Origin of the sequence: Marinobacterium sp. xm-g-48 (assembly GCF_013282925.1) — a bacterium.
In the GTDB taxonomy this organism is placed as follows: domain Bacteria; phylum Pseudomonadota; class Gammaproteobacteria; order Pseudomonadales; family Balneatricaceae; genus Marinobacterium_E.
On record NZ_WBYQ01000006.1, the window covers coordinates 56285 to 110580 of the forward strand.

Here is a 54296-nt window from a genome sequence, read left to right on the forward strand (position 1 = left end):
TGAGTCAGCCAAAGTAGCCAGCTATTTCTATCTTGTTCCGCCCGCAACAGCGCTAGAAGCTTGGTATCTGTTTGATGAGCGTCTGTCGATGCTAACCTTGGTGGGTGTGGCTGTGACGGTGCTAGGTGTCTTTTTAACCCAACGTGCGGCTAAGGTGAGTTAAGTGCCAGAGTTACCCGAAGTAGAGACAACACGACGAGGCATAGAGCCGCACATTGATCAGCAGCGTGTGGCCGATTTTGTGGTGCGTGAGCCTCGTTTGCGTTGGTCTGTGCCTAGTGAAATTCCTAAAAACATCGTTGAAAAAAAGGTTAATAGCGTCGAACGTCGAGGAAAATATATCCTGATACGTTTTGATGAGGGCGATCTCATGGTGCACTTGGGTATGTCAGGTAGCTTGAGAGTTCTTCCCAAAGGAACAGAACCGGCCAAACATGATCATGTGGATCTCGTGATGGAAAATGGCTTGTTGGTGCGCCTAACCGATCCTCGCCGTTTCGGTTCTGTGCTCTGGCAACCCAAAGGTGAGACGCACAAGTTATTGGAGAAGCTAGGCCCAGAGCCTCTGTCCGATGCATTTAACGTGGATTATCTGTTTAAGGCGTCACGTAATCGCTCTCTAGCCATCAAGCAGTTCATCATGACCTCTGAAGTCGTCGTCGGTGTTGGCAACATTTATGCTAATGAGTCTCTCTTTAGAGCGGGTATCGATCCGCGTAAGCCGGCGGGTAAGGTGTCAAAACAGCGTTATGAGCGTTTGGTCGGCGAGATTAAGAGCGTGCTTGAGTACGCCATCACGCGCGGTGGTACTACCTTAAGGGATTTCCTCTCCAGTGACGGCAAGCCAGGTTATTTTGCGCAAGAGCTCTCGGTCTACGGTCGAGGCGGTGAGGCCTGTAAATCCTGTGGCTCGACGCTTAAAGAGATTCGTCAGGGTCAACGGGCGACGGTATTTTGTCCTAGGTGTCAGCGTTAATGAGCTTTAGGCAGGCGTTCCCCGTTGAGACGGTAGAGCAGAAGGCTCGTCGTCAGGGGTTGGGTATTTCGGATGCGCTGACACATCGTGAAGTGTGGCGATTGGATGCCAGCATTAATGTCGAGATCTACCCTGTCTCGCACAGCGCCCCCAATATTCTGTTTCTCGCAGGGATCGGCACCTATGTCGAGCTCTATGCTGAATTAGCTGTAGCCCTTAATCAGCAGGGTTTTAATGTGATTGCGGTCGATCCTCCGGGACACGGCTACTCTGCAGGTAATCGCGGTCGATATACTGTTGAACAGTTCCAGCATCACCTTTCCCATGTGCTGAATGCCCTTGAATCCCGCTTTACCGGTCCATGGTCCGTCTATGGTTACTCGATAGGGGCTGTCACGGCGGTTGCGTTGGCTGAGCTAGATCAGCGCATTCAATCGGTGCTCTGTACCACGCTGCTGTTAGGGCAAGAGCCTCCCGATATGATGTATGCCTTGGGTTGGAGCTGGACTCGCTTCAGCGCTCTGTGGTTTCCCAATATGCGCCTGCCACTTAAGAGCTTTATCGATTTTGAGTCGCTTCTGGGTGATCACCCCGCAGGGCCCTACATCAATGACGATCCATTGATTATCTTTGACTACCCTCTGGCAACGCTTGCTTCACTGTTTACCCATCAAGCTGGGATTGCTGATTCGGTGTTCCCATTTACATTGATCAATCTGCAAGGTGATCATGATGAGGTGTTATCCAAAGAGTATGCGCTACGTGTGGCTAATAGGATTAAGCAGCCGATGCATTTGGAGTTCATTGAAGGGGCTGGGCATATGATGCCCTGGGATGATCCCGAGGATCTGGCGCATCGCATCGCATTGCTGTTGGGCAAATAGCAGGCAAAAAAATAGGGCGGCCACTCCATGGCACGCCCTGTTGGAAGACTTTCCTTGCAACCTAGTCGCGTCCTGCGATGTCCCTGTGTTGCTTTACTTCCATTGAAACCAATCCTTGGTCTCACCGGGTCAATCCATGACCTCAGTTATTCCGTGGTGCGTACTTTAGGGATTGAGATAGGGTTTGTATATAGTCATAACAGCTAAAAAGAGGTTATTTAGATATTATTTAGTTATATGTAAATAACCAAAGCCATTTTTGTGTCGATTTGTTGGTCGGCGGGTTAGTCTTGCCGCCATCTTGAGCGTTATACTTGTTAAAAATCATCTACTAATGAGGTGTCTCGTGGCATTCGATCCTAGCCAACGCATTTTTCCACTCACTCGCATGCGTCGTATGCGTGCTAGCACTTTCTCTCGTGATTTGATGCGTGAGAACCAGCTGACAGCCCAAGATCTGATCTACCCAATGTTTGTGATTGAGGGCGAAGGTGAGCGTGAAACGGTCCCCTCTATGCCGGGTGTTGAGCGACTCAGCATTGATCTGCTTGTTGATGCCTGTCAGGAAGCTTATGAACTAGGTATTCCTGCCGTGGCTCTATTCCCAGTCACACCTGCATCCGCTAAGTCTGAAATGGCCGAAGAGGCATTCAATCCAGAGGGTTTGGCACAGCGTGCCGTGCGAGCGATCAAAGCAAAATTACCAGAACTGGGTGTGATTACTGACGTTGCGTTGGATCCATTTACTACCCATGGACAGGATGGCATCATCGATGAAGAGGGTTACGTACTCAATGACATCACTGTTGATGTATTGGTGAAGCAGGCGCTCTCACACGCTGAAGCGGGCGCTGATGTGGTGGCCCCGAGTGATATGATGGATGGCCGTATTCAGGCGATCCGTGAAGCGCTAGAGGCCGGTGGTCATGTCAATACTCGCATCCTTGCCTACTCTGCCAAGTATGCAAGTGCTTACTACGGTCCTTTCCGTGACGCAGTAGGCTCTGCCGGTAATCTTGGCAAAGGCAATAAATACAGCTACCAGATGGACCCTGCTAACAGCGATGAAGCCCTGCACGAGGTTGCTCTCGATCTAGCTGAGGGTGCTGATATGGTGATGGTAAAACCGGGTATGCCCTATCTTGATATCGTGCGCCGTGTGAAAACTGAGCTACGTGTGCCTACCTATGCTTACCAAGTGAGCGGCGAATATGCGATGCACATGGCGGCGTTTCAAAATGGCTGGTTGGATGAGGAGTCGGTGATGATGGAGTCACTGCTGGCATTCAAACGAGCAGGTGCCGATGGCATCTTGACCTACTTTGCCGTTAAAGCGGCACGCCTGCTTAAATCGAAGGCTTAACCGCTGTTAAGTGATCTGTTTCTGTTGCGATTTGAAATCATCCAGCAGAGGCGCAAATCCGGCTTTGTAGTCCTGGTATCGACAGACAAAGCCACTCTCCCTCATCGCTCTGTTAGCGATGCGTTTATTCCCGCCACGCTGTATCGGCTCCTGATGATGGGCTGCCACGCCCAGTTGCTCTGCAAGCCACTTGGTAATCTCATGAATCGGTGCTGGGTGACCGTCGCTGGCTAAATAGAGTTCTTTCAGTGGTTGTTGGTCGATCGCTTTGCCAATTAAGTGCACAACAAAATGGGCCAAGTCGTCACTGTGTATACGATTGCTAAAATGAGTCGGCGTCTCTAACGCAATGGTTCCACTGAGGATGCGTTTTAGAAGGTGGGTACGGCCAGGGCCGTATATGCCGCTGCTGCGGATCAGGGTGCAAGCTGATCGCTGTTTAAACTGTGATTCGCCTTCCAAAAGTAGAACGGAGTGCGCCGTGTTAGGTTCAGCAGCGCTGAATTCATCAATCCACTCACCACGGTTTTGAGCATAGACGCCGGTTGAGCTAACCACAAAAGAGCGTATCGGTGCAGTTGGCAGTGCTTTTAATATGGCAGCCGGGGCATCAACGTATATCTGTCGGTAGTGCTCAATATCGCGTGATTTTGCGGCGGCCGAGAAGATGACGTAATCGACTTCTGGAAGGGGCGGGAGATTTTCAATTTCATAAAAGTCGCACGCTATTGGTTGTACGCCTTCCGATAGCTGGTCTATATTACGTCTAAGACCATAGACCTTATGTTGTTGACTGATGAGCTTGGTTGCAATGGTATTGCCCAAGTCACCACAGCCAATGATTAGAAAACGTTTCGACACGGTAGTGTTCTCCCTTTAGTCGTTAAAGATTACCAGAGGATCGAAAATGACGCTTACAGAACTTCGCTACATCGTCACGCTAGCTCGTGAACAGCACTTCGGCCATGCCGCCGAAAAATGCTTTGTCAGTCAGCCGACGCTCTCTATCGCCGTTAAAAAGCTGGAAGATGAGCTCGGTGTCGCGTTGTTTGAACGCAGTAAAAACGCCGTACGCGTGACGCCCATAGGTGACAAAGTAGTGCGTCAAGCACAGCGCGTATTAGAGCAGGCTGAAGCGATTAAAGAGCTCTCCCGTGAAGGTAAAGATCAGCTGGCTACCCCGTTACGTGTGGGTGCGATTTACACCATCGGTCCCTACCTTTTCCCTCGTCTAATTCCCGAAGTTCAGCAGATTGCTCCGCAAATGCCTCTCTACATCGAGGAGAATTTGACCGAAGTTCTTCGAAGCAAAATACGCACTGGTGAGTTGGATGCGATCATCATCGCGTTGCCTTTCCATGAGCCCGATGTGCTGACTCGGGCGGTTTATGATGAGACCTTCAGTTTAATTACTCCAAAAGGGCATGAGCTGAGCAAAGCGGGCTCAGTGGACTCTCAGAAGTTGAACGAGCTGGATATGCTGCTGCTGGGTGAGGGGCACTGTTTCAGGGATCAGGTACTGGAGGCCTGCCCAAGCTTGAATCAGTCGTTCCATGATCAACACAGAGTCACTGAAGGCAGTTCACTAGAGACCATTCGTATGATGGTCGCCTCTGGCTTAGGAACCAGCGTGTTACCAGAGTCGGCTTTAGCGAATCACCCCTCCAATTCGTTGGTTGATATTGTGCCGTTCAATGATCCCAAACCGATGCGATCGGTTGCTGTTGCTTGGCGTGCCAGCTTCCCTCGTCCACAGGCGATTGATGTGTTGGTTGATGCCATCGCTAAGTGCCGAGCGTTGGATAGTTAACTGGCCGTGTCTTCTCAGGTAGCCCATCGAAAGGTCACTGAGCTAAAGGGTGTTGGCGCTGCGCTAGCGTCCAAACTTGGCAAGCTAGGTATTCATAACTTTCAGGATCTGCTGTTTCACTTGCCGTTGCGCTACCAAGATCGAACGCGCATCACTGCGATAGGAGCGATGCGCCCCGGTGATGAGGTGGTGGTTGAGGCGCGTGTAATCGCGTGTGACATCGTGATGGGGCGCCGCCGAAGCCTGGTCTGCCGTATTCAGGATGGCACTGGTACCCTAACTCTGCGTTTTTTCCACTTCAGCGCTGCGCAAAAGAGCGGCTTGATCAATGCGGATATTCGCTGTTTTGGCGAGGTGCGCCCTGGTGCAAATGGTTTAGAACTGATTCATCCCGAGTACAAGCTGATGAAGGGCGATGGCTTTGATCAGTTGGAAGAGACGCTGACCCCAATCTATCCATTGACTGAAGGTTTGACTCAACCGCGCCTTAGAAGCCTGGTAGGGCAGGCACTCTCCGCTTTGGGTTCTGAACCCTTAGATGAGTTGCTGCCGGACTCTGAGCTAGCGCGCAACCATTACCCCTCACTAACCGATGCCGTGCGCTTTCTTCACCAGCCTCCTGTTGGTGTGGATTTGGAGTCGCTACTTGAAGGGCAGCATCCAGCGCAGAGACGCTTAGCTTTCGAAGAGTTATTGGCACATAACCTATCGCTTCGCGTGGTACGTCATCAGATGCAGACGCAAGGTGCGCCAGCGCTGAAATCGACGGGTCGACTCACGCTGCCGTTTCTAGATCGGCTGCCTTTTTCACTTACAGAGGCTCAGCTTCGTGTGGCACGAGAGGTGGCCCGTGATATGGGGCGCCCTTTGCCGATGTTGCGGTTGGTGCAGGGTGATGTGGGCTCAGGTAAGACCATGATTGCTGTATTGGCCGCGTTACAAGCGGTTGAAAACGGCAAACAAGCGGCGGTTATGGCTCCGACAGAAATTCTGGCCGAACAGCATCTAATCAACTTTAAAAGTTGGCTGGAGCCGCTTGGGATTAAGGTCTCGTGGTTGGCGGGTAAGGTAAAAGGTAAAGCACGGGAAGCGGCATTAGCTGAGATCAGTGGTGGTGAGGCTCAGGTGGTTGTCGGAACCCACGCCCTGTTTCAAGATGAGGTCGCCTTCCATGATCTGGCGATGGTTGTGATTGATGAGCAGCATCGATTTGGCGTCGATCAGAGGCTAAGTTTGCGTGAAAAGGGGCGAAATGACGGTAAAATACCTCATCAGCTCATAATGACCGCTACCCCCATCCCTCGTACACTAGCAATGAGTGCTTACGCTGACCTGGACTGCTCCATCATCGATGAGCTACCACCGGGCCGAACGCCAGTGCAAACGGTCGTGATTGATGACAGTCGTCGCGATCGAGTGGTTGAGCGCGTTGAACAGAACTGCAAACAGGGCCTGCAGGCCTATTGGGTCTGTACGCTGGTAGAGGAGTCCGAAGCGCTGCAGTGTCAGGCAGCCGAAACGACTGCCGAAGAGCTGCGCGAGGCTCTGCCCGATCTTAGAATTGGTCTGGTGCATGGTCGTCTGAAACCGGCCGAAAAAGCGGATGTGATGGCGCAATTCAAAGCGCATGAGTTGGATCTTTTGGTGGCTACGACGGTGATTGAGGTCGGCGTAGACGTTCCGAATTCGAGTTTAATGATCATCGAGAACCCCGAACGACTGGGATTATCACAGTTGCATCAGTTACGCGGCCGTGTAGGTCGAGGGTCGCGAGAGAGTTTTTGTGTTTTGATGTATCATGCGCCTCTTTCGCAGCAGGGTCGCGACCGTTTGGCAATCATGCGTGAGACCAGTGACGGTTTCCGTATTGCAGAGCGTGATCTTGAGTTGCGAGGCCCGGGTGAGGTGTTAGGCACCCGCCAGACAGGCATGATGAGTTTCAGAATCGCCGATCTGCAACGTGACGCTGACATGCTCGACAGTGTCCAGCAGACAGCAGAGCGCATAGAGACATCAACAGAATTAACCCGTCAGCTGTGTGATCGATGGATCCTCAATGCTGATCAATACGCACAGGTTTAAGATGCAACCAACAGAGAGACAGCTTCAAATAGTACGCCAGCAGATCGGTCGCGAGCCTCGCGGTATCGAGGCGATAGCGGCACAAACCCCTAGTGGTGTGCCATTGGTGTTACAGATGCGAAGCCTGATCGATGATAAGCCTTTCCCAACCCTCTATTGGCTGAGCAGTAAGGATTTAAGTGTTGAGATCAGTCGTGTCGAGATGACGGGCTGGATTAAGCGTTTTGAGGAGGAGCTGCAAGAGGATGCAGAGCTTCGTGATACCTACATGGCGCAGCAGAAACACTACATGGAGCGCCGCTGGGAACTGATGCGTCCGGAGGACAGACAGCGAATCGAAACTCTTGGGTTCACTAAGATGTTCAACGAGGTAGGCATTGGCGGTATTGCTAACTGGGACAAAGTTCGTTGTCTGCACATGAACTACGCCTACCACTTGGTGGAGCCCAATGTGGTTGGCCAGCGTCTTGATCAAGAGTTTCAGATGAACGAGCTGGCGCCGGAGTTTTAGGTTAATCAGGCACAAAAAAACGCGACCCAAGGTCGCGTTTTTTTGTCTTTGAGTTCGATTAGCCAACCAGCTTCTCGTACTTGATCATCAGTTGCTCTTCAGTTTCAACGTGATCAGGATCTTTTGGAATACAGTCAACCGGACAAACCTCAACACACTGTGGCGTGTCGTAGTGGCCTACACACTCAGTACATTTACTTGGCTCGATCTCGTAGATCTCATCCCCTGGGCTGATCGCCTCGTTAGGACATTCTGGTTCACACACATCACAGTTGATGCATTCGTCGGTAATCATTAGTGCCATCGTGTCTACCTCACTCTAGGCTCAAATCTAAACTAGTTAGAAAAATGTCGTTTCAATGCCGCATCGACAGCCGGATGAACAAACTCTGTCACGTCTCCACCTAATGACGCGATTTCGCGAATCAGCGTCGATGAGATGTACGACAAGTGTTCAGCCGGTGTTAAAAACAGGCTCTCAGCTTGTGGAGCCAACTTTCGGTTCATATTGGCAAGCTGAAACTCATATTCAAAATCTGAAACCGCTCGCAAACCTCGTAAAATGACGTCGCATTGATGATCTTTCAAAAGATCGATCAGTAGGCTGTTAAAGCCAACCACTTCTACGTTGTCGAGGTGTGCCAAGGATTCGCGTGCAAGTTCTACTCGAACATCCAAATCCAGCAGGGGACGTTTTTTTGGGCTCTCTGCCACAGCTACTACAATCTGACCAAACAGTTTGGAGGCTCTCTCCACCAAATCTACATGGCCGTTCGTAATAGGATCAAACGTTCCTGGGTAAGCTACCCTTTTCATCCCAGCTACTCCTAATAGCGGTAATATTCCCGCGGATGGTAACGGAATTGCGTCAAGGCGACAAATTATAGGAGAAACTTTTAATAATTAATAGATATATTAAATTATTTATCTATAACTAAAATTAATTTCTTTTATACAAGCGGTAGCTGACGTCACCTGCCTGTTTGTCGCGATACAGTTGCCAGTTATCTGGAACTAATAGGGTACTTAGCGATCTCTCAGTCTCTATATATATCATCGATCCATCTGCAAGAACTTGATTTTCCTCAAGTAGCTGACAGATGCCTGAAACTAAGTCTTTGTTGAAGGGGGGGTCTAAGAAGACCAGGTCGTATCGAAATTCACGGCTCGCTTGCTGCAGGAGCCATTGAGTAGCGTCTGTTTCGAGCACTTCAGCGTTTTGTGCCTTCAGCTCTTGCAGATTGTGTTTAAGTGAATTGCAGACCAAGCGCGATGCATCAATCAGTGTGGCGTGAGCTGCACCGCGCGACAGCGCTTCAAACGCCAGCGCACCGCTGCCGCTAAACAGATCCAGGCATTTGGCTGCTGGTGTGTAAGCTTGTAACCAGTTGAATAGCGTTTCTCGAACCCGATCCGGTGTTGGGCGAAGTCCTTCACTCTCTGGAAAGCTCAGTTTTCGTGAGCGCCAATCTCCGCCGATGATGCGAACGAACGAGTCATTTGCTCGATTATGAGGGGCGGGTTTGCTGTTTCTGTTGCGTCTAGGGCTCATTGAAAAAGGTCTCTGCCAAAGCAGTTTTAGGTAAACAGAAATTTTAACCTCAGCTTAGGCTAATAGATAGGCTTTCACAGCGTCTGATGTGGTAGAATTCTGGACTTATATTTTGACTGTTTAGTTCCCTCTGATTAGGACTGTTTAGACTATGGAATCTCTCTACAACTGGATGCTTGATAACGGCTATGATCCAGCCATTATCCCTTACGTTGCGGCCGCTTTTGCCGTCGTCATTTTGATTGTGATGATGCGTTATCTGAAAGGGGATAAAACTGAGGCTATTCAGGATTCTGCTTCAGAAAAAAGCGTTGAAGAGAGCGTTACAGAGGCCCCAGTTGAAACACCATCGGTTGACGAAGCGCCCGTTGAAGAGCCGCCTGTTGCTGAAGACGCAGTCGAAGAGGTAGTTGAGCCAGCAGCTGCAGAAGAGACGGTTGAGCCAGAAGCTGTTGAGACCGAAGTGGAGGTTGAACAGACTCCTGCAGAGCCAGAGCCAGAGCCAGAGCCAGAGCCAGAGCCAGAGCCAGAGCCAGAGCCAGAGCCAGAGCCAGAGCCAGAGCCAGAGCCAGAGCCAGAGCCAGAGCCAGAGCCAGAGCCAACAAAAAGCTTCTTCGATCGTGTTAAATCCGGTCTAAGTCGCACGAAAGCCGGCCTGACTGAGCAGATTACAACCCTCTTCGCCGGTAACCCTGAGATCGATGAAGATCTTATGGAAGAGATCGAGACCTTGTTGCTGATGGCCGATATTGGCGTTGAGGCAACGACAGAGATTATCGAACGTTTAACCGATCGTGTAGAGCGTAAACAGCTCTCGGATGGCGACGCTCTGCAGGCGGCTCTGAAACAGGAGCTGGCCGAGCTATTAGAACCCGTTGATCAACCGCTTGAATTACAGAGTGACAAATCCCCAATGGTGATTCTGATGGTGGGTGTTAACGGTGTCGGTAAAACAACGACCATCGGTAAACTGGCCAAGAAGTATCAGGGTGAAGGTAAGTCGGTGATGTTAGCGGCGGGTGATACCTTCCGTGCCGCGGCGGTTGAACAGCTTCAGGTTTGGGGTGAGCGAAATAACGTCCCAGTGGTTGCTCAACATACCGGTGCAGACTCAGCCTCTGTTCTATTTGATGCGCTTGAGTCAGCTAAAGCGAAAAACGTTGATGTATTGATTGCAGATACAGCGGGTCGTTTGCAGAACAAAGATAACCTGATGCAAGAGTTACAGAAGGTTGTTCGTGTGATGCAGAAGTTAGATCCTTCGGCGCCACATGAAGTGATGTTGGTACTCGACGCGGGTACGGGTCAGAACGCCATCAGCCAGGCTAAAGAGTTCAAAGAGGCGGTGGGCGTGACGGGCATTACCCTAACGAAACTCGATGGCACAGCGAAGGGCGGTATTATCTTTGCCATCGCCAAACAGTTTGGTCTGCCTATTCGATTCATCGGTGTCGGTGAGCAAGCTGATGACCTACGTCCTTTTGAAGCGAAAGCTTTTGTTGAGGCGTTGTTCGACTAACTCCTATGGCGGCTATTCAATTCACTAACGTCAGTAAGCGCTATGACTCTGGTCAAGAGGCCCTAAGGTCTGTCGACTTTACATTGGAGTCGGGCGAGATGGCCTTTTTGACAGGCCACTCGGGAGCAGGGAAGAGTACCCTGTTAAAACTGCTGACGCGCGTTGAGCAACCTAGCCGTGGTGATGTGTGGGTCGGTGATCAAAATCTATCTGAATTGTCTCGCAGCGAGATTCCGCAATATCGCCGAACCCTGGGTGTGGTCTACCAGAATCATCGTCTGTTAGAAGATCGCACTGTTTACCAGAACATTGCACTTCCACTGCGTATCGCAGGCTATAACGAAGAGGATATTGGTCGTCGCGTACGCGCGGCACTCGATCGAGTAGGACTGTTGGAGTCAGAGCAGAAGCTCCCACAGGCGTTATCGAGTGGCGAGCAGCAGCGTATCGGTATTGCGCGTGCCATTGTTCATAAGCCTAGGGTGCTGATTGCCGACGAGCCGACCGGTAACCTCGACCCTAGACTCTCTCTCGACATCATGAGTCTATTCGAGCAGTTCAACCGCATTGGAACGACCGTCTTGATCGCGACCCATGATGTGGCGTTGATCAAGCGAATGCGTCATAGAGTGCTGATTTTAGATAAGGGGCGACTGCGTCATGTCCAGTAGTGAGACTCGATCACGCGGCGCCTCTGATATCAGCGTCAGCCGTTGGCAACGCGTTAAACACTGGGCGGTACAGCACCGTCTAGAGAGTGCCGATGCCGTTAAGCGTCTTCTACATAATCGACTGTCGACGCTGGTGACACTGCTGCTATTGGCGGTTGTACTCGCTGTGCCAACCTTTATGTATTCGCTGTTGGGTAATTTGAAACAGCTGACACCGGGTACTGACTTTGAGCCTCAGCTTGCACTCTATTTAAGCCCAGAACTCAAAGCCGACGAGTTAGATCGATTCAGCCGTTCACTCCTGCTGCGTGATGATCTACTTTCGGTTGAATTGATCAGTAGCGATGTAGGTGCCAGCGAGTTTAAAAGCCACTCTGAACTGGGTGAGCTGATCAACCTATTGGATGAGAATCCACTCCCAGCGGTTGTGCTCGCGACGCCGCGTGATCAAGATCCTGCGACCATGAAAGCACTGCGTGAAAGCATGGCAGCCTTGCCAGAGGTGGATGTCGCCGAGTTAGACGTAGAGTGGTTAGAGCGTCTCGAAGTGATTTTAGGCTCATTCTCCAGCATCAGTTTTGTGCTGGCGCTGTTATTGGGTATGACCGTGCTTCTGGTGATCGCTAACACCATTCGTACCATGATCAGCAGTCGCCAAGAGGAGATTGAGGTCAGTTTGTTGATAGGCGCTACCGCTGCTTGGGTGAGACGCCCATTCCTCTATGCAGGACTGCTGTACGGACTCTTTGGTGCACTGTTGAGCCTAGTATTGGTTTACTTCTCACTGGCACTTGTCGAAGCGCCATTGGCTGAGTTAACAGAGCTCTATATTGGTCGTTTTGATCTTCAGGGACCTGATTTGTCATTAATCATGGCGCTGTTAGTGGGCGGGACTATACTAGGATGGATAGGGGCATTCATTGCTGTATCCAGACAGATGGGGCAGTTAAATCAAGGCTCTGATTGATCGGATTTAGCCGGATTTGCGTTTATCTGTCACTCTGGTATCTTTTTGGGTCCAGTGTTGGTAAATATTAGTAATTCCTAATGAACTTTTTTGTCAAAACTGGGTCTAACTAGACAGTTAAAACGATTTAAAACAGTGTAAAAAACGAAAGTTTTTGAGGTTTAAAGAGAAATGGGCACTAGCTTGCAATTAGTTGAACATCTGACTCCGGGGCGCGATCTTGCCGCTTACGTTCAGAATGTCAGCACTATCCCTATCCTCACTCCAGAGGAAGAACGGGAGCTTGCCGAGCGTCTGCATTTTGAGCAAGACCTTGATGCGGCTCGCCAGTTGGTTATGTCACATCTGCGCTTTGTTGTGCACATTGCGCGCAGCTACAAAGGCTACGGCCTTCCTCTCGGTGATTTGATCCAAGAGGGTAACGTTGGTTTGATGAAAGCGGTTAAACGTTTTGATCCAACCGTCGGTGTTCGTCTGGTGAGCTTTGCTGTTCACTGGATCAAAGCCGAAATGCATGAATTCATTCTTCGCAATTGGCGTATTGTTAAAGTTGCGACGACCAAAGCTCAGCGTAAGCTGTTCTTTAACCTACGCTCACAGAAGAAGAGCCTAGGTTGGATGAACAACGATGAAGTTGAAGCGATCGCAGAAGATCTAGGCGTTGATGCTGCAGTAGTGCGTCAGATGGAGGGTCGCATGGCCGCCACTGACATGGCCTTTGATGCGCCTGCTGCTGATGATTCTGAAGAGAGTGCGCCTGTTGCACCGGCACTGTTCTTGGAAGACAAGTCTGCCGATCCAGCCGAGCTACTTGAAGAGCAGGATTGGGAAGATAATTCTAACCGCCAGTTAGCCGCAGCGATGGGCCAGTTGGACGAGCGCAGTCGAGATATCTTGGCACAGCGTTGGTTGCTTGATGAAAAAGCAACGCTGCACGAGTTGGCCGCTAAGTATGAGGTCTCTGCAGAGCGTATCCGTCAGCTTGAAAAGAACGCGATGAAGAAAATTAAAAACGCTTTAGTCGTTATCTAACGGATGAAAGTGTTGTGAAAAAGCCGCATTAGCGGCTTTTTTTGTGTATGCTTGCGGCCCAAATTAGGTGATGATGCACGCGAAACGTTTTTTGATGATTGGTGCGATTTTAGCGATGTTTTCGGTGATTTTTGGCGCTTTTGGTGCCCATTTACTGAAAAGCACCCTGTCAGCTGCTCGCTTTGAAACCTTCAGCACCGCTGTGGATTACCAGTTTTGGCAGGCTCTAGGTTTGATGGTGGTCGGTATTACCGGTTTTAAACTCAATAGTAAAAGCTGGCGCCTTGCTGGGTATTCGCTGTTGGCAGGGACGTTGATCTTCAGTGGCAGCCTCTATCTGCTAATCGCAACTGATACTGGTTGGTTAGGAGCGATCACCCCCATCGGTGGTATATTAATGATTATTGGCTGGGCACTGTTTGCCTGGTCGTTACGAACCTTACGGATAGAACAATGAGTGACACAGAACAGCAGCGCCCACACCGTACGATTAGAAGTTTTGTCGTACGCGCTGGACGCATGACAGAAGGGCAAGAGCGTGCAATGAAAGAGAACTGGCCTCTGTATGGGCTAGAACTTGAAGATGGCATGGTCGACTTTAAAACTCTGTTTGGCGATGATCGCCCCGTCACTCTAGAGATCGGTTTTGGTATGGGCGCGTCGCTGGTAGAGATGGCGAGCCGCTCACCTGAGAAGGGCTTTATTGGAATCGAAGTGCATCCTCCCGGTGTTGGTCGTTTGTTAGCTGATGCACGTGCCGAAGGGGTCGACAATATTCGCGTCTATTGTGAAGATGCGATCGAGGTACTGGCACAGTGCATACCGGATGGCTCTTTGGCGGGTGTGCAGCTCTTCTTCCCAGACCCTTGGCATAAGAAGAAGCACAATAAACGCCGCATTGTACAACCTGAATTTGCTCAAACCATTCGTCAAAAGCTGGCGATTGGCGGTGTCTTCCATATGGCGACTGACTGGGAGCCCTACTCAGAGCATATGATGGAAGTGATGAGTGCGGCAGAGGGCTATCAAAACCAGATGGGCGAAGGTCAGTTTTCGCCACAGCCAGACTTCCGCCCTGTGACTAAGTTCCAAAAACGGGGTGAAAAGCTAGGTCACGGTGTTTGGGATCTGATGTTCGAGCGCGTCAACTAAGATGGACAATCAACCGAATAATCCACTGCACGGCGTTAAGTTGGCTGATGTTGTCGAGCGTCTTGTGGATCATTACGGCTGGGATGAGTTGGGCGAGCGGATCGATATTAACTGCTTTCAGATCGATCCATCCGTTAAGTCATCCCTAAAATTTTTACGCAAACAGCAGTGGGCTCGCGATAAGGTAGAGCAGCTCTACATTGATACCTTCTGCTGAATAGAGAGAGTTAATTATGAAATTGTTAGTCCGTAATTTGGATCGTTCAACCACAGAAGCTGAGATTAAAGAGCTCTTTGAAGGTTACGGTAGCGTTCAGTACTGCACCTTGGTGATGGACGAGAAAACGGGCTCATCGAAGGGCTTTGGGTTTGTTGAAATGCCTAAGCCAGGTGAAGCGAAAGCGGCGGTTAAAAATCTAAACCACACACTGGTTGGCCGTAATATGATTCGTGTAAAAAAAGCGGAAGAGAGAGCGGACTGATCGCTCGAGTCACTTCTCAACTTAATTAAGGAGCCGATATGACAGCAATACTCCTCTCAATACTCTCTTCGTTAATTGGTGTGTGGGTGTTGGTATGGTTAATTGGTAATCTGCTGTTTAAGAAAAAGAGCTCGCCGCAAAAAGAGCTCTTCTCGCTACCATTAGCTTGGATGGTGGCCTCAATTGCTGGGGGTTACGCCATTGCTAACGGCGGTCCGCCACGCTTTGATGTGTCCCTGCTTCAGTACGGTATTGGCGCCTTTCTGCTGCTGATCTACTACGTCTCTGCCAGCTTTGCGAAAAAGCGCAGTAAAGATTCCGAGTAGTCATTGGGTGATCCAACGGGTTAAAGCTCACTTATAGAAGTTAACTCTTTAAGCTGAGATCGCCCATGCTGCCCAGTCAAAATGTACAGTGTCCCTATTGTTGGGAGATGATCGAGATTGTCTACGAGCCCGATGAGGCTGAGATGTTTGTCTGTGATTGTACGGTCTGTTGCCACCCCATCCACTTTTCTGTCTCAGTGGATGGGTATGGCGATTATTACATTACACCGCACTCAGAAGATGATTTCTGATCAGTCTTATTCGCGGCCTTTGTAAGACCGCTCCAACAGTGCGCCGACAGAGCTCCAACACTGGGTTGGAGCCTTATCGAGGATGAGGCGATAGATCAGTACTGGTTGATATCCTGATCACTCTTTTTATTGAACAGTGCGCGCAGAGCAATCAGCGTGATCACTGAGATAATACCGACGATCAGTAGCTCATCGATTACGCCAGAATCCAATAGGGTCGGGATCAGATTCAACTTAATCAATAGGCCCGTTAGGATTGACCCGATACCGAAGCTGATAGAGATGTAAGCGAGGTTCAACACCATCTCAATGATGATGAGCCCCAATCCAAGAATCAGCCAGCCGTTTCCGTTTGTAAAAAAATCCATCATTTACTCTTTAATCCGTCGCCAACGGTCTGTGCTAATAGCTCTAATGAGCCAATTGCTTTAGTGATGTCTGTCGGCATGATCACTGTTTTGCTGTTATCAGCTGCTGCAACCTCAGACAGTGCTGCAACCTGTTTCTGTAGAATATCGAAGTTGATCGCCGATTGCCCGCCGTTATTAATAGCATCGGCTATCATGCGCGTCTGCTCGGCGGTCGCTTCGGCTTTCACTTTTATCGCATAGGCATCTGCATCGGCCGCGACTCTTACCGCTTCAGCTTGCTTTTGTGCTTCGTAGAGTTGTGCCTCTGCATTCAGCTCCACAGAGCGTTTTTGGCCTTCTGCCTGCGCAACCTGTGCCCGACGCTGACGTTCTGCATTGAGTTGCTGACGTTGCGCCTCTTTGGTCTGCTCATCCACTTGAACATCGGTGATCTCAGTACGAGTAATCTCAATTCCCCAGACTTCAGCTGCTTTTTGCAGATTGGTCAGGATCTCTTCGTTCATCTGAGCGCGTGATGATTGCAGCTCATCAAGGTCTAGCTTGCCCGCTGCAGAGCGAACAATCGACTCGGCTGTCGTCTGAATGGCTTGATCGATGTTCTGAATACGGTAGACCGAGCGGGCCGCATCGGTAATACGGTAGAAGTTGGTCGCCTCTAGGATCACTTCAACGTTATCTTTGGTAATGACGCTGATCTCAAAGGCCGGTAGCTGGCGTTCAAGTATAGAGATGCGGTGACGCACTTGGTCGATCATAGGGACAATAAAGTTGATCCCTGCGTTCAGGGTTTTGGAGAACTTACCAAAACGTTCAACGACAAATACCTGTGACTGTGGAACAACCTTAACGGCAGACCAGGCGAGTACGAGGAAGAAGATTGCAAAAGCTAAGGTGACGATCATGCCGCCACTAAGGAATTCACCGTTCATTGATCACTCCAAATTGATACTGTTTTACTTAGCATAGTACATAGATTCAGATTAATCTTTGATGGAAAGCTTTAAGATTCGTTTTGGTGCCTGAGTGCATTTATCGCGGCCTTTTTAAGACCGCTCCAACAGAGCGCCAATAGTTCTCCAGCACTGGATTGGAGCCTTATCGAAGATGAGGCGATTGCTCTCTATTGTTGCTGTAGAGACCACATACCAGCATAAACGCCCTGTTGGGCAAGGAGTTCTGTGTGAGTACCCTGTTCCACCACTTCGCCTTTGCGCATCACTAGGATGTTATCGGCATCGATAATCGTCGACAGACGGTGCGCGATCACCAAACTCGTATGGTTTTTCGAGAGTGATGTAAAGGCGTTAAGGATCGCCTGCTCATTGTCGCTATCCAACGCTGAGGTCGCTTCATCAAAGAGCAAAATGGGTGGGCGTTTCAGAATCACGCGGGCAATCGCAATGCGTTGTTTTTCACCGCCAGAGACTTTTAGGCCACGTTCGCCAACCAGGGTATCCACCCCCTCAGGGAGTGCCGCAATGAAGTCGTTTAGGTTGGCCAGCTCAATCGCTTTGAGAACCTCTTCTCTGCTTGAACCTGGGCGTCCATAAGCCACGTTGTTGTAGATCGTATCGTTAAACAGGACGGTATCCTGCGGAACCACGCCAATCGCTTGTCGTAATGAGTGCTGAGTCACTTGGTCGATCGGCTGGCCATCTATGCTGATCTGCCCCGACTGAACATCATAAAATCGAAACAGCAGTCGCGCTAAGGTCGATTTGCCCGATCCACTTGGCCCGACGATGGCGACCTTTTTACCCGCTTCTACTTTGAAGCTGACACTTTTCAAAATTTGACGGTCGGGGTGGTAAGCAAAGTTGACGGAGTCAAAGCAAATGGCGCCCCCTTGAGTTATCAAGTCGGTTGCATCGGGGCGGTCGACAATCTTAGGCTGCTTCTTCAACAACCCAAACATATTCTCAATGTCTGTCAGGGCTTTGCGCACTTCACGGTAGACCATGCCAAGGAAATTAAGCGGCATGAATAGCTGTAAGATGTAGGCATTAATCATGACTAACGAACCCAGGGTCATGGCTCCGCTTGCAACATCCTCTGCGGCCAGCCAGAGCATTAAGATGATCCCTAGCGAGATGATGAATGCCTGACCGCTGTTGAGGATCATCAACGTCATGCGCGTTTTTAAACGAGCCGTTTCCCAGCTGGCTAGGTTTTTATCGTACTGGCTGGCCTCATACTCCTCATTGCCAAAGTATTTTACGGTCTCATAGTTGAGCAGGCTATCAATGGCTCGAGTATTGGCTTGAGAGTCGAGTTGATTGGTTTCTCGCACGTAGCGGTTGCGCCATTCGGTAGTGAGTATGGTGAAGTAGATGTAGATACCAACGCAGACCACAACCACCAATGCGTACCAGACACTGAAGTTGAACAGCAAAATGGCAGCAACGAGGCTGATCTCAATCAGCGTTGGTACGATGTTAAAGACCATCATCCTCATCAAAAAGCTGAAGCCATTACTGCCACGGTCAATGTCGCGAGAGATACCACCGGTCTGCCGAGAGAGATGGAAATCGAGTTCTAATGAGTGGAGGTGGCGAAAGACTTTGAGCACCATCCGGCGCATCGCTCTCTCTGTGACTCGGCTAAACACCGCATCGCGAGCTTCTGCAAAGAAGACCGAGCCAAAGCGGAGCATCCCATAGGCTACGACCATCGCAATGGGCACTGTAATCAATGGATTCAGAGAGGCATCTAGACCATCAACGATCTGCTTCAAAGCCAGTGGCATAGCAACCACTGCAAGCTTGGCGGAGATCAACAACAGAAACGCGACCGCCATGCGACGGCGATACTCCCATAAGTATGGCCAGATCATTTTAATGACCGACCAAGCCTCGCTCATGCCAACAGTGTTGCTGCTATTGGAGTCGCTCTTGTAGTGCCGGCCGCCGCCGTGTCGTGACATATTGAGTCTCTGATCAGTAGTTGATACTAACTTTGCCGGCAGCGGTTACCGCCTTCTCGATGGCCGCTTCAACGCTGTCAGCCTGACAAAGCGCCACACCTAGGCGGCGACTTCCAGCGATTTCGGGTTTTCCGAATAGACGCAGTTGCGTGTCGTTATCACTCAGCGCTTCCCTAACCCCATCAAATTGAATGTCTGTAGAGTGTCCATCACCCAAGATGACCGCTGATGCAGAAGCACCAAGCTGGCGAATGTTACCGATAGGGAAGCCGAGAATGGCACGGGCATGCAGCGCAAATTCAGAGAGATTCTGGGAAATCAGTGTGACCAATCCCGTATCGTGTGGTCGGGGTGACACTTCGCTGAAGTAGACCTCATCGCCTTTGATAAACAGCTCGACACCGTAAATGCCAAAACCCGCTAAGTTCTCGACCACTTTGCGAGCGGTCTCTTGTGAGCGTTGTAGTGCAAGATCTGACATCGCTTGTGGTTGCCAAGATTCACGGTAGTCACCCCCTTCCTGACGGTGGCCAATCGGTGCACAGAAGTGGATGCCATCAACGGCGTTGACCGTCAGCAGTGTGATCTCGTAATCAAAATCGACAAACCCTTCAACGATGACACGGCCTTTCCCGGCACGGCCACCCTCTTGAGCATATTGCCAGGCCGGTGCCACATCCGCTTCAGAACGAACCAACGACTGCCCTTTGCCGGATGAGCTCATGATCGGTTTCACGACACAGGGAATACCAATCTCTTTGATAGCCTCTTGATAGTCAGCCTCAGTATCTGCGAAGCGATAAGCTGAAGTCGGTACTCCTAGTGTTTCAGCCGCTAGGCGACGAATACCTTCACGATCCATTGTCAGACGCGCGGCCCGTGCGGTAGGGACTACCTTGAATCCTTCGCTTTCAAGCTCAAGCAGTGTCTCGGTTGCTAAGGCTTCAATCTCGGGCACGATATAGTCCGGTTTTTCGCTCTCAACAACGGCACGCAGTGCACCACCATCCAGCATGTTGATGACGTGGCTTCGGTGAGCGACATGCATAGCAGGCGCATTTGCGTATCGATCTACGGCAATCACCTCTAAACCCAAGCGCTGAAGTTCGATGACAACCTCTTTACCGAGTTCACCAGAACCCAACATCATGACGCGTGTTGCGCTGTTACAAAGAGCGGTACCTAACATTTTTGACTCCTAAAATTTTTACTCCATATTACCATGCTAACAGGAGATCTGAGAGGGTATTAGAATATCCCCAACTTTGATTCTGAATGCGCTAGACTTTACCTAAAATGGGATGGAATAGATAAAATGGCAGTCACAATTAACGAGACATCTTGGCCGCAGCTGCAGCGCTTAAGGTTTATTGAGCGTCAGCTGTTGTGGGAGCGTGAAGTCACCGCGCCTATGTTGGTTGGGGCCTTTGGTATTGCTCGTCCAGAGGCGCAAGAGGCGATTAATACCTACTGTGAGTTCGCGCCTGAAAATGTTCGCTCCTATTCGCCATCTGATCGCAGTTACAAACCCACTCAGGGGTTTAAGCCTAAGCTGATTCCAGATTCGGCTGACTCGTTGATCACCATCTCCCGCCTATCGACTCCGGCGAACCCCGACTTCTTCTCTGTACCCGTATTGAATCGATCGACTGCGCCCGGCGCGTTAGCCACTATTTTGGCAGGCATTGAGAATCGAAGCCGTATAGAGGCGGTCTATGTTTCGATGCAGAATCCAGAGGGTTCACTTCGATCGATTACACCCTGTGCCATCATCAGTGCCAGCAATCGATTGCATGTACGTGCCTATTGTTGGGAGCGACAAGCTTATCGTGACTTTGTGTTAAGTCGCTTCCGCGGTGCTCTGACTCTTAAAGAGGGTGGAGATGAGCTGCCGGTCGACAATGCGTGGAATGAATCACTCTCTGTTCGACTGGTCGTTAATGACGCGCTTACAGCGGCACAACAACGACTGGTCATCGATGATTTTGACCTGGAGCAGCTTGAAGCGTTTGAGATTCGTAAAGCGCTGATCGGTTACTTTTTGCAGGCGAATCTACTACCCACCAGTGAGTCAGAGCTTAATGAGGCCAAAACTCACCCTGAGCGCTTCCCCGTGTTAGCGGTTAGTAACTCAGGTGAGTCGGTCATTAGTTACGCGTTTTAAGCATCGATGCAGAGCTGGTGCTGCTCACCGAGCCCTTCGATGCCAATTCGCACCCTATCACCAGCCATAAGATACTTTTGGGGTGATTGACCCATACCGACACCAGGGGGAGTCCCCGTCATAATGACGTCGCCAGCTTCTAAGGTCATAAATTGGCTCAAATAGGCGACGATCGTTTTGACATCAAACACCATCGTATTGGTATTTCCGTCTTGGAAACGCTCACCGTTAATCTCTGTAAACATCCTTAGATTTTGCGGATCAACGATTTCATCTTTGGTCACTAAGTAGGGCCCGATAGGAGCAAAGCTGTCATGGGATTTCCCTTTGTCCCAGCTGCCTAAACGCTCAAGTTGAAAAGCTCGTTCGGATAGGTCGTTGGCAAGACAAAAGCCAGCAATATGATCCATCGATTGATCTTCTGAAATGTATTTTGTTTTTTTGCCAATGACGATGGCCAGCTCGACTTCCCAGTCTGTTTTATCGGCACCACGTGGAATTTGTATAGGGTCATTTGGGCCTGAAATCGCGCTGGTGGCTTTCATAAAGAGAACGGGTTCTGAGGGAAGCTCCATGCCCGCTTCTGCGGCATGATCTGAGTAGTTCAAGCCGATACAGACTATTTTGCCAACCTCACCAATACAGGGGCCGACTCTTTCTGATGAATCGATAATGGGAAGTGAATCGAGATCTACCGCTCTTAATCTCTCGAGCGCTTGATTCGATAATAGATCGCCGTTGATATCTGGAACAACAGAAGAGAGGTCTCGAATCTGTTGATCTTTATCCAGAATGGCAGGTCTCTCTTGCCTATGGCGCCGACTCGTAACAATTTCATTAGGAGCTCCTTATAGTTTAGGCCTAATTAACTATGCGGACCTAGTCAGGTCAAGAGAAACTAAAAAGGGAGCCGAAGCTCCCCACACTGCAAAAGGTTCTAACCTATTGTTGGTTTCAAAAACTCATTCAGAGCCTGCAGTGGTGTCTCTTAGTGTTTGCCGCCTTTACCACCTTTGCCGTGGCCGTCTTTACCAGAGTGCATGTTTTCGAACTTAGCGATTTGATCTTCTGTCAGCAGCGATTTTATATCTTTGTGCATCTGGTCACGCATGCCATCACGCGCATTGGCTTTCATGTTTTCACGCTGCTCTGCCGTTAGGGTCGCTTGCATCTGTTCACGATCCGCATCACGTTTTGTGAACATAGCTAAAAGCTGTGATTGTTGGTCGGCTGATAGATCCAGACGCTGAGTCAGTTTCTCAACACGATCTTCAGCGCTTTTTGGGCCACCTTTACCCCCTTTTTCATGTGCGTATACCGCGCCTGATAGTGCACCGATTGTTAGTGTTACAGCAGTAATTGAAGCGATGATTGTCTTTTTCATGTGAACTCTCCGTTCGTTGTTCGTTTCGATGTATCCATTATTGATGATGGCAATGCTAAGTTGGGTTGCGAGTTCGTAAAGTTGCGTAAAGTTTTGGGAGTTTGACGCAGCCAAGCGTAAACTGGGCCCAAATAGGAGTGAATATGAGCACACAAATACTGTTAGTTGATGACGATCTTGATCTGACGGACATGCTGGGTGAATACCTTGAGAATGAGGGGTTCTCAGTGACTCAAGCAGGGTCAGCAGAGCAGGCTATCGAGTTGTTTGATGCTGGCAATCAGTTTGATCTCTGTGTGTTCGATATCATGATGCCTGGCCTATCTGGACTTGAGTTGCTGCAGCAGGTTCGTCCTAAGGTCTCTACACCTGTCATCATGTTGACCGGTAAAGGGGATGATATTGATCGCATCCTGGGACTAGAGATGGGGGCTGATGACTACCTGTCTAAACCGGCCAACCCGCGCGAGCTGCTGGCGCGTATTCGTGCCGTGTTACGCAGGTCTGTTCCCGTTAAAGAGGAGACTAACAAACAGACGCTTTCGGTTGGGGCAGTGAATCTTACCCCAGCTCGTCGAGTGGCTTGTGTTGATGAGATAGAGTTACAGCTAACCGCAGCTGAATTTAATGTGCTGGCTTTGTTGATGGAGCGTGCTGGGCAGGTCGCGTCAAAAGAGTGGCTGACCGAACAGGTACTGCACCGCAAATTAACGGCTTACGATCGATCGATCGATGTCCACGTCAGCCGTGTTAGACAGAAGCTTGAGCAGGCAAAGCCTGGCTTAGCCGAGATGATTAAAACAGTCCGTGGTGAAGGCTACCAGATGGTCGTTGGGGTGGAGGGTTAATGCGCTGGTATCAACATCTATTCTGGCGCATCTTCGGCGCCGTCTGGCTGGTCAGCACGCTTGGTATTCTTATCAGCTTGACCCTGTTCATCTCTGTCACTGATACTCCCGATCGCACCGAGAGCCAAAAGCAGAAAGCGACCATCATCGCAGAGCAGTTAATCTCCGATTATCAGTATGGGATGCAACGTAAAGAGCAGCGCCGACGTCTACCGCTTTGGATCTATGAGAAGCGATCCAATCAACTGATCTACTCGTCAGGTAGACGGTCACAACCCAAGGATGCAATGGTGACAGAGATCATCGCTGCTGATGGCACCCCATACCTCGTCTACTTCCCACCCGAACGAAATGAAGAGCTGTTTGAACGGATGTGGGGGTTCTTACTCTCCTTCCAAGTTTTGTGGGTCATTGCGGTCTCCTTTGGCAGCAGCCTTCTGGTCACGTGGTTAGTCGTCAGACCGATTAACGACTTGAAGGGGTTTGTTCGCCGCCTTCATCAACAGGGTAATTTAAGCAGTCGAGCCGAGGGTAAGCTCGTCAAACGAGGCGATGAGCTGGGCCAGCTGGCACGTGAGTTTAACCAGATGGTTGATTACGTTGAGCAGACGCTCGATAGCCAACGGCATCTTCTGCAGGATGTCTCTCATGAGCTACGAGCACCTTTAGCCCGTCTTCAGGCGGCAGCAGGTTTGGCAGAGCAGAAGTGGGGTGAGGATGATCGTACCCTGCAACGCATTAATAAAGAGTGCGTTAAATTAGACGGTTTAATCTCTGAAATACTCACACTGGCCCGAGCTCGAGATGCCGAAGCGACTGCACCAATTTTGGATCTGGCACTGCTGTGTCGGGATCTGGTGCAGGACGCCCGTGTCAGCGGCCCACAGCATCAATTCGACCTATCACTTGATGTCACTGATGGAGCAACCATTCGGAGTGAACCACTGAGTCGAGTCGTCAGCAATCTGTTGAATAACGCCATCAATCACACGCCACAGGGTACGTTGATTAAGGTATCTGTCGCTACTGATAACGGCAGGCTAACGATTCGAGTGGTTGATAATGGACCCGGATTACCAGAATCGATTCTAGATTCGATTGGGCAGCCATTTAGACGTGGGGCCAACTCAGGCGGTTACGGTTTGGGTTTGAGTATCGTGACTCGAGCGACTGAACGCGTCGGTGGGGAGGTTCAGTTCCAAAACCTCGCGCCAACGGGGCTTCAAGTAGATATAAAAATGCCGCTAGCGAACTGATCGGTAGCGGCATTTTTGAAATGGATCGAAGCTTAAAGCGCTTCTGAACCCGTCTCGCCAGTACGAATACGTACCACTTGCTCAACTGGCATAACGAAGATTTTACCATCACCGATCTTGCCAGTATTGGCCGTAGAGCTGATCGCTTCAATGACTTGATCTAGCATGTCGTCGTCGATCGCGACTTCAATTTTTACCTTAGGAAGGAAGTCCACTACGTACTCGGCACCACGGTAAAGTTCTGTGTGACCTTTCTGACGACCGAAGCCTTTAACTTCAGTCACTGTAACACCTTGGATACCAATGTCAGACAGCGCTTCGCGCACATCATCCAGTTTGAACGGTTTGATAACTGCCGATACCAGTTTCATAGTTTCTCCTTGTTGAACTGGGCAGGCAAAACTGTCCCAATTCGCTGTAAATTTTCATCCATTATGTACATGGATGGTTTAACCTTCAAGTTTCCTGATCAACCTGTTTGTCCAGAAACGAAAAAAACCCTACCTGGGGGTAGGGCTGAGAAGAGGGGTGTATCGCTACACCCCGGGTTTCAACAGAAACTGAGTTTCCTATTACTTACGTGAAGTGACGAACTCTGGGTAGGCTTCCATACCACATTCAGAGATATCGACACCTTCGTACTCTTCCTCTTCAGTCACTCGGATGCCCATCACAGCTTTGATGATGCCCCAAACCACTAGGCTGACAACGAATACCCATACGAAGATTGTTAGGGCGCCGATGATCTGGCCAGAGAAAGTAGAACCGTCGTTAGTTACTGGTACCAGTAGTAGACCAAGAAGACCTACAACACCGTGTACAGAGATCGCACCGACAGGATCGTCAATTTTTAGTTTATCCAGCGTTAGGATAGAGAAGACAACCAGAACACCACCGATCGCACCGAAGATGTGAGCTTGTAGTGCAGAAGGGGTTGAAGGCTCTGCTGTGATCGCTACTAGACCTGCTAGTGCACCGTTAAGTGCCATTGTAAGGTCCGCTTTGCCGAACAGTAGACGCGCTGTGATTAGTGCTGCTACTACACCGCCAGCCGCAGCTGCGTTAGTGTTCATGAAGACAACGGCAACTGCGTTTGAGTTCTCAACGTCAGACGTTGCTAGAACCGAACCACCGTTGAAGCCGAACCAACCCATCCAAAGGATGAATGTGCCCAGTGTTGCCATTGGTAGGTTAGCACCAGGGATCGCATTGATCTCACCGTTCTTACCGTATTTGCCTTTACGTGCGCCAAGCATTAGGACACCTGCTAGTGCTGCTGCAGCACCTGCCATGTGGACGATACCTGAACCCGCGAAGTCAGAGAAACCAAGATCACCTAGAGTGTACATGCCGAATACAGCGTTGCCGCCCCAAGTCCAAGAACCTTCCATTGGGTAGATGAAGCCTGTCATCACAACCGCGAACGCTAGGAACGCCCATAGTTTCATACGTTCAGCCACTGCACCCGATACGATAGACATTGCTGTTGCAACGAATACCACCTGGAAGAAGAAGTCAGCTGATGGCGCGTAGGTCCACTCATCGGCAACACCGTCACCCGTGATGCTAGATAGGAAGTAGTCACCGCCGTACATGATCGCGTAACCGCAAACGAAGTACATGATGCAAGAGATCGCGAATAGCGCGATGTTCTTAGTTAGAATTTCAGTGGTGTTCTTAGAACGAACAAGACCTGCTTCTAGCATTGAGAAGCCTGCCGCCATCCACATAACCAGCGCACCACACACCAAGAAGTAGAAGGTATCGAGTGCGTACTTCAGCTGGGTAACATCACCAGCTGTTGTATTCAAAAGTTCTTCCATTGTTATGCCCTCCAATAAGGCCAAAAATCAAAACGTTATAGAGCTTCGTCGCCGGTCTCACCGGTACGGATGCGAACAACTTGTTCAAGCGCTGAAACAAAAATCTTACCGTCGCCAATTTTGCCGGTTTGCGCAGCATTGGTGATCGCTTCGATAACCTGATCTACGATCTCATCAGAGACAGCAGCGTCTAGGCGAACTTTAGGTAGGAAGTCCACAACATACTCTGCACCACGGTAGAGTTCGGTGTGGCCTTTTTGACGGCCAAAGCCTTTAACTTCAGTCACGGTGATACCTTGTACACCGATCTCTGATAGCGCTTCGCGCACGTCGTCAAGCTTGAATGGCTTAATTACGGCTGACACTAGTTTCATCAGATTTCTCCTTAATGTGAAAAGGGAGGATTAATTTTTTCCTGTGAACTCTATTTGCGAAACTTGTGCCAACTTTTAAAAATAACTTATAAAACATTGACTTATAAATTTTTCATGGGTCTCTTTACCGTTTTATCAACCTTTATAGTGCACGCCAGTATGCACCACAAAAGTGCATGCACTACTTTGGTGCGCCATATTGAGGCTAAAATAGTGATCATAGACGCTTGTCTTAAAAGGGTTCTGGTATAGTGCATCTATTGAGACGCATATCGATGTTAAAGGGGGCTGAGATGCTTGATCCTAAGATGTTTGAAAACCTAAGTCAGACGATGACCCAATTCCTTCAGGGTAACTCATCACTTCCAGGTCAGGAGGCGATGCAGCAGCAAATTAAAACTGTACTTCAATCAAGTTTTGCTAAACTGGATTTAGTCACTCGGGAGGAGTTTGACGCTCAGGCCGCTGTACTTCAGCGAACTCGAGAAAAATTAGAGCAGTTGGAAGCGATGGTTGCTGAGTTGGAGTCAAAAGAGTCCTAAAGCAACGCTAGGCCAACTGCAGGACCCAAGGATGGCGTCATGGCATTGGCAACTCTTTATAGCCGAGCTCAGCTCGGTATCGAGGCACCTCGCGTTCGCGTTGAAGTGCACCTTTCAGGAGGCTTACCCTCCTTTGCAATTGTGGGTATGGCAGAGACCGCGGTGCGTGAAAGCCGCGAGCGTGTGCGCAGTGCACTGTTAAACGCCGGCTTTGAATACCCGCAACGACGAATCACCGTTAACTTATCACCGGCCGATCTCCCCAAAGAGGGCGGACGCTATGACCTAGCCATTGCGCTTGGCATTCTGTTGGCATCCAATCAGCTTAAAACAACTCACCTGCAGCAGGCAGAGCTCTACTCAGAATTGGGCTTGGACGGCAAACTGCACCCTATTAGAGGCCTATTTCCGGCCGCCTATGCCTGTGCTGAAGCGGATTCACTGATTGTTATTGCCCCCGATAATAGCCAAGAAGCCTCTCTCGCGGGTGCTAAGCAACAACTTTCAGCTAAGACGCTGTACGATCTATGTCAGGCGTTGAGTGCTGAAAAGCTACCTGAAATAGACCCTCAACCCCCAGTTCATTATCCGCCGAGTTACCCCGTAGATCTTTCAGAAGTTCGGGGACAACCGATGGCCCGTCGTGCCTTGGAAGTGGCCGCCAGTGGAATGCATAACCTGCTTTTGAGCGGTCCTCCGGGCAGTGGTAAAAGTATGTTGGCCCAAGCACTGCCATCGATCCTACCGCCACTTTCGCAATCCAGTTGTATCGAAACGGCCAGTATCTATTCGGTCTCGGGTTTGCCGGTCGAGCGATTGTTTCGGGGTGAACGACCCTACAGAGCACCGCACCACAGTGCATCATCACGGGCGATGGTGGGGGGTGGATCTTCCCCTAGGCCGGGTGAGATCTCACTGGCGCATCAAGGGGTTCTATTTCTGGATGAGCTGCCAGAATTTCCCCGTTCTGTTCTGGAAGTTCTGCGAGAGCCGCTTGAAACCGGTGAGGTCAGTATTTCTAGAGTGGCGGGCACGCTGACCTACCCTGCGCGTTTCTCTTTGATGGCGGCGATGAATCCTTGCCCCTGCGGTTACTACGCTGATGGGACTGAGCGATGTCAGTGTTCTCAGGCTCTAATCGATCGATATCAGGGTCGAGTCTCTGGCCCATTGTTGGATCGATTTGATATGCGTCTGGCTTTGAGTGCGGTGCCCACAGAGGAGCTATTACTGGGCGAATCGCATGAGGAGTGCTCTGACGCAGTTCGTAAGCGAGTTAGTCAGTGTCAGCAGCGACAGTATGATCGGCAGGGCAAGCTCAACTCTGAGCTAACAGGCAGTGAAGTCCAAAAAGAGCTGAATGCTTCAGAGTCATTATCAAAAGAGTTTATGGTGATAGCGACACGCTTACAGCTCTCCGCTAGGGCTTGCCATAGAGCACTTCGCGTGGCTCGCACACTGGCGGATATGAATGCAGATCAGGCGATCGAAAACAGCCACATTATGGAGGCGCTCAGCTATCGACAGCTTTAACTGATGAGCAGATCTTGGGCTTGCTGATGTCAGGGTGTACACTGTGCGCCCTAATATCGAGTCTGCTCATCAAACATGTCACGCCTTAACCCCCGTCAGAAAGAAGCCGTCGAATACATCAGTGGTCCACTGCTGGTATTGGCTGGCGCTGGCTCAGGTAAAACCAGTGTCATCACGCGAAAAATCGCTTATCTCATTGAAGAGTGCGGCATTGAGGCGCGCCACATTGCGGCGGTTACCTTTACCAACAAAGCCTCGCGTGAGATGAAAGAGCGAGTCATGTCGCTGGTGGAGGGTAAAGCGGCACGCGGTTTGATTGTCTCAACCTTCCACAATCTTGGTCTAACCATCTTGCGCCGTGAGCATAAAGCGCTCGGAATGAAGCCAGGCTTTTCGTTGTTTGATGACCAAGACAGTCGCATCTTAATTCGAGATCTTCTAGTCCATCACGATGAGGACACGGATAAGATCAATGTCGTTCAGAGCCAAATCTCCTCTTGGAAGAATGAGATGATCACGCCTCAACAGGCTCTGGAGACTGTCTCAGAGCCGATCGACATTCTCTGCGCCAGAGCCTATGAGGCATATGAGCGCCACCTTCGTGCCTATAACGCGGTCGATTTTGATGATCTTATTTTGGTGCCTGTGCGGCTGTTTGATCAAAAGCCAGAGGTGTTAGAGCGTTGGCAAAACCGCATTCGCTACTTGTTAGTCGATGAGTACCAAGACACCAACTTGTCACAGTACCGTCTAGTTCGACAGCTGGTGGGGCATCGTACAGGTTTAACCGTCGTAGGTGATGATGATCAGTCGATCTACGCATGGCGTGGTGCTCGTCCAGAGAATCTGGCCCAACTGCAGCACGACTTTCCAAGTTTAAAACTAGTAAAGCTAGAGCAGAACTATCGCTCTACAAGCCGCATACTCAAGGCGGCTAACACCTTGATTGCGAACAACCCCCACGTGTTTGATAAGACGCTGTGGAGCGAAATGGGCATGGGTGATCCGCTGCGTCTGATACACCTACCCAGTGAAGATGCGGAGTGTGAGCGCATCGCGACCGAGATTCTGGAACGACACCTGCGAGAGCGCGCACCCTTTAAAGATTTTGCTGTGCTCTATCGTGGCAATCACCAAGCCAGGTTGCTCGAGATTAAAATGCAGAACTTTAAGGTGCCTTATAAGCTCAGCGGCGGCACCTCGTTCTTTGCTCGCGCCGAGATCAAAGATTTGATGGCTTACTTCAAAGTGTTGATCAATCGCGACGACGATAACGCCTTCCTTCGTATCATCAACTTGCCGCGTCGAGAGATCGGACCTACCACACTGCAGCAGCTCGGGGAGTATGCAACCGAGCGACATATCAGCATGTTTGCAGCGGTCGATGAGTTGGGTATCGAGCAGGTTATGAAGCCCAACGCGCTGGCTCGGCTGCGTGCCTTTACTGAGATGATAGAGCGTTTGCACTCACTCTGTTTGGGGTCGGATCCCATTGGGGCGATTCGTGAACTGATCGCCGAAATTGGCTACGAAGAGTGGATTACCGCTAACGCCTCAAGCGATATTATCGCGGAAAAGCGTATTCAGAATGTCTGGTTCCTAGTCGACTCCCTTCGTGCCTCCTTGGAGCGTATCCAAGAAGATGATCCAGATGCGGGCATTGAAGAGGCGATTGCGCGACTTGTGCTGCTCGACTTGCTAGAACGCCAAGAGGAGGAGGATGACTCCGATCGTGTTCAGTTAATGACGCTACACGCCTCTAAGGGATTGGAGTTCCCCCATGTCTACCTAATGGGTATGGAAGAGGATCTGTTACCGCACCGAAATAGCATCGAGTCGGACACCATCGAAGAGGAACGTCGTCTCGCCTATGTGGGCATCACCCGAGCGCAGCGCACGTTAGCGATGACGTTAGCGAAGAAGCGTAAACAGTTTGGGGAGTGGCAGAGTTGTGAACCGAGTCGATTCCTAGACGAACTGCCCGATGAGGATATTGAGCGTGAAGGGCATGGCGAAGTCGATCCAGAACGAAACCGAGTCAGAGGCAAACAGACCTTGGCTGGATTAAAAAATCTATTGGATGATTTCTGATAGTACACACAAAAACAGCGCCTATAGGCGCTGTTTTTTATCGAGTATCGCTTATTGAGCGATCATGTACTCAATTGATGCTTTGATCTCATCATCAGTACAGTCAGAACATGTACCGCGGGGAGGCATTGCACCGATGCCATTAATTGCATTGCTAACCAAGGTGTCTAGACCTTTAGCATCTAGGCGTGCAGCCCATTCACCAGAGCCGATCTTAGGAGCGCCTAATACACCTGCACCATGACAAGAATTACATGAAACCGCGACGATATCCGCTGCAGTTCGGGCACCACCCGCTGGTGCTGCAGAAGCTGAACCACAGCTTTCATCACCTTGTAGACACACTTTGCCTACTGGCATTAGACGTTCTGCGATGACATCTTCAGAAGTAACGGCTTGCGCTGATAGAGCTACAAACGTTAGACCTAGAGTACATAGTGCTGTTGAAGCCTTAGAAATGATTGCTTTCATTGGCTGCTCCTCTCTGTATTGAAGTCGGCTCTACTTGCTACCTTGTGGGTAACCTAGACCGAAGGCTAAAAATTCTGCGCGCATTATAACGATTATTAGTTTTATTCGAAATAACGCTATCTTTGGTTCTTATCGTTTAAAGATGTAAGGGGTTGGTATAACTAGCATATAGGGGCAACTTGTGACTGTTTTAGTGCTTTATCGAGGATCAGAGATGATCGGTGGGATTGGCTTTAGACTAAAAGATGAGAAGATTAAAGGTGAAAGGATAAGAGAGCCGAAGCTCTCTTATCCTTATCCTTAGGGACGCACGACTTAGGGTTTAACGGTTGTGAAACCGAGTGTTTCCCAATCCTGCATACCACCGCGGTACCACTTGATCTTGTCAGCTGGGTAACCGAAATCAAGCAGCGCTTTGATGTTGGTTGGCGATTGGCCACACCACATACCGTTACAGTACATCACTAGAGTTTTAGCCTTACCGTACTTCCATAGGCCATCAAACTCTTCACCACCGAAATCTTCCACGATGATCTCGCCGATAGAGATAGGGTCTGCCCCTTTACGAGTCGACAGCTTAGTCCATGGAATGTTTACTGCTCCAGGAATCATGCCGCGAGCAGCCCAGTCTGGGGTGCGTGAGTCGATGATAAGGATTGAGTCATCACCTGCAGAGACCGCTTCCATATAGCCGACCATCTCTACTTCACCAATGGTCTCAACACCGGGTGCCAGTACGATTGGCTGAATACAGAATGGCGGACAAGGGCGTGATGTCATTGCGAAAGAAGGGTTCACGGTGTTTTTAGTATCTTGGTTACGCATGACGGTTACTTTTTCACCCTTATGCTTGACCTCAGCCGACATTAGGCTGCCAGTGATACCCACAGGCTTGGTTGCTGCAGCCGACTCTGTTTTAGTTGCTGCAGAGTTACAGCCAGCCAGTGTGAGAGCGGCCAGTGACGCGATTAGAATTTTTTTCATTGTATCTTCCTTATTTTTAGGCAAAAAAAAGCGCAGTCGTTAATAACTACGCTTTTTTGTTCAACTAGGTATAAAACCCCAATTAAGGCTTAACAGTTGTTAGGCCAAGGTTTTCCCAGTTCTGCATACCACCACGGTACCACTTGATTTTGTGCGCTGGGTAGCCGAAGTCTAGAAGTGCTTTGATGTTAGTTGGCGACTGGCCACACCACATACCGTTACAGTACATTACTAGAGTTTTAGCGTTACCGAACTTCCAAAGACCGTCGAACTCTTCAGCACCGAATGTGTCAGTGAAGATCTCACCAATAGAGATTGGGTCAGCACCTTTACGAGTTGATAGTGCTGTCCATGGTAGGTTGATCGCACCAGGGATCATGCCACGCGCAGCCCAGTCTGGAGTACGTGAGTCGATGATTAGGATAGAGTCGTCACCTGCAGACGCTTTCTCCATGTAGCCAATCATCTCTACTTCACCAATGGTTTCGACACCAGGTGCAAGTTTCATTGGTTGGATACAGAAAGGAGGACAAGGACGTGAAGTCAATGCGAATGATGGGTTTACAGTGTTCTGGTTGTCAGCGTTACGCTCAACAGTCACTTTGCTGCCGTTGTGCATGACTTCAATCGACAATAGGTCGCCAGTGATGCCGACTGGTTTGTCGTCCGAGTGAGAGCCAGCCATTGAAAGACTCGCCATACCTGTAGCAACTACGCCAACTAGGCCCATTACAAGAGATTTACGGATCATGTTTGATTCCTCAGTGATGTTTCTTTTTTAATAATTATTGAGTGTTGAAATTAATCACACTCTGGTTCTGGCTCACCCTCTGGTACACAAAGTGAACCGTCATCGCAGTAGATAGACTTTGCTTCGCCCTCATCAGCTGCATGAGCTGGTGATACAAATGCGAAAGCCATCATCAACGATGTAAGGATTGCGGCTAGAAATTTAAGATTCATGATGTTCTCCATTTTTAGAAGTATCAGAATTAACTTTGCAGTCAATTTCTGACTTCTCCCATAACAATAGATTGATATTTATCAATTTTCAAAGTTTACGGCCTGAAAACGTATATTGATTAGTAATTAACGTAAATTGTTAAGAGATATCAGTTATTTTCGACGTTGGTCGCACAAGGGAAGTTGTTTAGCATCATCTGAGTGATTGCCTCAGTTCCACTGTCGGGAATTTGGCGGTTCTGCCAATAGTCTAAATAGGTTGAATAGATAACGGCATCCGCATCGGGACGCATAGGAATCACAAAACAGCTACTGGAATCTGTGCTGTGCTTCAGTGCATCGGTCACGCCTAACACATACCCCTGAACGACCATCGACTCCTGTGATAAAGCTTCGTAAATATCACTTCCCGATATAAAGGTGTAGTTATCTGTATCGGCTAATACCGGTGCTGTTACAGACAGGGCCAAGAGCAAAGCGGTTATGTTTGTCATTTTTTCACTTATGAATCTGCGGTCTAAGTTGGTGAAGCCTGGTTCGATCGATACAATAGACGATCAATTAATCAGGATTACTCTAAGCCATGTTCAACGGTTCAGCAAAGCGACTCAATAAATTTATCAGTGAGAGTGGTATCTGCTCTCGACGAGAAGCCGATCGCTTTATTGAACAGGGTAATGTCTTTATTAACGGTAAACGGGCTCAGATTGGAGACCAAGTACACCCTGGAGATCAGGTTCGCGTCAATGGTCAGATGATCGACCCACCAGAGCCCGATGACTTCGTCTTTATAGCCCTGAATAAACCTGTAGGGATTGAATCGACTACAGAGAGCTCACGTCCCAACAATATCGTTGATTTCGTTAATCACGGTGTGCGTATCTTCCCAATCGGCCGTCTAGATAAAGACTCTCAGGGTCTGATTTTTATGACCAATAATGGCGATTTGGTTAACAAAGTCCTGCGCGCGGGTAATAACCACGAGAAAGAGTATGTGGTCACGGTTAATAAACCGATCACTCCGGCGTTCATAGAAGGGATGGCGGGCGGAGTCCCCATTCTTGGCACAATGACCAAAAAGTGCCCCGTGAAAAAGTTAGATACTCGTGTGTTCAACATAACGCTTGTTCAAGGGCTTAACCGACAGATTCGCCGTATGTGCGAACATTTTGGCTATGAGGTCGTAAAGCTAGAGCGTACCCGCATTATGAACGTCGACCTGAAGGGCCTAGCGCTTGGCGATTGGCGAGATCTGACACAAAAAGAGTTAACAACGCTTTTAAAATCAGTAGAGCACTCCTCGTCAGAGGCGAAGCCCGGAACACGCAAATCACGCAGCCCGAACCGATCAAAACCCTCCCAATCCACACACAAGAAAGGGCAAGCAAATCGTAATAGCCACGGAGAAGGTAAAAAACCTAATGCCAAAGGACCAAAACGAAATGCGGCAGGCAAACCGATCGTGCGTAAACCGACAACCAAACATCCTGATCGAGGAGCAAAACGCGGTGGCGCGGCTAAAAGCGGAAAGTCTTCCAGTGGGTCTGGCGGTCGTGCCAGAAAGCGATAACCGATTAGACGGATATCTCCAATAAGCTATTCTAAATTCGCACTGCATAAAGAAGCACTATTAGCTGCTTCTCCTCAATTTTTTGTAACTCCAATCTCATAATAAATTTTTAAGCTTGGTTTTATCTTGCTCAAGGCAAGATCTCATTCAAGTTGAGAAATTTGAATAAACCTTTGGAGTATTCAATGAAAAAAGAGATCAGGGTTTGGGATCCATTAGTCCGTGTTTTTCACTGGGCGCTCGTGTTGAGCTTTGCGATCGCTTGGATAAGTGCAGACGAATTTGACACTCTACATTTCTGGGCCGGTTATACCATTGCCGCTTTAGTAGCTTTCCGTATTGTGTGGGGTTTTATTGGCACCCGCCACGCACGCTTCAGCGATTTTGTTTACCGTATAAATACGATTAAAAGCTATCTGATTGATCTGGCTGCTTTGCGTCCTAAACACTATGTGGGGCATAACCCGGCAGGTGGATTAATGGTGATTGTCCTGCTTCTCTCTCTTGGATTACTCACTTTTACAGGCATGGCTTCTGTAGCGCCAGATGGCATAGGACCGCTTGCTGGCACTTGGGTAGAGTCGATTTCAGGGTACTGGATGGAAGACGTTCATGAGGCCGTTGCTAATCTAGTTCTAGCCTTCGTGTTGTTCCATATATCAGGTGTCTTAATCAGCAGTTTAGTCCATGGGGAAAACCTAGTTCGAGCGATGATCAACGGGAAAAAAGAGATCGAGGAGAAGGGCGATGAGAATTAATAAATTTGCTATCGCACTGATAGGTTCACTCTTTGTAGTGGCTGCAAATGCAACGCCAGTGAGTGATCGCATGGTGGCAGCCTTCGAGGCGGCTAGTGGTAAAAGTGCTAATGCAGACGCAGGTAAAGCGTTGTGGAACCGAGACTTTAACGGTAAGAGCTGTACAACCTGTCATGGGTCTGATGTGAAACTGGTAGGCCAGCATGCAAAAACCAAAAAGGCGATTGATCCTCTAGCGCCAAGCGTAAATCCGGAGCGACTTACGCAGGATCATAAGATTAATAAGTGGTTCCTAAGGAACTGTAAATGGACGCTTGGCCGCGAGTGCACCCCAGCAGAGAAAGGAGACATCCTACTCTGGTTATCTAATCAATAAGAGCGAGATAGAAATATGAAACTTAGCATTAAAACGGTCCGTTGGATTTTGGGTACGACACTGCTTACTAGTGCTCTAGGGGTTGGAATGGTTGGTGTTGTTAATGTCGCCTTCGCTGATGAGGGCTGGAAAATCTTCGGTCAAGATGACGATGAGTACGGTGAGCGTCGAAATGGTGCTTTAAAACAGACAGATAATTCGCCAGCACGCCAGCTCTATATTGATGAGTGTGCAGACTGTCATATGGCCTATCCTACAGGATTTCTACCTGAGCGAAGTTGGCAGAAGATGATGGGTAATTTAGATAATCACTTTGGTGAAAATGCCGAGTTGGATCCTACATCACAACAAGCGATTACTCAGTATCTGGTTGATAATGCGGCTGAAAACAGTTCAAATCGAAGGGCACGTAAGTTTTTACGCAGCGTATCAGATAACGCTACACCACTGCGTATTACTGAGTTACGTTACTTTAAAAAGAAGCATGATGAGGTACCGGATCGTATGGTAACCGGTAATCCAGATGTTGGTAGTTTTAGCCAGTGTCAGGCTTGTCACGGGGATAGAGCAGAGCAGGGCTACTTTGATGACGACTCGGTCAATATTCCGAATCACGGCCGCTGGGATCATTAATCTCCTAGCACTTTCGTTGCCTTCTATTGCGGGAGATAACCTCTCACAGCGGGAGGCGAGGGAGTTGTTGGAGTCGGGTCATATCCTCTCACTTTCGGAACTACAGGACAGACACGCACAGACATTTATCGGCAAAATCTTAGATCTTGAGCTAGAACGCAAAGATGGCAAATTGATCTATGAATTTGAGGTTCTCGGTGGTGACGGTGAGGTGCGTGAGTATTACATCGACGCAGCTTCGGGTGAGCTTCTTCAAGAGAAATTGGAGGATTAATGATGCGCCTACTGCTCATTGAAGATGACACCGAACTCATCGATCAATTAAAACCCCAATTGCAAAAAGCGGGCTTTGCAGTGGAGGTGGCCCGAGATGGAGTAGATGGCGAGTTTCTTGCTCAAGAAGAGTCATTTGACGGCATTATTCTCGACCTGGGGTTGCCTAAACGCCCAGGAATTGAGGTGCTATCTAACCTGAGAGGTGCGGGTATTGATACCCCCATTGTGATTCTTACGGCTCGCGACTCCTGGCAAGAGAAGGTGGATGGTCTTAAGCATGGTGCAGATGACTACCTTACTAAGCCTTTCCATTTTGAAGAGCTCCAAGCGCGTATAGAAGCGGTGATGCGCCGTAATCAAGGGCGTGCAGATAACACTTTAGTCTGTCAGGGCGTTTCTTTAAACGTTGATACCCAACAGGCAATTGATGCGTTAGGGCAGAGTATTTCATTGACCGGCAAAGAGTTTCGATTGCTGCGTTATCTGATTACTCATGCAGGAAAAATCGTATCTAAGACGGAGCTGAGTGAACATGTCTATGAAGAGGAGATGCTCAAAGATAGCAACGTGATCGAGGTCTACATCAACCGTCTTCGCCAATATTTTGGGAAAGAGTTCATTGAGACCAAACGTGGCCAGGGATACATCGTTCAGTTGGATGTGAGCGAATAAGATGTTTAAGCAGGGATACTCAATTGAGGCGCATCTCCAGTCTCGCTTAACTAAACTTCTGCTGCTTCTTGCTGTTCTGCTGTTATTGCCCTTACATCTTACTGTTCGCTCGTTTGTTGATGACATTATCGAACAACGCCTTGGTCATGATGCAGAGACGATTATCACCGCTTTGAGTTTGGATACAAACAGTCAGTGGCAACTGCAACAAGAGCGTATCTCCTCTATTTATCAACGCGTAGAGTCTGGCCACTATTTCAAACTTCAGTCCGAGCAGTTTCAGGCACTCTCTCGCTCTCTTTGGGATCGCGAGCTTAATGTATCGTCAGTTGCCCCTGGCATTGTTGATATTGCGGTGATTATTAATGATGACCAGCGCTGGATGATTCTTACTCAAGGATTTAAAAAATCAGATGTCAATTTTACGCTTGCGGTTGCTGAGGATGTAACGGAGCTCTATAACAATCAATGGCTATTAGAGCTGTTGCTATTTCTAATCATGGTGGTTGTTTTTGGGGTGGTCGTTTGGCTACAAAGGCGAATGGTTAAATCAGGTTTTGCTAGCCTAGAGCCAGTTCGGCAAGCGATTGAGGCTGGTGACATCAGTTCATCGATTCAATTCCCGGATCAACTTCCTCGAGAGATAGCGCCTTTAGCCTCTGCGCTCAATCGATTATTGGCTCGCTCAGCTGCGCAAATAGAGAGATCACGCACAGGTTTAGGCAATCTAGCTCATGAGCTGAAGCGGCCTATTCAGAAGTTACGCTGGCTCTCCTCTGAACTAGATTCAAATGAAAACTCTGCCAAGGCAATAGCTCTAAGTGAAGAGTTTCAGCATTTGATGGACCGCGAACTTCGACGAGCTCGTATTTCAGGAACACCAACGCCCGGCAAACTGTTTGCTCCTTACGCTGACTTGACCCCTATGGTTGAGCTCTTTAAACGAATTTACCCCAGTAAGGAGTTACACCTAAAACAACTGCCCCGATATGAACTCCCCTATGATCGAGATGATATGCTCGAGCTTATTGGCAATTTGCTAGATAACGCCCTAAGGTATGCGACTTCAAAAGCTGAGTTATCGATAACCTACTCACGTGAAAATCACCGTTGGATTCTTTTAATAGAGGATGATGGAACAGGGGTGTCGCAAGAGAATATGATTCGACTAACTCAACGAGGCGTTCGTTTAGACGAAGATTCTGCAGTGTCAGGTTCAGGCCTCGGTATCGCCATCAGTAAAGCGGTAGTAGAAAGCTATTCGGGTAATTTAAGCTTTAGTGACGGATTGCTTGGTGGGCTTGGCGTTAAAGTCGAATTACCCATTTAAACGGATTGGTTTTGCTTGGTGAAGGTAGAGATGGCGCGCCCGGGATTACTCGGTCAATCCTGACCTCGGCCTTTCAGGCCCGCACTGGCGTGCGTTCAAAATTGTTCCCGACAATTTTGTCGAACCCCCTTCTTAGAGTCTCAACACTCTCCAATAAACCAAAAGGCCCCGCATACTGCAGTATGCGGGGCCTTTTGGTTTATATGGCGCGCCTAGAGGGATTCGAACCCCCGACCAACAGGATCGGAACCTGCTACTCTATCCAGCTGAGCTATAGACGCTAAACTTTATCCAGCCCTGCGGAGTTCCGGTGAGCTGTAGGTGATTTATTTTGAGGCGTGAATCTTACTGATACCGCCTCGCTTTGCAAGTGAGTTCTAGCGTTTCAGCTTCCACTGAACCTCACTTCCGGCCATGAATGGGATGATGGGGCGGCCATTCGGTAGGGTGATGCTCTCTGGTAGTGTCCAGGACTCTTTCACCAGTGTGATGGTGCCGCTGTTTTCCGGTAGGCCATAAAATTTAGGGCCGTGTAGACTCGCAAAGCCTTCCAGTTTATCCAGTGCCCCTAACTCATCAAACACTTGAGTGTAGAGTTCAATGGCTGCCCAGGCGCTGTAACATCCTGCACAGCCACAGGCAGTCTCTTTTTTAGCCTGTTCATGCGGTGCTGAGTCGGTGCCTAAGAAGAATTTGTCAGATCCTAATGCAACGACATCACGAAGCGCTTGCTGGTGAATGTTGCGTTTTAAGACTGGTAAGCAGTAGTTGTGTGGGCGAATACCCCCGACCAGAAGATCATTACGGTTCAGCATCAAATGCTGCGGTGTAATGGTGGCACCAATGTTACCGCCCGCCGCAAGCACAAACTCAGCTGCGTCTTTGGTGGTGATGTGCTCAAAGACAATTTTAAGCGTTGGGTACTTCTGTGTGATTGGCCCCATGCGTTGATCGATGAACTCTTTTTCGCGATCAAAGATATCAATATGCGAATCAGTGACCTCACCATGGACCAGTAGAAGCATGTTGTTCGCTTCCAGCGCAGCGAACACATCGGCTAAGCCATCGATGTTCGTTACTGCAGCATCCGAGTTTGTAGTCGCACCGGCAGGGTAAAGCTTAACGGCTTTAATGCCCGCTTTAGCCGCTTCATTGATATCTTCAGCGGTGGTTCTGTCGGTGAGGTAAAGCGTCATTAATGGCTCAAAGTTCGAACCCGCTGGTCGTGCAGCAAGGATGCGCTGTTTGTAGGCCTCTGCGTCAGCAGCGTTACGAACCGGTGGTGCAAGATTAGGCATGACAATCGCACGATCAAAACAGCGAGCGGTAGCTGCTACTGTCTCAGCAAGGATATCGCCATCACGAAAGTGAAGGTGCCAATCATCGGGTGTTTTGATGGTGATTTCGTTCATGGGATCGCCCACTCCTTAAAAATTTTCGATCTGAATATTTTACACGGTTTGGTTAGAGGTCGCTGTGCATTTTATAAATTAGTTGCTTGTTTAATTAGTAAAAACTAATATATCGATATTGGTTCTAGTTGAACCACTTAATTTCAATTTTGAGAGGGACGGAACATGTCTGTAGAACGTATGGTATTTGCCTTTGCTGGCTTTATGGTTTTGTTGAGCTTGGCACTGGGCGTAGCGGCTAGCCCGCTGTTTGTCAGTGAGTACTGGTTGTGGTTCACAGCCTTTGTTGGTGCGAACCTATTCCAAACAGCCTTTACTGGATTCTGCCCATTGGCAATTATCCTGAAGAAGCTAGGCGGTAAAGCGGGTACAGCGTTTTAAGTTCCGCTAAGTGATTGAAGAGCCGCTCTATTAAGCGGCTTTTTTGTTGCGTTCAAAACCTGCAATCAGTGACCCACCGACAATAGCCAGACAGGCCCAGGCAAGAGTCCAGCTCGGTTCCGCTAATCCAAACAGAACCAACAGTACGACCGAGATCAACGGTGCCGAATAGGCTAGTACCCCCAGCAGTTGAATATTGCCGTGCTTTACCCCGTAATCCCAAGTGAAAAAGGCGATGCCGACTGGCCCCAGGCCAAGGCCAATCACTCCTATCCATTGAATCAGATTGGCTGGCATGACGGTTGTCTCCCAGGCGAGGTGACAGAAGAAGGCCAATACCGCTGTGGCACCACAAAACCAGCCAGCCGCATCGGTCGGTACATTGGCGGCCAAACGGCTGGTGACAGAAAAGCTAGACCAGATTAGAGCGCAGGCTAGGGCGATTAGATAGCCTGACGTGTATTGCGGTTCGAAGGCGTCACTGCCACCCCCAATCAATAACCAACAGCCCGCTAGAGCTGATAGAGCGCCGACTAGATGCGCCCATCTAAAACGGTGGCCTGGAAGTAGGGTAGAGAATAGAACAATCAGTAGGGGCCAAAGGTAGGCTAATAGACTGACCTGCACAGCCGGCGCTTTCGACATCGCTAAAAAGTAGCAGAAGTGGTAACCAAAATAGCCACTTACGCCTAATAGCCAGACAGGCTTTTTCTGTTTTGCGTAACGGACACCCCAGTGACCCTCTTTACGCCATTTGGTAAGCATCAGTAGAAAAGCAATGGCGAAGGTCATCGACATTAATTGAAAGGGTGGGATCTGGTTATCCGTTAACCGAGTTAACAGAGCCAAGGCACCCCAGAGCGCTATGGCTGAAAAACCAATCAGTGTCGAGTTACTTCTGTTCATATGAGTCCAGCGTTGAAGAGATCGTATTCAGTTGTTCTTCCAAACTCAGGTTTGGGTCCATTTGGACAGTGGGTATGTTCATTGAGCTAAGTTGCTTAACGCATTCATCAGGCAGCAGCTCAGATCTTTGGTTGAATGTAACCACAGCTTGAACATGATGTCGCTGAGCCAGTGCTTCTATTTCGCTTGGATATCGAAGCGGGGCTCCAAGCATCTCGGTTTTATGGCTCCATGGCTCATCATCGACAAAGGCTATTATTTTTCCACCTCTCTCAATCAGTGCTTGGGCGAGTTGATGTTCTACAAAATCGATACCCACGATAATGAAACTTGAGCCTCGCCATTTTGAATTGCGAAATGCATTCAGGATTTTGTCGAGCACTTAGTTCCTCTTTTTACTTGTTGTCGCGTTGGCTAAAGATCACAATAGTGGACCTAACTGAAACACTATTCTCACTTTTTCCGTCCCATAAGGAAACCTCTGTTGTTTGGTCGTAATAAGCTATTTTGGCAAGGCGCTAGGCGTGGTTTTATCTCGTCGCTCCCTTTCTATATCGTCATGGTTCCATTTGGCACACTGTTTGGGCTTTTAGCCACAGAAGCAGGTTTAAATGTGCTTCAAGTGATGGGGTTTAGCTTTGCGGTCTTAGCAGGCGCTGCGCAAATTACAGCCGTGACACTTATGGAGGAGAATGCCCCTACCGTCATTATTCTAGCCACCTCGCTTGCGGTGAACCTGAGGATGGGCATGTACTCAGCTGCCCTAGTGCCACTGATTGGGAAAGCGAAACTCTGGCAGAGAGTCCTAGCAAGCTATTGGATTTTTGATCAGTCATACGCTGTGACAGCGCTAGAGCACAATAAAAACCCCAACCTTTCGTTGGATGAGCGGTTAGGTGTCTTTTTTGGGGTTGCGATTCCGGTCTCCTCTCTATGGTATCTCGGCACTTATCTTGGAGCGGTGGTGGGCAATCAAATTCCATCCGAATTAGGGCTGGAATTTGCGGTCCCCGTCACCTTTTTAGCCTTGGTTGCACCACTTTTAAGAAGTATTCCACACCTACTTGCAGCATTTACCTCAGTCCTGTTTACCTTGTTATTTGCAGATTTCCCATTCAGTTCAGGACTTTTGGTGGCCGGAGTCATGGCGTTGGCGGTGGGCTATCTATCGGAAGTTTGGCTTGAAAAGCGCCGTTCGAAGGAGGCTGTATGATTCACTCTGATCTGTATGTTTGGATGATCATTGCGGGCTTAAGTCTGGGTAGCTTTGCGATTCGTTTCTCTTTCTTAGGGCTAATTGGTGATCGTCAACTTCCTAAACCGGTTGAGCGAGCTTTAGGTTACACATCAGTGGCTATTTTGCCGGGTATAGCTATGCCTATGGTGTTAAGTAGCAGTAGCGGAGAGTTAGAGCCGACTCGACTGATCGCTGCGTTTTTAACCCTGTTGGTTGGCGCTTGGACACGAAGTTTGCTCTACTCATTGTTAGCAGGAATACTCAGCTACACCCTTCTGATGGCGGTTTTGTAGAACAGATGCCTAATTGGTTTCGCCCGCTCTCTTTGGATCGATACAGCGCTTTGTCTGCCTGATTTAAGAGCTCTTCGCCACTCATGAATTCTGTATCAGGTGTCCAGGTGCAACAGCCCAAACTCACTGTGACACACCCAATGGGTGAAGCACGATGCGGAATGTTTTTCGATTCAATCTCTTTACGCAGTTTTTCAGCAAGCGCTTGTGCCGCTGGCGCAGGCGTGTCGAATAGGAGTGCAACAAACTCCTCGCCACCGTAACGAGCGACGGTATCAGTAGAGCGATGAAATACATGACTCATCGCTTGGGTTACACGTTGAATACAGGTATCGCCCGCCTGATGGCCATAGGTATCGTTGTACGCTTTGAAATAATCGATATCTAGTATGATGACCGATAGTGGAAGGGCGCTGCGTCGGGCACGATTAAAGTTTTCGACCAAGCTTGCATCGAGGAAGCGTCGGTTATAGATCTGCGTAAGTCCATCTTTTACCGATAGATCTTTTAACCGGTGATTCGCTTTCTCGAGCTCTTTGGTTCGTTGTTTTACCTTCTCATCGAGTTGCGAACTGAGCTCTTGGTATTTATCGAGCAGCTTCTGTGTGTTTTCGTTGGCTTCCCTAAATGCCTCTGCTGAAACAGCCAGTGCCGCTATCTCATCTTTAGAGTCGTAAGTTGGGATGAGGACTTTTCGCTCGCCATTGGAAAGTCGATCAAAAATCTCCCTCAATCTGGCAATGGGTCTCTCTATGCTTTTGCCGACGACCATGCCGATAATGATCGTCATCAAGATAAAAAGAATGCAGAGTGCAATCAGCTGCTGTGATAAAGAACTGACTATGCTTGAAGATTGTTCTTGAGTGCCGCTTAGGGCCTGCCTGAACTCTTGAGTTAATTTCTCAGAAAGATATTTAATCTCAAAACTCTCGGCCGCCATGACAACATTAATTAAAAATAGATAGTTTCGGGTGGTTTGAACACCCTCATTGAATGTTGAGTAACCACGAGTTAATGAGTCATGGATGATATCTAAACGGGTAATTTGTGGGGGGTAGCTCTCTAGAATGTAGAGATCTTCTATCAACCCCATTACGTGTTGATAGTACTCATCCACCAGTTCCAGCTCGGCTGGGTTGAGTGACTCAAAATATTGCCCCATGTGTTTTTCGATGATTAATAGGTCTCGCCAAATATTGTTGCTAATCGCTAAAGAGCCGGCCGATATGGTCTGCTTTTGATAGGCTTCGATTAGAGCGCCCCAACTATTCGTGACACTGGGAAGTGTTGTCTTTACAAGCTGTTGTCGGCGCGATCGCTGAGTTTTAGCTGCCTTAAACGCCTTTTGAAAAGTATGAAGATGTGCATCCACTCGTTTTATGATCGGTTTGGCTGTTTCGCTCTCTAATGACGAGAGCGTTGATAGCTCGTACAGTGCAGATCGGTAGGCAATGTCGACAGAGTCGGCTGCTTGTGTCTGACCAACTCTTAAAAAGGTTTCAGCGCGGCTCTGCATCTCGGCTGCATGAAAACCTAATTGCGTTGCATGTTTTAAATTGCTCGATAGATCGTTTTGTTGATCAAACTGTTTGTTAAGGGTTGTGAGCCCGATAAAAGCAATAATCCCCAGCGCAAGGGTAATCAGCCCCATTAAAAAATAACCGGTGTAAATTCGAGTGGTAAAAGGAACTCTTTGAGCAGGCATTCAACTCCCCTAACTCAGCACAAATTCTTTCCATTTGGGCAGTGTATAGTCATAGGTGTCCATGACACTGTTCCAAACGGCAACATTGCTGAAGCGTTGTTCGTAGGATCCGCCCGTTCTTATGGAACCTTCCGCTACTGAAATCGAGCCATCTGTCCCTTTTAGCGATGTAGCGGCGGGTTTGCCCGCGTACCAATAGTCCCACTCCTCTGGGCTCATAAACTGTTTAGAGCGTTCTGGGTTGGAGATGTAATACCCCTGCCTTGCAATAAAGGCTCCTGGGTAACCCGATAACCACCAATTCATAAATTGGTAAGCTGCGTCCTCTTGCTCGCCCCGCGTTTGGCTGGAGAGACACATGACCCCATGCCATGCTCGATAGCCCTCTTTCGGCGCAGCGTAAATGCACGGGATCCCTTGCCCTTGGAGTGCAGAAGCACCGGGACTGAACATGCTCTCAATGATGACTTCGTTGTTCGCCATCAACTCAACGGAGTGGGGGACGGATGACCATACCCCCCTGAAATGGCCGCGTTTTTTGTAATCAATTGCGATCTCAAACAGCTGATCGATCTCACTGATACTCATGTTACCTATGTCATTAAAGGTCATAAGTCCTTTTGCTTGAGCGGCTAAGGCTAAATCAAATATGCCGATCGTGGGTTCGTTCACAATGGCGACCTTACCGGAATAGTTATCGTTTAAGAGCCAGCCCCAGCTCTCTGTGATGTAGGGTTCGCCAACATCAATGTAGCGTGAGTCATAGCCAAAGGAGTCGGTGTTGTGCACATAGGGTAGGAAACTAACGTTTTGGCTAGGCTCACGGCCTAAAGTTTTATCCTTCTGTACATAGAGAATACGGTGTGGTGCATCGCCGCGGCCGATCTTGGCGCCCTCCGAAATCTGACCGTTTTTCGAGAGGTTATTGATCTCATTCCAGTACTGAATTCGTTGTGTATCGATTGATTGAATCGCACCGGCATTCCATAGAACTCTTATGGAGTTTGACCACTGCTCATACAGATCAAATGAGGAGGGGTTGGTTGTTGCGCGCATGAGTACTTCAGCACTACCGCCTGGGTAGAACTGAATATTAATCCCGAGCTCTTTTTCGGCACGCAGACGTAGCTCTTCCTGCAGGGTAACGTGAGTTCCCATGACACGAATAGTCGGGCGAGCATTCTCTGCTTTTAAAATCGCAGGGAAGCCCCCAATTGCTGCAGGCAGTGCAATACCCGCAGCGTTTTTAATAAATTGCCTACGTCGCAATTTACAACTCCTGAATTCAGTAACTTAACTCTATCTCCTTCAATATAGACCTATTTTTTGAAAGTGGTATTAAATATGGCTAAAAAATATACAGATAAAGGCTGAGTATTTTTCACCAATCGTTGCTATAAAAAGCTACGTGATTGGGGATTTATGAGCTATGGTTCGCCCCATTAAATGGAGAACATTATGGACAAACTGATCGTTGGTTCTGAGGAGTGGTGTGGCCTTCCTCTATTGGGCCTGCCCGCTGTTAAAGCTCGTGTCGATTCGGGGGCAAAAACCTCATCACTGCATGCGTTTAACATTCGTAAATTCACTCGTAATCGAGACACTTGGGTCTCTTTCGAGATCCACCCTCTGCAAAAAAATGATGAGCTAGTTGTTCGTTGTGAAGCTCAGGTAGTTGATCGCCGTACTGTAAAGTCATCAAGCGGAACAGCCGAGAGACGTTACGTTGTAAAAACCAACATTACCTTGGCAGATCAAACGTTTGAGGCTGAGTTAACACTCACTAACCGTGATTCTATGGGTTATAGAATGTTGCTGGGTCGTGAAGCGATGTCAGGTCGCATGATCGTTGATCCTGAAGGTAGTTGTCTGCAGGGTGAGCGCACCATTACTGAGTGTAATCAGATGTACGGTGTGAACCCAACAGCTCGCACTGCTCTGAAAATTGGTGTGTTGGCTAGCAATCCGGATCTCTACTCAAACCGTCGTTTGATTGAGGCGGGTGAGGCGCGCGGACATGAGATGGTCTTCTTGAACATCAAACAGTGTTACATGAAGATGGATGCTGATAATCCAGAGGTTCACTACCGTGGTGGCGCTATCCTGAACGATTTTGATGCCATCATTCCTAGAATTAGACCTTCAATGACGTTTTATGGCTGTGCACTGGCTCGTCACTTTGAGAGTCTTGGCGTCTATGTTCAGAATACGGCAGAGGCGATCACAAGTTCGCGTGACAAACTCTTCTCGCTGCAACTGCTGCAGAAGTCGGGTTTGGATATTCCTACAACAGGCTTTGCCAATTCACCGATGGATACCAATGACCTCATTGAGATGGTCGGCGGTGCACCTTTGATCGTAAAGCTACTCGAAGGCTCGCAAGGTCGTGGAGTTGTGTTGGCCGAAACGGGTAAAGCAGCTGAGTCGGTAATCAACGCGTTTAAAGCGCTTCGAGCTAACTTGTTGGTACAAGAGTTTGTCAAAGAGGCGGATGGCAAAGATCTACGCTGTTTTGTCATTGACGGCAAAGTAGTCGCTTCGATTATGCGTACTGCGGCACCAGGCGAGTTCCGTGCAAACATACACCAAGGCGGTTCGGCCTCTTCGGTTCGCATTTCAGCAGAAGAGCGCAAGCTAGCGATTAAAGCGGCTAAAACCCTAGGTCTGAAGGTGGCGGGTGTTGATATCATCCGTTCTCGCAAAGGCCCTCTTCTATTGGAGGTTAACTCATCCCCAGGTTTAGAGGGTATTGAGGGGGCTTCCGGTAAGGATGTTGCGGGCGCTATGATCACCGCTATTGAGAAACGTTTTGCACGACGTTTAAAAGGGTAAAACCAATAAATAAAAGGGAGAGGTGATGGCTGACCGACAGACGGCTGAGGTACTGGTTGATTCGATGAGTTTGAGAGAGCAAATCTCTCTACTGTCCGGTGAAGATGTTTGGTCAGTTAATGCTATCCCTAGACTAGGAATCCATAAGCTGCGTGTCACTGATGGACCTAATGGTGCACGTGGTGGTGGTTCTCTATTTGGCGGTGTGACGGCAGCCTGCTTCCCCGTTGGTATTGCCTTAGGCGCAACCTGGAACCGAGCCCTGCTTGCGAAGGTGGGTGGCGCTATTGCTGATGAAGTTAAATCTAAATCGGCACACGTGCTGCTTGGTCCGACCATCAATATTCAACGATCTGTGACTAATGGCCGTAACTTTGAGTGCTATTCAGAAGATCCTGAGCTAACCGCTGCACTGGCGGTCTCATACATCCGAGGGCTTCAAAGCGCAGGGGTTGCTGCCACACCCAAGCATTTCATCGGAAATGAATCTGAAATTGAGCGCACAACGGTCAGTTCCGATATTGATGAGCGCACACTGCGCGAGATCTACCTTCGCCCCTTTGAAGCTGCCATTAAAGAGGCGGGTACTTGGGCTATTATGGGCTCATACAACAAGATTAATGGTACCTATGCCGCCGAAAATCACTGGTTATTGACAGAAATTCTTCGCAACGAGTGGGGTTATGACGGCATTGTGATGTCCGATTGGTTTGGTTCTAGAACAACGGCACCAACCATTAATGCGGGTTTAGATTTAGAGATGCCAGGGCCAACCCGAGACCGCGGTGACACATTGCTCAACGCCGTGGATCGCGGTGAAGTGCCTGTTGAACAGGTTCGTCAGCTGGCCGTTAACATGGTTCAGTTGATGGAGCGTTGCGGTGCTATTAATGATGCTTCGCCGTTCAAAGAGATTGCCGATAATCGCCCTGAACACCAGCAGCTGATCAGACGTGCCGGTGTTGAGGCTAGTGTGCTGCTTAAGAACACTGGCTTGCTACCCCTGTCTACTGACCTAAAGAGCGTTGCGGTAATTGGGCCTAATGCCATCGAGGCTCAGATCATGGGCGGTGGCTCCTCGATGCTTAATCCCCACTATTCAGTTTCACCTATGCAGGGATTAACAAACCTTCTGGGTGGCGATGCTATTCATTATGCACAGGGGTGTACTAATCATCGCTGGGAGCCCCTGGTCAACCAAAAGATACGAGTCGATTACTTCGCTAATCGAGATCTTTCGGGTGAGGTGGTTTTCACTGAAGAGGTTGATGAGAGCCAGAGTTTCATTCTGCCCCCTGTTGCGAATGGACTGGTCGATCAACACGCATTTTCTCTGCGAGCGAGTGTTGATTATATAGCAACGGTGACGGGCGATTTTAATATTGGCCTTCACAGTGCAGGCCTTGCCAAGTTCTATGTGAATGGCGAGTTGGTGATCAATGTGTGGGATCACTGGCAGAAAGGTCGAACCTTCTTCGAGGAGGGATGTGATGAGGTCGTTGCCAGTTATCGATTCGAGGAAGGTAAAACCTATACCCTTGAGATGGAGTTTGCTACCAAGGATACGGACAATCTCGACCTTGCCGCTTGGCGCTTTGGTCTATCAAAACCCTTAGGGGATGAGGCAATACAAGCTGCGGTAGAACTAGCAAAAAGTGCCGAAGTAGCCATCCTGTTTGTTGGTCGATCCGGTCAATGGGATACGGAAGGAAGTGACCTTGAAGGCATTAAACTCCCTGGACGTCAGGATGAGTTGGTCGCAGCCGTGGCCAGTGCTAACCCTAACACCCTAGTGGTATTGCAAACGGGTGGACCGGTTGAAATGCCTTGGGTAGATCAAGTATCTGGCATATTGCAGGCTTGGTACCCAGGACAGGAGTGTGGCAATGCGATTGCCGATGTTTTATTCGGCAAACAAGATCCCTCCGGCCGTTTGCCTCAGACCTTCCCAGTCAAGTTGGAAGATAATCCTACCTACACCGATGACCCACTGGTCTACCCTGGACGAGATGGCCATGTGCTTTATCGTGAAGGCGTGTTTATCGGCTATCGTCACTATCAGGCCAACAAGATTGAGCCGCTATTCCCCTTCGGATTTGGCCTCAGTTACAGTGATTACCAACTCGAAAATCTAAGTTGTCGAAAGGTGGCTAATGATTATGTCGAATTGAAGGTGAGTGTTAACAATATTGGTCAGCGACAGGGTCAGACCGTTGTTCAGATTTACTGTGGTGAAGTTAACTCTGACATTGAACGTCCAGAACTCGAGTTGGCCGACTTTGAGAAGCTGGAACTGAAAGCTGGAGAGAGTGCTGATCTAACATTTCATCTACCTCTTCGTCGTTTTGCATACTTTGATATCAAAACAGGGTTGTGGACGGTTGCGGAAGGTGACTATCGAGTGCGGGCTAGTTTCCATGCCAAGGACCCAGGTTGTGAAGCGGTGATTAATTTGTCAGCCAAGACGCTCTGTCCATCAGCCTGATGCACTAACGTTATAGAGAGACTTTTATTTGTGGCAAAAGAGTCTAAATGAATCACTGAGTTTTACAGGTTGTGTCGTTACAATGCAGCCAATTGATAATTTTAAGAGTAGGGTTTAATGATGCGTGCCTTAATGACCTCGTTGGTTACGATTTTATTCACATTTAATATGTCTGCTGCGGTTGCCAACGAAGAGGCGATTGAAGCGATGAACGACTACATGGCTTTTCAAGAGTATGAGTCGGGTATTATGGTCCCTCAGCAGATTGATCAAGTCGTATTTGAAGCATCAACCTTTATCGATACTCGTGATGCAGAGCAGTTCGCAGAAGCGACTATTCCGGGTGCGATCAACATTGAGTGGCGCCAGGTGTTGGATCGCATCGACGAAATTCCAGAGACTGGTAAGGTGATTCTGTTCTGTAATACAGGTTCTCTCTCAGCACAGGCCACTTTTGCACTGCGTGTCGCGGGTCGAGAAAATGTTGTGGTACTCCAGTCAGGCTTTATCGGCTGGCAACAAAACGCCGCCTACAGACCCTAGTCAGTAAATCAAAAATAAAAACGGCGCTTTTGAGCGCCGTTTTTGATTCTTAGGGTGTGGCTCTTGTGATTAACCGAACTCAGGCAAGTTCTGGGTCACAACCGGCTTACCTGCCTCTACCCATCCGTCGTAACCGCCGGCAATGGATGTGACATTCAGGTAGCCCATCTCGGCAAGAGATGCAGCAGCAAGAGCAGCACGACCACTGGTCTTACAGTAGATCACGATGTTTGTATCACGTGACTCTAGAGCCGGCATTCCACCGATTTTAAACTCGAGTAGGCCACGCGGAATATTGATTGCGCCACTCAGATGACCCTGCTCATATTCGGCCGGTTCACGCACATCAATAACGATCTCAGCGTCGTGAATGGCACCATCGGCATCTGCAACGCTGACCTCTTTAATGGTCGCCTTTGCGGCCATGACTAGATCTTGTGCTGTCTTCATTGGAACTCCTTTAGCTGTTCGCTATTTCCTGCAGAGCATCTCTGTCAGATATCGTTAACAAGTTCTTTGATTCGCTAATAATGCCTTGGCGTTTCCACTCCGCGGTATGGCGTGAAATGGTCTCGATGGTTAAGCCGAGATACTGAGCGAGATCTCTTCGACTGATCGGGAAGCTGACCGCTTCTGCAGTCTCACCCACCCATTGAAGCAGGAACCAAGCCAAACGAGGTTTGGATTTGAGTAGACCTACCTGGGTTAGGTGATCTTCTGTTTTCATCACCTGCTGCAGTGCACGTTCAATAATGGCTTGGTTGATGGCGCCACTCTGATCACGCAGGTGGTTCAACTTCTCAACCGAAAGCTGGCAGAGCTCGATCGGTTCCAGCGCCTCGGCTGTGTGCATATAGGTGCCACTGCTGATCAGCTTTTCATAGCCAAAGAGATCGCCAGGACGAACTAAGCGAACAATCTGAGCATTGCCCTCATTGTTGAATTTAGTCAGTTTGATATGGCCGGCTCGAAGAGTGTAGATCAGTCCGAGACTCTCGCCCTCGTTGTAGATAATGTCGCCCGTCTCAAATTTAATGACACGCGTCTGAAAATCTTCAATCAGCGAAAGCTCGGACTCTTTTAGACATCCAAACAGACTCGACGGCCTAATCGGGCAGGTTAAACAGTGCCCTTGACCAACCAGTGTTCCCATACTCAACGCTCTTATAGTTAATTAGTTCCACTATAATAGTTGGCTAATGAGTCAATTTCACTACTTGTGAGTCTTTGACTTGCTTGTCGCATGACAGAATAGAGATCAGAGTCACGATCACCACTGCGATACATCTCTAACGCACGCTTCAAAGTCTCGGCAGTTTGGCCCGCAATAGCAGGGGTTCCCTTAATACCACCTTGGCCACTTAGACCATGACAAGAGGCACAGGCAGTAATCAGTCGATCTTTATCACCCTCGGTTACCAGTGCCGGTGCTGACTGTTGCGCTAGGGTCGGTGCTGGTAGCGATGCGTAGTAGGCTGCAACATCTGACATATCCTGTTCTGACATTAGGTCAGCGACGGCCGTCATGATGTTAGCTCGGTTATCCTCGCTTCGCGCGCCGGACTGATAGTCCAACAGCATCTTGTAAGTGTAGCTCTCCAGCTGTCCTGCAACGGCTGGCCAACGGTTAGTCGGTGGTAGCCCCTCTTTACCGTGACAGGAGCTGCACATCATAGAGTCATTCAGCGCCTTACCACGAGATATATCACCAGTAGGTCTTGAGCTTGTTGCCAAGCGAAGCGAATGAGAAGTCCACTCAGTTGCTTGTGTGACCTGATCTGATGCATAACTTGTTGTGGCTGCTAAAAGAAGGCCTGAAAGTATTAACTTTTTCATGCGAAAGAGTCCTCCGTGAAGGATTTCATCCATGCTTGCTGGTAAACAGCAGCAAGACGATGTTTTGTCTCACTGACATCCAGTGTTTGGAAACCAGGTCTCGGCAGGTTAGCTATCTTTCCATCACGCATTCCGTAGACGCCGATTACCATGAATCCATAATCTTTACCGGCTAGTGCGTAACAGGTGTTTTCCCAAGAGGGCTCCTCAACTGGACGCCCTGCAAATAGATTGATGATGGCATACGCTGCGACTTTGGCCTCATTGTTGGCTGCAAAGCCAGATTTAGGGAGAGGGCTAGCGGATGCTGAATCCCCTAGCACGTGGATATTGGCCACTAGCTTAGATTCAAAAGTATAAGGGTCTACGGGGCACCATCCTGATTGATCGGTTAGTCCGAAAGTTGTGGCAATCTTGCCCGCTTTCATCGGCGGCACAACATTGATGACATCAGCTTTAATGAAGCCTTGCTCTGTTTCAACTTGCATCTTTGCTGCGTCAATCGACAGTGGTCGACCACCGTCAACTTCACGAATCCAATCGATCATGCCAGCTTCACTGTGCTGTTTGAGTGTTGGCATACCCGCTTGAAGATCTTCAGGGACGTTGTAACCATACATTCGGTTCCAGCCCAGACGCATGTCAGGGCCCGTTACGAAATCATTTTTTGGATCGGTAATGATTACTTTTCCGGTTGGATTGTATTTCTGCATCCACTCTGCAACCAGCGCGCCTCGCTCATATGGCCCAGGTGGACAACGATAAGGGTTAGGCGGAGCTACGATCAGAAAGGTGCCACCCTGACGCATGTTTTTGATCTGGTCACGTAACAGAGCAGTCTGTGATCCCGGAATCCAGCCAGAAGGTGCTTTAGTCTCTGCTATCTCCCGAGAATAGCCGTCTAGGCGCTCGTACAGCAGCTCTATACCAGGTGAGACAACTAAACGATCATATGGGAAGTTTGCTCCCGAAGCGGTTGTGACAATGCGTTTATCGGCATCCAGTCCAACTGCTTTATCGATCACAACGTTGACGCCGTATTTGATTCTTAAAGCATCATAGCTGACCTCGAGATCAGACATATCAATGTGTCCATTGAGCACTTCAGAGGATCCGTACGGGCGAATGTAAATTGGATTTTGCTCAATTATGGTGACCTCAATTTGAGGTGCCTTCATCTTCATATATTTAGCGAAGGTTGCACCGCCGACACCGCCACCAATAACGACAACTTTACCGGTTGCAGCGTGCGCATTTAGTGGCAGCAGACCTGCTGCACCAGCAGTCAAAGCCATGCCAAGGAAGTCTCTACGTGAAATCATTGTTCACCTCCAACTTCAAGTGATTCAAAGTATTTACCCATTGCTGCGATCTCATCGTCACTGTATGCAAGAGCAAGACCTCTCATCAGAGTAGAGTCGCGTTCACCTGTCCGGAAATCCAACATGGTTTTAACAAAGGTCTCGGCACTCATTCCTGCTAACGGCATGAACGCTGAATTTTCAACCTGTCCATTGGTGCCGTGGCACACAGCGCAGGGGTTCGCCATAATTTCCGCTCGCTCATCGGCAAAAGCTGAAGTGGATAGGAGTAGGGCGCTTAAAATCATTACTTTTTTCATCGTCATCTCCTTACTGTGCCCATACCCAGAATCCGACGGCAAAGTAGTGCACGATCCAGATTAAGATGATGTAAATGGTCCAGTTACCCAGGCGAGAGATAGCCACAGATGGTGTGTAGGTGCCT

General features: G+C 49.0%; 66 protein-coding genes, 1 tRNA gene and 1 pseudogene (2 of these 68 running past the window's edge). 37 read left to right on the forward strand and 31 right to left on the reverse strand.

Annotated features, from left to right (window positions below; translation table 11 throughout):
• The 4 genes from XMG48_RS09725 to hemB form a co-directional block, all read left to right on the forward strand.
• Window positions 1-163 carry the end of a DMT family transporter gene (locus tag XMG48_RS09725; RefSeq protein WP_173481877.1) on the forward strand. Its footprint begins 716 nt before the window's first position, so the window shows 163 of its 879 coding nt (coding positions 717-879); the start codon falls outside the window, past its left edge; the stop codon is at window positions 161-163.
• On the forward strand, window positions 164-976 hold the full coding sequence (gene mutM, locus XMG48_RS09730) for a bifunctional DNA-formamidopyrimidine glycosylase/DNA-(apurinic or apyrimidinic site) lyase (protein WP_173481878.1): 813 nt from the start codon (window positions 164-166) through the stop codon (window positions 974-976).
• Window positions 976-1860, forward strand: a complete 885-nt coding sequence (locus XMG48_RS09735) for an alpha/beta hydrolase (RefSeq protein ID WP_173481879.1) — start codon at window positions 976-978, stop codon at window positions 1858-1860. The genes mutM and XMG48_RS09735 overlap by 1 nt, the downstream gene beginning before the upstream one ends.
• A gap of 346 nt (window positions 1861-2206) precedes the next feature.
• Window positions 2207-3223: a porphobilinogen synthase gene (gene hemB, locus XMG48_RS09740; protein WP_371731467.1), complete on the forward strand. Its 1017-nt coding sequence runs from the start codon at window positions 2207-2209 to the stop codon at window positions 3221-3223.
• A gap of 6 nt (window positions 3224-3229) precedes the next feature.
• Here hemB and XMG48_RS09745 read toward each other — a convergent pair whose 3' ends face one another.
• A complete protein-coding gene (locus tag XMG48_RS09745) occupies window positions 3230-4084 on the reverse strand; it encodes an NAD-dependent epimerase/dehydratase family protein (RefSeq protein WP_173481881.1) in 855 nt (284 codons plus the stop codon).
• Between the two features lie 46 nt (window positions 4085-4130).
• On the opposite strand from XMG48_RS09745, the gene XMG48_RS09750 reads away from it, so the two are divergent.
• Genes XMG48_RS09750 through XMG48_RS09760 form a run of 3 tightly spaced genes read left to right on the forward strand, consistent with a single transcriptional unit; the run spans window position 4131 to window position 7626 of the window.
• A complete protein-coding gene (locus XMG48_RS09750) occupies window positions 4131-5033 on the forward strand; it encodes a hydrogen peroxide-inducible genes activator (RefSeq protein WP_173481882.1) in 903 nt (300 codons plus the stop codon).
• A 6-nt stretch (window positions 5034-5039) separates the two neighbouring features.
• Window positions 5040-7115: an ATP-dependent DNA helicase RecG gene (recG, locus tag XMG48_RS09755; protein ID WP_173481883.1), complete on the forward strand. Its 2076-nt coding sequence runs from the start codon at window positions 5040-5042 to the stop codon at window positions 7113-7115.
• The gene (locus XMG48_RS09760; RefSeq protein ID WP_254442848.1) at window positions 7090-7626 is read left to right on the forward strand and encodes a DUF501 domain-containing protein; all 537 of its coding nucleotides are present in this window, start codon (window positions 7090-7092) and stop codon (window positions 7624-7626) included. Before recG ends, XMG48_RS09760 begins: the two co-directional genes overlap by 26 nt.
• Window positions 7627-7684: 58 nt before the next feature.
• On the opposite strand, the gene XMG48_RS09765 is transcribed toward XMG48_RS09760, so the two are convergent.
• The 3 genes from XMG48_RS09765 to rsmD form a co-directional block, all read right to left on the reverse strand.
• Window positions 7685-7930, reverse strand: coding sequence for a YfhL family 4Fe-4S dicluster ferredoxin (locus XMG48_RS09765; protein WP_173481884.1), 246 nt, complete (start codon window positions 7928-7930; stop codon window positions 7685-7687).
• Between the two features lie 32 nt (window positions 7931-7962).
• A complete protein-coding gene (gene coaD, locus XMG48_RS09770; RefSeq protein WP_173481885.1) occupies window positions 7963-8442 on the reverse strand; it encodes a pantetheine-phosphate adenylyltransferase in 480 nt (159 codons plus the stop codon).
• 124 nt (window positions 8443-8566) lie between these two features.
• Entirely contained in the window at window positions 8567-9178 is a 612-nt protein-coding gene (rsmD, locus tag XMG48_RS09775; RefSeq protein WP_173481886.1) for a 16S rRNA (guanine(966)-N(2))-methyltransferase RsmD, read from the reverse strand.
• Between the two features lie 247 nt (window positions 9179-9425).
• On the opposite strand from rsmD, the gene ftsY reads away from it, so the two are divergent.
• The 10 genes from ftsY to XMG48_RS09825 all read left to right on the forward strand — a co-directional run bounded on the left by ftsY (window position 9426) and on the right by XMG48_RS09825 (window position 15578).
• The gene (gene ftsY / locus XMG48_RS09780) at window positions 9426-10697 is read left to right on the forward strand and encodes a signal recognition particle-docking protein FtsY (RefSeq protein ID WP_371740528.1); all 1272 of its coding nucleotides are present in this window, start codon (window positions 9426-9428) and stop codon (window positions 10695-10697) included.
• A gap of 5 nt (window positions 10698-10702) precedes the next feature.
• Window positions 10703-11368, forward strand: coding sequence for a cell division ATP-binding protein FtsE (gene ftsE / locus XMG48_RS09785; RefSeq protein ID WP_173481887.1), 666 nt, complete (start codon window positions 10703-10705; stop codon window positions 11366-11368).
• The gene (ftsX, locus tag XMG48_RS09790) at window positions 11358-12335 is read left to right on the forward strand and encodes a permease-like cell division protein FtsX (RefSeq protein ID WP_173481888.1); all 978 of its coding nucleotides are present in this window, start codon (window positions 11358-11360) and stop codon (window positions 12333-12335) included. The genes ftsE and ftsX overlap by 11 nt, the downstream gene beginning before the upstream one ends.
• Before the next feature lie 171 nt (window positions 12336-12506).
• Complete coding sequence (rpoH, locus tag XMG48_RS09795; RefSeq protein ID WP_173481889.1) at window positions 12507-13367, forward strand: RNA polymerase sigma factor RpoH; 861 nt, start codon at window positions 12507-12509, stop codon at window positions 13365-13367.
• A 73-nt stretch (window positions 13368-13440) separates the two neighbouring features.
• Window positions 13441-13824 carry a DUF423 domain-containing protein gene (locus XMG48_RS09800; protein WP_173481890.1) on the forward strand — a complete coding sequence of 128 codons (384 nt, stop codon included), beginning with the start codon at window positions 13441-13443 and terminating at the stop codon, window positions 13822-13824.
• Window positions 13821-14519, forward strand: a complete 699-nt coding sequence (gene trmB, locus XMG48_RS09805; protein ID WP_173481891.1) for a tRNA (guanosine(46)-N7)-methyltransferase TrmB — start codon at window positions 13821-13823, stop codon at window positions 14517-14519. Before XMG48_RS09800 ends, trmB begins: the two co-directional genes overlap by 4 nt.
• A 1-nt stretch (window position 14520) precedes the next feature.
• Complete coding sequence (locus XMG48_RS09810; RefSeq protein ID WP_173481892.1) at window positions 14521-14736, forward strand: VF530 family DNA-binding protein; 216 nt, start codon at window positions 14521-14523, stop codon at window positions 14734-14736.
• Between the two features lie 16 nt (window positions 14737-14752).
• Window positions 14753-15001, forward strand: coding sequence for an RNA-binding protein (locus tag XMG48_RS09815; protein WP_173481893.1), 249 nt, complete (start codon window positions 14753-14755; stop codon window positions 14999-15001).
• A gap of 38 nt (window positions 15002-15039) precedes the next feature.
• On the forward strand, window positions 15040-15327 hold the full coding sequence (locus XMG48_RS09820) for a hypothetical protein (RefSeq protein WP_173481894.1): 288 nt from the start codon (window positions 15040-15042) through the stop codon (window positions 15325-15327).
• A gap of 65 nt (window positions 15328-15392) precedes the next feature.
• Window positions 15393-15578: a CPXCG motif-containing cysteine-rich protein gene (locus XMG48_RS09825; RefSeq protein WP_173481895.1), complete on the forward strand. Its 186-nt coding sequence runs from the start codon at window positions 15393-15395 to the stop codon at window positions 15576-15578.
• 95 nt (window positions 15579-15673) lie between these two features.
• On the opposite strand, the gene XMG48_RS09830 is transcribed toward XMG48_RS09825, so the two are convergent.
• From XMG48_RS09830 to purT, 4 genes are all read right to left on the reverse strand, one after another.
• The gene (locus tag XMG48_RS09830; protein ID WP_173481896.1) at window positions 15674-15946 is read right to left on the reverse strand and encodes a hypothetical protein; all 273 of its coding nucleotides are present in this window, start codon (window positions 15944-15946) and stop codon (window positions 15674-15676) included.
• Window positions 15946-16878, reverse strand: a complete 933-nt coding sequence (locus XMG48_RS09835) for an SPFH domain-containing protein (protein ID WP_173481897.1) — start codon at window positions 16876-16878, stop codon at window positions 15946-15948. Before XMG48_RS09835 ends, XMG48_RS09830 begins: the two co-directional genes overlap by 1 nt.
• 191 nt (window positions 16879-17069) lie before the next feature.
• Window positions 17070-18872, reverse strand: coding sequence for an ABC transporter ATP-binding protein/permease (locus XMG48_RS09840; RefSeq protein ID WP_254442850.1), 1803 nt, complete (start codon window positions 18870-18872; stop codon window positions 17070-17072).
• A gap of 13 nt (window positions 18873-18885) precedes the next feature.
• On the reverse strand, window positions 18886-20061 hold the full coding sequence (gene purT, locus XMG48_RS09845) for a formate-dependent phosphoribosylglycinamide formyltransferase (RefSeq protein WP_173481898.1): 1176 nt from the start codon (window positions 20059-20061) through the stop codon (window positions 18886-18888).
• A gap of 126 nt (window positions 20062-20187) precedes the next feature.
• Here purT and XMG48_RS09850 point away from each other — a divergent pair, with 126 nt between their 5' ends.
• Window positions 20188-21036 carry a WYL domain-containing protein gene (locus tag XMG48_RS09850; protein ID WP_173481899.1) on the forward strand — a complete coding sequence of 283 codons (849 nt, stop codon included), beginning with the start codon at window positions 20188-20190 and terminating at the stop codon, window positions 21034-21036.
• Here XMG48_RS09850 and XMG48_RS09855 read toward each other — a convergent pair.
• From XMG48_RS09855 to XMG48_RS09860, 3 genes are all read right to left on the reverse strand, one after another.
• Window positions 21033-21644, reverse strand: a complete 612-nt coding sequence (locus tag XMG48_RS09855; RefSeq protein WP_371731466.1) for a fumarylacetoacetate hydrolase family protein — start codon at window positions 21642-21644, stop codon at window positions 21033-21035. The genes XMG48_RS09850 and XMG48_RS09855 overlap by 4 nt on opposite strands.
• 92 nt (window positions 21645-21736) lie before the next feature.
• A complete protein-coding gene (locus tag XMG48_RS12220; RefSeq protein WP_371731465.1) occupies window positions 21737-21874 on the reverse strand; it encodes a hypothetical protein in 138 nt (45 codons plus the stop codon).
• Between the two features lie 150 nt (window positions 21875-22024).
• The gene (locus XMG48_RS09860) at window positions 22025-22420 is read right to left on the reverse strand and encodes a hypothetical protein (RefSeq protein ID WP_173481900.1); all 396 of its coding nucleotides are present in this window, start codon (window positions 22418-22420) and stop codon (window positions 22025-22027) included.
• A 143-nt stretch (window positions 22421-22563) separates the two neighbouring features.
• Here XMG48_RS09860 and XMG48_RS09865 point away from each other — a divergent pair, with 143 nt between their 5' ends.
• Both XMG48_RS09865 and XMG48_RS09870 read left to right on the forward strand, forming a co-directional pair.
• On the forward strand, window positions 22564-23268 hold the full coding sequence (locus XMG48_RS09865) for a response regulator transcription factor (protein ID WP_173481901.1): 705 nt from the start codon (window positions 22564-22566) through the stop codon (window positions 23266-23268).
• Window positions 23268-24524 (forward strand): HAMP domain-containing sensor histidine kinase, encoded by a 1257-nt coding sequence (locus XMG48_RS09870; protein WP_173481902.1) that lies wholly within the window; start codon window positions 23268-23270, stop codon window positions 24522-24524. The genes XMG48_RS09865 and XMG48_RS09870 overlap by 1 nt, the downstream gene beginning before the upstream one ends.
• Before the next feature lie 32 nt (window positions 24525-24556).
• On the opposite strand, the gene glnK (XMG48_RS09875) is transcribed toward XMG48_RS09870, so the two are convergent.
• From glnK (XMG48_RS09875) to glnK (XMG48_RS09885), 3 genes are all read right to left on the reverse strand, one after another.
• Window positions 24557-24895 carry a P-II family nitrogen regulator gene (gene glnK, locus XMG48_RS09875; protein ID WP_173481903.1) on the reverse strand — a complete coding sequence of 113 codons (339 nt, stop codon included), beginning with the start codon at window positions 24893-24895 and terminating at the stop codon, window positions 24557-24559.
• Window positions 24896-25096: 201 nt separating this feature from the next.
• Window positions 25097-26347, reverse strand: a complete 1251-nt coding sequence (locus tag XMG48_RS09880; RefSeq protein WP_173481904.1) for an ammonium transporter — start codon at window positions 26345-26347, stop codon at window positions 25097-25099.
• 35 nt (window positions 26348-26382) lie between these two features.
• Window positions 26383-26721, reverse strand: coding sequence for a P-II family nitrogen regulator (gene glnK / locus XMG48_RS09885; RefSeq protein ID WP_173481905.1), 339 nt, complete (start codon window positions 26719-26721; stop codon window positions 26383-26385).
• A gap of 293 nt (window positions 26722-27014) precedes the next feature.
• Between glnK (XMG48_RS09885) and XMG48_RS09890 the strand changes: the two genes are divergently transcribed.
• From XMG48_RS09890 to rep, 3 genes are all read left to right on the forward strand, one after another.
• Window positions 27015-27263 carry an accessory factor UbiK family protein gene (locus XMG48_RS09890; RefSeq protein WP_173481906.1) on the forward strand — a complete coding sequence of 83 codons (249 nt, stop codon included), beginning with the start codon at window positions 27015-27017 and terminating at the stop codon, window positions 27261-27263.
• 39 nt (window positions 27264-27302) lie between these two features.
• Window positions 27303-28796: a YifB family Mg chelatase-like AAA ATPase gene (locus XMG48_RS09895; protein ID WP_173481907.1), complete on the forward strand. Its 1494-nt coding sequence runs from the start codon at window positions 27303-27305 to the stop codon at window positions 28794-28796.
• Window positions 28797-28871: 75 nt separating this feature from the next.
• The gene (gene rep, locus XMG48_RS09900) at window positions 28872-30887 is read left to right on the forward strand and encodes a DNA helicase Rep (RefSeq protein ID WP_173481908.1); all 2016 of its coding nucleotides are present in this window, start codon (window positions 28872-28874) and stop codon (window positions 30885-30887) included.
• Window positions 30888-30938: 51 nt separating this feature from the next.
• Here rep and XMG48_RS09905 read toward each other — a convergent pair whose 3' ends face one another.
• The 5 genes from XMG48_RS09905 to XMG48_RS09925 all read right to left on the reverse strand — a co-directional run bounded on the left by XMG48_RS09905 (window position 30939) and on the right by XMG48_RS09925 (window position 33799).
• Window positions 30939-31358, reverse strand: coding sequence for a cytochrome c5 family protein (locus XMG48_RS09905; protein ID WP_173481909.1), 420 nt, complete (start codon window positions 31356-31358; stop codon window positions 30939-30941).
• Window positions 31359-31673: 315 nt separating this feature from the next.
• Entirely contained in the window at window positions 31674-32342 is a 669-nt protein-coding gene (locus XMG48_RS09910; RefSeq protein ID WP_173481910.1) for a rhodanese-like domain-containing protein, read from the reverse strand.
• Between the two features lie 82 nt (window positions 32343-32424).
• A complete protein-coding gene (locus XMG48_RS09915; protein WP_217362111.1) occupies window positions 32425-33093 on the reverse strand; it encodes a rhodanese-like domain-containing protein in 669 nt (222 codons plus the stop codon).
• 50 nt (window positions 33094-33143) lie between these two features.
• Window positions 33144-33305, reverse strand: coding sequence for a hypothetical protein (locus XMG48_RS09920; RefSeq protein ID WP_173481911.1), 162 nt, complete (start codon window positions 33303-33305; stop codon window positions 33144-33146).
• Window positions 33306-33454: 149 nt separating this feature from the next.
• On the reverse strand, window positions 33455-33799 hold the full coding sequence (locus tag XMG48_RS09925) for a hypothetical protein (RefSeq protein ID WP_173481912.1): 345 nt from the start codon (window positions 33797-33799) through the stop codon (window positions 33455-33457).
• A gap of 89 nt (window positions 33800-33888) precedes the next feature.
• Here XMG48_RS09925 and rluF point away from each other — a divergent pair, with 89 nt between their 5' ends.
• The 7 genes from rluF to XMG48_RS09960 all read left to right on the forward strand — a co-directional run bounded on the left by rluF (window position 33889) and on the right by XMG48_RS09960 (window position 38920).
• Window positions 33889-34875 (forward strand): 23S rRNA pseudouridine(2604) synthase RluF, encoded by a 987-nt coding sequence (gene rluF, locus XMG48_RS09930; protein WP_173481913.1) that lies wholly within the window; start codon window positions 33889-33891, stop codon window positions 34873-34875.
• Window positions 34876-35060: 185 nt separating this feature from the next.
• Window positions 35061-35633, forward strand: a complete 573-nt coding sequence (locus tag XMG48_RS09935; RefSeq protein ID WP_173481914.1) for a cytochrome b/b6 domain-containing protein — start codon at window positions 35061-35063, stop codon at window positions 35631-35633.
• Window positions 35623-36009 (forward strand): DUF1924 domain-containing protein, encoded by a 387-nt coding sequence (locus XMG48_RS09940; protein WP_173481915.1) that lies wholly within the window; start codon window positions 35623-35625, stop codon window positions 36007-36009. Before XMG48_RS09935 ends, XMG48_RS09940 begins: the two co-directional genes overlap by 11 nt.
• 15 nt (window positions 36010-36024) lie before the next feature.
• On the forward strand, window positions 36025-36642 hold the full coding sequence (locus tag XMG48_RS09945) for a diheme cytochrome c (RefSeq protein WP_173481916.1): 618 nt from the start codon (window positions 36025-36027) through the stop codon (window positions 36640-36642).
• Between the two features lie 64 nt (window positions 36643-36706).
• Window positions 36707-36916, forward strand: coding sequence for a PepSY domain-containing protein (locus XMG48_RS09950; protein ID WP_173481917.1), 210 nt, complete (start codon window positions 36707-36709; stop codon window positions 36914-36916).
• A 2-nt stretch (window positions 36917-36918) separates the two neighbouring features.
• Complete coding sequence (locus XMG48_RS09955) at window positions 36919-37590, forward strand: response regulator transcription factor (RefSeq protein WP_173481961.1); 672 nt, start codon at window positions 36919-36921, stop codon at window positions 37588-37590.
• Window position 37591: 1 nt separating this feature from the next.
• Entirely contained in the window at window positions 37592-38920 is a 1329-nt protein-coding gene (locus XMG48_RS09960) for a sensor histidine kinase (RefSeq protein WP_173481918.1), read from the forward strand.
• 204 nt (window positions 38921-39124) lie between these two features.
• On the opposite strand, the gene XMG48_RS09965 is transcribed toward XMG48_RS09960, so the two are convergent.
• Window positions 39125-39201, reverse strand: a tRNA-Arg gene (locus XMG48_RS09965).
• A 96-nt stretch (window positions 39202-39297) separates the two neighbouring features.
• Window positions 39298-40332, reverse strand: a complete 1035-nt coding sequence (gene pyrC, locus XMG48_RS09970; protein ID WP_173481919.1) for a dihydroorotase — start codon at window positions 40330-40332, stop codon at window positions 39298-39300.
• Between the two features lie 165 nt (window positions 40333-40497).
• On the opposite strand from pyrC, the gene XMG48_RS09975 reads away from it, so the two are divergent.
• On the forward strand, window positions 40498-40713 hold the full coding sequence (locus XMG48_RS09975; RefSeq protein ID WP_173481920.1) for a DUF2892 domain-containing protein: 216 nt from the start codon (window positions 40498-40500) through the stop codon (window positions 40711-40713).
• Window positions 40714-40743: 30 nt separating this feature from the next.
• Here the strand turns inward: XMG48_RS09975 and XMG48_RS09980 are convergent, their stop codons facing one another.
• Window positions 40744-41619: a DMT family transporter gene (locus XMG48_RS09980; protein ID WP_173481921.1), complete on the reverse strand. Its 876-nt coding sequence runs from the start codon at window positions 41617-41619 to the stop codon at window positions 40744-40746.
• A complete protein-coding gene (locus XMG48_RS09985) occupies window positions 41606-42001 on the reverse strand; it encodes a nucleoside-diphosphate sugar epimerase/dehydratase (protein ID WP_173481922.1) in 396 nt (131 codons plus the stop codon). Before XMG48_RS09985 ends, XMG48_RS09980 begins: the two co-directional genes overlap by 14 nt.
• Window positions 42002-42103: 102 nt before the next feature.
• On the opposite strand from XMG48_RS09985, the gene XMG48_RS09990 reads away from it, so the two are divergent.
• The gene (locus XMG48_RS09990; RefSeq protein WP_217362110.1) at window positions 42104-42832 is read left to right on the forward strand and encodes an AzlC family ABC transporter permease; all 729 of its coding nucleotides are present in this window, start codon (window positions 42104-42106) and stop codon (window positions 42830-42832) included.
• A complete protein-coding gene (locus tag XMG48_RS09995) occupies window positions 42829-43149 on the forward strand; it encodes an AzlD domain-containing protein (protein WP_173481923.1) in 321 nt (106 codons plus the stop codon). The genes XMG48_RS09990 and XMG48_RS09995 overlap by 4 nt, the downstream gene beginning before the upstream one ends.
• On the opposite strand, the gene XMG48_RS10000 is transcribed toward XMG48_RS09995, so the two are convergent.
• Both XMG48_RS10000 and XMG48_RS10005 read right to left on the reverse strand, forming a co-directional pair.
• Complete coding sequence (locus XMG48_RS10000; protein ID WP_173481924.1) at window positions 43118-44854, reverse strand: diguanylate cyclase; 1737 nt, start codon at window positions 44852-44854, stop codon at window positions 43118-43120. The two genes, XMG48_RS09995 and XMG48_RS10000, sit on opposite strands and share 32 nt — an antisense overlap.
• Window positions 44855-44863: 9 nt before the next feature.
• Window positions 44864-46123 (reverse strand): PotD/PotF family extracellular solute-binding protein, encoded by a 1260-nt coding sequence (locus tag XMG48_RS10005; RefSeq protein WP_254443637.1) that lies wholly within the window; start codon window positions 46121-46123, stop codon window positions 44864-44866.
• A gap of 189 nt (window positions 46124-46312) precedes the next feature.
• Between XMG48_RS10005 and XMG48_RS11955 the strand changes: the two are divergent.
• From XMG48_RS11955 to XMG48_RS10020, 4 genes and pseudogenes are all read left to right on the forward strand, one after another.
• Window positions 46313-46717: pseudogene (locus XMG48_RS11955) on the forward strand (ATP-dependent zinc protease); the annotation flags it as partial.
• A 75-nt stretch (window positions 46718-46792) separates the two neighbouring features.
• Window positions 46793-47686 (forward strand): 30S ribosomal protein S6--L-glutamate ligase, encoded by an 894-nt coding sequence (rimK, locus tag XMG48_RS11960; RefSeq protein ID WP_217362114.1) that lies wholly within the window; start codon window positions 46793-46795, stop codon window positions 47684-47686.
• A gap of 25 nt (window positions 47687-47711) precedes the next feature.
• A complete protein-coding gene (locus XMG48_RS10015) occupies window positions 47712-50171 on the forward strand; it encodes a glycoside hydrolase family 3 protein (protein WP_173481926.1) in 2460 nt (819 codons plus the stop codon).
• Window positions 50172-50288: 117 nt separating this feature from the next.
• On the forward strand, window positions 50289-50714 hold the full coding sequence (locus tag XMG48_RS10020) for a rhodanese-like domain-containing protein (protein WP_173481927.1): 426 nt from the start codon (window positions 50289-50291) through the stop codon (window positions 50712-50714).
• Window positions 50715-50783: 69 nt separating this feature from the next.
• Here the strand turns inward: XMG48_RS10020 and XMG48_RS10025 are convergent, their stop codons facing one another.
• The 6 genes in view from XMG48_RS10025 to XMG48_RS10050 are tightly spaced (at most 17 nt apart) and all read right to left on the reverse strand, a layout consistent with a single transcriptional unit that may run on beyond the window.
• Entirely contained in the window at window positions 50784-51164 is a 381-nt protein-coding gene (locus tag XMG48_RS10025) for a rhodanese-like domain-containing protein (protein WP_173481928.1), read from the reverse strand.
• 10 nt (window positions 51165-51174) lie between these two features.
• Window positions 51175-51867, reverse strand: a complete 693-nt coding sequence (locus XMG48_RS10030) for a Crp/Fnr family transcriptional regulator (RefSeq protein WP_173481929.1) — start codon at window positions 51865-51867, stop codon at window positions 51175-51177.
• A gap of 17 nt (window positions 51868-51884) precedes the next feature.
• The gene (locus XMG48_RS10035; protein WP_173481930.1) at window positions 51885-52550 is read right to left on the reverse strand and encodes a cytochrome c; all 666 of its coding nucleotides are present in this window, start codon (window positions 52548-52550) and stop codon (window positions 51885-51887) included.
• On the reverse strand, window positions 52547-53872 hold the full coding sequence (locus tag XMG48_RS10040; protein WP_217363692.1) for an NAD(P)/FAD-dependent oxidoreductase: 1326 nt from the start codon (window positions 53870-53872) through the stop codon (window positions 52547-52549). The genes XMG48_RS10035 and XMG48_RS10040 overlap by 4 nt, the downstream gene beginning before the upstream one ends.
• Window positions 53869-54171 carry a cytochrome C gene (locus XMG48_RS10045; protein WP_173481931.1) on the reverse strand — a complete coding sequence of 101 codons (303 nt, stop codon included), beginning with the start codon at window positions 54169-54171 and terminating at the stop codon, window positions 53869-53871. Before XMG48_RS10045 ends, XMG48_RS10040 begins: the two co-directional genes overlap by 4 nt.
• Before the next feature lie 10 nt (window positions 54172-54181).
• A protein-coding gene (locus XMG48_RS10050; protein ID WP_173481932.1) for a hypothetical protein crosses the window boundary here: on the reverse strand, window positions 54182-54296 show its 3' end. Its footprint extends 1109 nt past the window's final position; the window shows 115 of its 1224 coding nt (coding positions 1110-1224); the start codon falls outside the window, past its right edge; it ends in the stop codon at window positions 54182-54184.

What these genes read in the sequence shown, in the direction of transcription:
- XMG48_RS09735 (WP_173481879.1), top strand. Translation starts at nt 976, where the DNA reads ATGAGCTTTAGGCAGGCGTTCCCCGTTGAGACGGTAGAGCAGAAGGCT.
- XMG48_RS09750 (WP_173481882.1), top strand. Translation starts at nt 4,131, where the DNA reads ATGACGCTTACAGAACTTCGCTACATCGTCACGCTAGCTCGTGAACAG.
- XMG48_RS09760 (WP_254442848.1), top strand. Translation starts at nt 7,090, where the DNA reads ATGCTGATCAATACGCACAGGTTTAAGATGCAACCAACAGAGAGACAG.
- XMG48_RS09765 (WP_173481884.1), bottom strand. Translation starts at nt 7,930, where the DNA reads ATGGCACTAATGATTACCGACGAATGCATCAACTGTGATGTGTGTGAA.
- coaD (WP_173481885.1), bottom strand. Translation starts at nt 8,442, where the DNA reads ATGAAAAGGGTAGCTTACCCAGGAACGTTTGATCCTATTACGAACGGC.
- rsmD (WP_173481886.1), bottom strand. Translation starts at nt 9,178, where the DNA reads ATGAGCCCTAGACGCAACAGAAACAGCAAACCCGCCCCTCATAATCGA.
- ftsY (WP_371740528.1), top strand. Translation starts at nt 9,426, where the DNA reads ATGATGCGTTATCTGAAAGGGGATAAAACTGAGGCTATTCAGGATTCT.
- ftsE (WP_173481887.1), top strand. Translation starts at nt 10,703, where the DNA reads ATGGCGGCTATTCAATTCACTAACGTCAGTAAGCGCTATGACTCTGGT.
- ftsX (WP_173481888.1), top strand. Translation starts at nt 11,358, where the DNA reads ATGTCCAGTAGTGAGACTCGATCACGCGGCGCCTCTGATATCAGCGTC.
- rpoH (WP_173481889.1), top strand. Translation starts at nt 12,507, where the DNA reads ATGGGCACTAGCTTGCAATTAGTTGAACATCTGACTCCGGGGCGCGAT.
- XMG48_RS09800 (WP_173481890.1), top strand. Translation starts at nt 13,441, where the DNA reads ATGCACGCGAAACGTTTTTTGATGATTGGTGCGATTTTAGCGATGTTT.
- trmB (WP_173481891.1), top strand. Translation starts at nt 13,821, where the DNA reads ATGAGTGACACAGAACAGCAGCGCCCACACCGTACGATTAGAAGTTTT.
- XMG48_RS09810 (WP_173481892.1), top strand. Translation starts at nt 14,521, where the DNA reads ATGGACAATCAACCGAATAATCCACTGCACGGCGTTAAGTTGGCTGAT.
- XMG48_RS09815 (WP_173481893.1), top strand. Translation starts at nt 14,753, where the DNA reads ATGAAATTGTTAGTCCGTAATTTGGATCGTTCAACCACAGAAGCTGAG.
- XMG48_RS09820 (WP_173481894.1), top strand. Translation starts at nt 15,040, where the DNA reads ATGACAGCAATACTCCTCTCAATACTCTCTTCGTTAATTGGTGTGTGG.
- XMG48_RS09825 (WP_173481895.1), top strand. Translation starts at nt 15,393, where the DNA reads ATGCTGCCCAGTCAAAATGTACAGTGTCCCTATTGTTGGGAGATGATC.
- XMG48_RS09830 (WP_173481896.1), bottom strand. Translation starts at nt 15,946, where the DNA reads ATGGATTTTTTTACAAACGGAAACGGCTGGCTGATTCTTGGATTGGGG.
- XMG48_RS09835 (WP_173481897.1), bottom strand. Translation starts at nt 16,878, where the DNA reads ATGAACGGTGAATTCCTTAGTGGCGGCATGATCGTCACCTTAGCTTTT.
- XMG48_RS09840 (WP_254442850.1), bottom strand. Translation starts at nt 18,872, where the DNA reads ATGTCACGACACGGCGGCGGCCGGCACTACAAGAGCGACTCCAATAGC.
- purT (WP_173481898.1), bottom strand. Translation starts at nt 20,061, where the DNA reads ATGTTAGGTACCGCTCTTTGTAACAGCGCAACACGCGTCATGATGTTG.
- XMG48_RS09850 (WP_173481899.1), top strand. Translation starts at nt 20,188, where the DNA reads ATGGCAGTCACAATTAACGAGACATCTTGGCCGCAGCTGCAGCGCTTA.
- XMG48_RS12220 (WP_371731465.1), bottom strand. Translation starts at nt 21,874, where the DNA reads ATGAAATTGTTACGAGTCGGCGCCATAGGCAAGAGAGACCTGCCATTC.
- XMG48_RS09860 (WP_173481900.1), bottom strand. Translation starts at nt 22,420, where the DNA reads ATGAAAAAGACAATCATCGCTTCAATTACTGCTGTAACACTAACAATC.
- XMG48_RS09865 (WP_173481901.1), top strand. Translation starts at nt 22,564, where the DNA reads ATGAGCACACAAATACTGTTAGTTGATGACGATCTTGATCTGACGGAC.
- XMG48_RS09870 (WP_173481902.1), top strand. Translation starts at nt 23,268, where the DNA reads ATGCGCTGGTATCAACATCTATTCTGGCGCATCTTCGGCGCCGTCTGG.
- glnK (WP_173481903.1), bottom strand. Translation starts at nt 24,895, where the DNA reads ATGAAACTGGTATCGGCAGTTATCAAACCGTTCAAACTGGATGATGTG.
- XMG48_RS09880 (WP_173481904.1), bottom strand. Translation starts at nt 26,347, where the DNA reads ATGGAAGAACTTTTGAATACAACAGCTGGTGATGTTACCCAGCTGAAG.
- glnK (WP_173481905.1), bottom strand. Translation starts at nt 26,721, where the DNA reads ATGAAACTAGTGTCAGCCGTAATTAAGCCATTCAAGCTTGACGACGTG.
- XMG48_RS09890 (WP_173481906.1), top strand. Translation starts at nt 27,015, where the DNA reads ATGCTTGATCCTAAGATGTTTGAAAACCTAAGTCAGACGATGACCCAA.
- XMG48_RS09895 (WP_173481907.1), top strand. Translation starts at nt 27,303, where the DNA reads ATGGCATTGGCAACTCTTTATAGCCGAGCTCAGCTCGGTATCGAGGCA.
- rep (WP_173481908.1), top strand. Translation starts at nt 28,872, where the DNA reads ATGTCACGCCTTAACCCCCGTCAGAAAGAAGCCGTCGAATACATCAGT.
- XMG48_RS09905 (WP_173481909.1), bottom strand. Translation starts at nt 31,358, where the DNA reads ATGAAAGCAATCATTTCTAAGGCTTCAACAGCACTATGTACTCTAGGT.
- XMG48_RS09910 (WP_173481910.1), bottom strand. Translation starts at nt 32,342, where the DNA reads ATGAAAAAAATTCTAATCGCGTCACTGGCCGCTCTCACACTGGCTGGC.
- XMG48_RS09915 (WP_217362111.1), bottom strand. Translation starts at nt 33,093, where the DNA reads ATGATCCGTAAATCTCTTGTAATGGGCCTAGTTGGCGTAGTTGCTACA.
- XMG48_RS09920 (WP_173481911.1), bottom strand. Translation starts at nt 33,305, where the DNA reads ATGAATCTTAAATTTCTAGCCGCAATCCTTACATCGTTGATGATGGCT.
- XMG48_RS09925 (WP_173481912.1), bottom strand. Translation starts at nt 33,799, where the DNA reads ATGACAAACATAACCGCTTTGCTCTTGGCCCTGTCTGTAACAGCACCG.
- rluF (WP_173481913.1), top strand. Translation starts at nt 33,889, where the DNA reads ATGTTCAACGGTTCAGCAAAGCGACTCAATAAATTTATCAGTGAGAGT.
- XMG48_RS09935 (WP_173481914.1), top strand. Translation starts at nt 35,061, where the DNA reads ATGAAAAAAGAGATCAGGGTTTGGGATCCATTAGTCCGTGTTTTTCAC.
- XMG48_RS09940 (WP_173481915.1), top strand. Translation starts at nt 35,623, where the DNA reads ATGAGAATTAATAAATTTGCTATCGCACTGATAGGTTCACTCTTTGTA.
- XMG48_RS09945 (WP_173481916.1), top strand. Translation starts at nt 36,025, where the DNA reads ATGAAACTTAGCATTAAAACGGTCCGTTGGATTTTGGGTACGACACTG.
- XMG48_RS09955 (WP_173481961.1), top strand. Translation starts at nt 36,919, where the DNA reads ATGCGCCTACTGCTCATTGAAGATGACACCGAACTCATCGATCAATTA.
- XMG48_RS09960 (WP_173481918.1), top strand. Translation starts at nt 37,592, where the DNA reads ATGTTTAAGCAGGGATACTCAATTGAGGCGCATCTCCAGTCTCGCTTA.
- pyrC (WP_173481919.1), bottom strand. Translation starts at nt 40,332, where the DNA reads ATGAACGAAATCACCATCAAAACACCCGATGATTGGCACCTTCACTTT.
- XMG48_RS09975 (WP_173481920.1), top strand. Translation starts at nt 40,498, where the DNA reads ATGTCTGTAGAACGTATGGTATTTGCCTTTGCTGGCTTTATGGTTTTG.
- XMG48_RS09980 (WP_173481921.1), bottom strand. Translation starts at nt 41,619, where the DNA reads ATGAACAGAAGTAACTCGACACTGATTGGTTTTTCAGCCATAGCGCTC.
- XMG48_RS09995 (WP_173481923.1), top strand. Translation starts at nt 42,829, where the DNA reads ATGATTCACTCTGATCTGTATGTTTGGATGATCATTGCGGGCTTAAGT.
- XMG48_RS10000 (WP_173481924.1), bottom strand. Translation starts at nt 44,854, where the DNA reads ATGCCTGCTCAAAGAGTTCCTTTTACCACTCGAATTTACACCGGTTAT.
- XMG48_RS10015 (WP_173481926.1), top strand. Translation starts at nt 47,712, where the DNA reads ATGGCTGACCGACAGACGGCTGAGGTACTGGTTGATTCGATGAGTTTG.
- XMG48_RS10020 (WP_173481927.1), top strand. Translation starts at nt 50,289, where the DNA reads ATGATGCGTGCCTTAATGACCTCGTTGGTTACGATTTTATTCACATTT.
- XMG48_RS10025 (WP_173481928.1), bottom strand. Translation starts at nt 51,164, where the DNA reads ATGAAGACAGCACAAGATCTAGTCATGGCCGCAAAGGCGACCATTAAA.
- XMG48_RS10030 (WP_173481929.1), bottom strand. Translation starts at nt 51,867, where the DNA reads ATGGGAACACTGGTTGGTCAAGGGCACTGTTTAACCTGCCCGATTAGG.
- XMG48_RS10035 (WP_173481930.1), bottom strand. Translation starts at nt 52,550, where the DNA reads ATGAAAAAGTTAATACTTTCAGGCCTTCTTTTAGCAGCCACAACAAGT.
- XMG48_RS10040 (WP_217363692.1), bottom strand. Translation starts at nt 53,872, where the DNA reads ATGATTTCACGTAGAGACTTCCTTGGCATGGCTTTGACTGCTGGTGCA.
- XMG48_RS10045 (WP_173481931.1), bottom strand. Translation starts at nt 54,171, where the DNA reads ATGAAAAAAGTAATGATTTTAAGCGCCCTACTCCTATCCACTTCAGCT.